Source organism: Streptomyces sp. NPDC056128 (assembly GCF_042263835.1).
Classification (GTDB): domain Bacteria; phylum Actinomycetota; class Actinomycetes; order Streptomycetales; family Streptomycetaceae; genus Streptomyces.
In genome coordinates, this window is the sequence record NZ_JBHJVQ010000010.1 from 166743 (window position 1) to 220886 (window position 54144).

The 54144-nt window shown below is 72.5% G+C and carries 60 protein-coding genes (2 of these 60 running past the window's edge); 32 read left to right on the top strand and 28 right to left on the bottom strand.

Features of this window, described 5'->3' with window-relative positions:
* Both ACFC1X_RS21125 and ACFC1X_RS21130 read right to left on the bottom strand, forming a co-directional pair.
* On the bottom strand, positions 1-311 hold the 5' portion of the coding sequence (locus ACFC1X_RS21125) for a YbaK/EbsC family protein (RefSeq protein WP_376355787.1). 247 nt of this gene lie to the left of the window's left edge; only the first 311 of its 558 coding nucleotides appear in the window; its start codon is at positions 309-311; its stop codon lies off the left edge, out of view.
* Positions 312-354: 43 nt separating this feature from the next.
* On the bottom strand, positions 355-927 hold the full coding sequence (locus tag ACFC1X_RS21130; protein ID WP_376355788.1) for a helix-turn-helix domain-containing protein: 573 nt from the start codon (positions 925-927) through the stop codon (positions 355-357).
* Positions 928-1069: 142 nt separating this feature from the next.
* Between ACFC1X_RS21130 and ACFC1X_RS21135 the strand changes: the two genes are divergently transcribed.
* Positions 1070-1927 carry a DMT family transporter gene (locus tag ACFC1X_RS21135; RefSeq protein ID WP_365640647.1) on the top strand — a complete coding sequence of 286 codons (858 nt, stop codon included), beginning with the start codon at positions 1070-1072 and terminating at the stop codon, positions 1925-1927.
* Between the two features lie 29 nt (positions 1928-1956).
* Here ACFC1X_RS21135 and ACFC1X_RS21140 read toward each other — a convergent pair whose 3' ends face one another.
* Positions 1957-2763, bottom strand: a complete 807-nt coding sequence (locus ACFC1X_RS21140; RefSeq protein WP_360889311.1) for an acyltransferase — start codon at positions 2761-2763, stop codon at positions 1957-1959.
* Positions 2764-2870: 107 nt separating this feature from the next.
* On the opposite strand from ACFC1X_RS21140, the gene ACFC1X_RS21145 reads away from it, so the two are divergent.
* Positions 2871-3407 carry a gamma carbonic anhydrase family protein gene (locus ACFC1X_RS21145; RefSeq protein WP_376355789.1) on the top strand — a complete coding sequence of 179 codons (537 nt, stop codon included), beginning with the start codon at positions 2871-2873 and terminating at the stop codon, positions 3405-3407.
* Between the two features lie 64 nt (positions 3408-3471).
* Here the strand turns inward: ACFC1X_RS21145 and ACFC1X_RS21150 are convergent, their stop codons facing one another.
* Together ACFC1X_RS21150 and ACFC1X_RS21155 are read right to left on the bottom strand one after the other, a co-directional pair.
* Positions 3472-4095, bottom strand: coding sequence for a DedA family protein (locus ACFC1X_RS21150; RefSeq protein WP_376355791.1), 624 nt, complete (start codon positions 4093-4095; stop codon positions 3472-3474).
* A gap of 82 nt (positions 4096-4177) precedes the next feature.
* Positions 4178-4615, bottom strand: a complete 438-nt coding sequence (locus ACFC1X_RS21155) for a DUF4442 domain-containing protein (protein WP_376355918.1) — start codon at positions 4613-4615, stop codon at positions 4178-4180.
* 84 nt (positions 4616-4699) lie between these two features.
* Between ACFC1X_RS21155 and ACFC1X_RS21160 the strand changes: the two genes are divergently transcribed.
* Both ACFC1X_RS21160 and ACFC1X_RS21165 read left to right on the top strand, forming a co-directional pair.
* Positions 4700-5602: a hypothetical protein gene (locus tag ACFC1X_RS21160; RefSeq protein WP_376355920.1), complete on the top strand. Its 903-nt coding sequence runs from the start codon at positions 4700-4702 to the stop codon at positions 5600-5602.
* A 104-nt stretch (positions 5603-5706) separates the two neighbouring features.
* On the top strand, positions 5707-6726 hold the full coding sequence (locus ACFC1X_RS21165; RefSeq protein WP_376355793.1) for a hypothetical protein: 1020 nt from the start codon (positions 5707-5709) through the stop codon (positions 6724-6726).
* A gap of 7 nt (positions 6727-6733) precedes the next feature.
* Here the strand turns inward: ACFC1X_RS21165 and ACFC1X_RS21170 are convergent, their stop codons facing one another.
* Positions 6734-7579, bottom strand: coding sequence for a spermidine synthase (locus ACFC1X_RS21170; protein WP_376355795.1), 846 nt, complete (start codon positions 7577-7579; stop codon positions 6734-6736).
* Positions 7580-7678: 99 nt separating this feature from the next.
* Positions 7679-8848, bottom strand: a complete 1170-nt coding sequence (tuf, locus tag ACFC1X_RS21175) for an elongation factor Tu (RefSeq protein WP_376355797.1) — start codon at positions 8846-8848, stop codon at positions 7679-7681.
* A gap of 391 nt (positions 8849-9239) precedes the next feature.
* On the opposite strand from tuf, the gene ACFC1X_RS21180 reads away from it, so the two are divergent.
* The gene (locus tag ACFC1X_RS21180; RefSeq protein ID WP_376355798.1) at positions 9240-10028 is read left to right on the top strand and encodes a TVP38/TMEM64 family protein; all 789 of its coding nucleotides are present in this window, start codon (positions 9240-9242) and stop codon (positions 10026-10028) included.
* Positions 10029-10035: 7 nt separating this feature from the next.
* Here the strand turns inward: ACFC1X_RS21180 and ACFC1X_RS21185 are convergent, their stop codons facing one another.
* Entirely contained in the window at positions 10036-11205 is a 1170-nt protein-coding gene (locus tag ACFC1X_RS21185) for a thiolase family protein (protein ID WP_376355800.1), read from the bottom strand.
* A gap of 102 nt (positions 11206-11307) precedes the next feature.
* Between ACFC1X_RS21185 and ACFC1X_RS21190 the strand changes: the two genes are divergently transcribed.
* The 3 genes from ACFC1X_RS21190 (at position 11308) to ACFC1X_RS21200 (ending at position 13040) form a co-directional block, all read left to right on the top strand.
* On the top strand, positions 11308-11781 hold the full coding sequence (locus tag ACFC1X_RS21190) for a helix-turn-helix domain-containing protein (protein WP_361355632.1): 474 nt from the start codon (positions 11308-11310) through the stop codon (positions 11779-11781).
* A gap of 140 nt (positions 11782-11921) precedes the next feature.
* Complete coding sequence (locus tag ACFC1X_RS21195; protein ID WP_376355802.1) at positions 11922-12797, top strand: undecaprenyl-diphosphate phosphatase; 876 nt, start codon at positions 11922-11924, stop codon at positions 12795-12797.
* 63 nt (positions 12798-12860) lie between these two features.
* The gene (locus tag ACFC1X_RS21200) at positions 12861-13040 is read left to right on the top strand and encodes a hypothetical protein (RefSeq protein WP_079163440.1); all 180 of its coding nucleotides are present in this window, start codon (positions 12861-12863) and stop codon (positions 13038-13040) included.
* 33 nt (positions 13041-13073) lie between these two features.
* Here the strand turns inward: ACFC1X_RS21200 and ACFC1X_RS21205 are convergent, their stop codons facing one another.
* Entirely contained in the window at positions 13074-13814 is a 741-nt protein-coding gene (locus tag ACFC1X_RS21205) for an SDR family oxidoreductase (protein WP_376355805.1), read from the bottom strand.
* 154 nt (positions 13815-13968) lie between these two features.
* Here ACFC1X_RS21205 and lnt point away from each other — a divergent pair, with 154 nt between their 5' ends.
* The gene (gene lnt, locus ACFC1X_RS21210; protein WP_376355807.1) at positions 13969-15543 is read left to right on the top strand and encodes an apolipoprotein N-acyltransferase; all 1575 of its coding nucleotides are present in this window, start codon (positions 13969-13971) and stop codon (positions 15541-15543) included.
* Here lnt and ACFC1X_RS21215 read toward each other — a convergent pair.
* Positions 15467-16372 carry a Gfo/Idh/MocA family protein gene (locus ACFC1X_RS21215; RefSeq protein ID WP_376355809.1) on the bottom strand — a complete coding sequence of 302 codons (906 nt, stop codon included), beginning with the start codon at positions 16370-16372 and terminating at the stop codon, positions 15467-15469. The two genes, lnt and ACFC1X_RS21215, sit on opposite strands and share 77 nt — an antisense overlap.
* Before the next feature lie 13 nt (positions 16373-16385).
* A complete protein-coding gene (locus tag ACFC1X_RS21220; protein ID WP_376355811.1) occupies positions 16386-17567 on the bottom strand; it encodes an FAD-dependent monooxygenase in 1182 nt (393 codons plus the stop codon).
* 91 nt (positions 17568-17658) lie between these two features.
* Between ACFC1X_RS21220 and ACFC1X_RS21225 the strand changes: the two genes are divergently transcribed.
* The 3 genes from ACFC1X_RS21225 (at position 17659) to ACFC1X_RS21235 (ending at position 19481) form a co-directional block, all read left to right on the top strand.
* Positions 17659-18300 carry a TetR/AcrR family transcriptional regulator gene (locus ACFC1X_RS21225; RefSeq protein ID WP_376355813.1) on the top strand — a complete coding sequence of 214 codons (642 nt, stop codon included), beginning with the start codon at positions 17659-17661 and terminating at the stop codon, positions 18298-18300.
* Positions 18301-18343: 43 nt separating this feature from the next.
* Complete coding sequence (locus ACFC1X_RS21230) at positions 18344-18856, top strand: DinB family protein (protein WP_376355815.1); 513 nt, start codon at positions 18344-18346, stop codon at positions 18854-18856.
* 112 nt (positions 18857-18968) lie between these two features.
* Positions 18969-19481: a hypothetical protein gene (locus ACFC1X_RS21235; RefSeq protein WP_376355817.1), complete on the top strand. Its 513-nt coding sequence runs from the start codon at positions 18969-18971 to the stop codon at positions 19479-19481.
* Positions 19482-19510: 29 nt separating this feature from the next.
* Here ACFC1X_RS21235 and ACFC1X_RS21240 read toward each other — a convergent pair whose 3' ends face one another.
* The 5 genes from ACFC1X_RS21240 to fabG all read right to left on the bottom strand — a co-directional run bounded on the left by ACFC1X_RS21240 (position 19511) and on the right by fabG (position 24296).
* Positions 19511-20053, bottom strand: coding sequence for a hypothetical protein (locus ACFC1X_RS21240; RefSeq protein ID WP_376355922.1), 543 nt, complete (start codon positions 20051-20053; stop codon positions 19511-19513).
* Positions 20054-20176: 123 nt separating this feature from the next.
* The gene (gene ung / locus ACFC1X_RS21245; protein ID WP_376355819.1) at positions 20177-20860 is read right to left on the bottom strand and encodes a uracil-DNA glycosylase; all 684 of its coding nucleotides are present in this window, start codon (positions 20858-20860) and stop codon (positions 20177-20179) included.
* 74 nt (positions 20861-20934) lie between these two features.
* A complete protein-coding gene (locus ACFC1X_RS21250) occupies positions 20935-22521 on the bottom strand; it encodes an ABC transporter substrate-binding protein (protein WP_376355821.1) in 1587 nt (528 codons plus the stop codon).
* Between the two features lie 209 nt (positions 22522-22730).
* The gene (locus ACFC1X_RS21255; protein ID WP_376355823.1) at positions 22731-23492 is read right to left on the bottom strand and encodes an SDR family oxidoreductase; all 762 of its coding nucleotides are present in this window, start codon (positions 23490-23492) and stop codon (positions 22731-22733) included.
* Between the two features lie 42 nt (positions 23493-23534).
* Positions 23535-24296, bottom strand: coding sequence for a 3-oxoacyl-ACP reductase FabG (gene fabG, locus ACFC1X_RS21260; RefSeq protein ID WP_376355825.1), 762 nt, complete (start codon positions 24294-24296; stop codon positions 23535-23537).
* 264 nt (positions 24297-24560) lie between these two features.
* Here fabG and ACFC1X_RS21265 point away from each other — a divergent pair, with 264 nt between their 5' ends.
* Positions 24561-25346: a hypothetical protein gene (locus tag ACFC1X_RS21265; RefSeq protein ID WP_376355826.1), complete on the top strand. Its 786-nt coding sequence runs from the start codon at positions 24561-24563 to the stop codon at positions 25344-25346.
* 40 nt (positions 25347-25386) lie between these two features.
* Here the strand turns inward: ACFC1X_RS21265 and ACFC1X_RS21270 are convergent, their stop codons facing one another.
* From ACFC1X_RS21270 to ACFC1X_RS21280, 3 genes are all read right to left on the bottom strand, one after another.
* Positions 25387-25770, bottom strand: a complete 384-nt coding sequence (locus ACFC1X_RS21270; RefSeq protein ID WP_376355828.1) for a DUF3037 domain-containing protein — start codon at positions 25768-25770, stop codon at positions 25387-25389.
* Entirely contained in the window at positions 25767-26522 is a 756-nt protein-coding gene (locus ACFC1X_RS21275; protein WP_376355830.1) for a HipA family kinase, read from the bottom strand. The genes ACFC1X_RS21270 and ACFC1X_RS21275 overlap by 4 nt, the downstream gene beginning before the upstream one ends.
* Before the next feature lie 67 nt (positions 26523-26589).
* Entirely contained in the window at positions 26590-27243 is a 654-nt protein-coding gene (locus tag ACFC1X_RS21280; RefSeq protein WP_376355832.1) for a GntR family transcriptional regulator, read from the bottom strand.
* Between the two features lie 255 nt (positions 27244-27498).
* On the opposite strand from ACFC1X_RS21280, the gene ACFC1X_RS21285 reads away from it, so the two are divergent.
* The 11 genes from ACFC1X_RS21285 (at position 27499) to ACFC1X_RS21335 (ending at position 38718) form a co-directional block, all read left to right on the top strand.
* Entirely contained in the window at positions 27499-28587 is a 1089-nt protein-coding gene (locus ACFC1X_RS21285; protein ID WP_376355834.1) for a sugar ABC transporter substrate-binding protein, read from the top strand.
* 39 nt (positions 28588-28626) lie between these two features.
* A complete protein-coding gene (locus tag ACFC1X_RS21290) occupies positions 28627-29715 on the top strand; it encodes a mandelate racemase/muconate lactonizing enzyme family protein (RefSeq protein ID WP_376355836.1) in 1089 nt (362 codons plus the stop codon).
* Complete coding sequence (locus ACFC1X_RS21295) at positions 29712-30788, top strand: ABC transporter permease (RefSeq protein WP_376355838.1); 1077 nt, start codon at positions 29712-29714, stop codon at positions 30786-30788. Before ACFC1X_RS21290 ends, ACFC1X_RS21295 begins: the two co-directional genes overlap by 4 nt.
* Positions 30785-31861, top strand: coding sequence for an ABC transporter permease (locus ACFC1X_RS21300; protein WP_376355840.1), 1077 nt, complete (start codon positions 30785-30787; stop codon positions 31859-31861). The genes ACFC1X_RS21295 and ACFC1X_RS21300 overlap by 4 nt, the downstream gene beginning before the upstream one ends.
* On the top strand, positions 31858-33441 hold the full coding sequence (locus tag ACFC1X_RS21305; protein WP_376355842.1) for a sugar ABC transporter ATP-binding protein: 1584 nt from the start codon (positions 31858-31860) through the stop codon (positions 33439-33441). The genes ACFC1X_RS21300 and ACFC1X_RS21305 overlap by 4 nt, the downstream gene beginning before the upstream one ends.
* Positions 33438-33761, top strand: a complete 324-nt coding sequence (locus ACFC1X_RS21310; RefSeq protein ID WP_376355844.1) for an L-rhamnose mutarotase — start codon at positions 33438-33440, stop codon at positions 33759-33761. Before ACFC1X_RS21305 ends, ACFC1X_RS21310 begins: the two co-directional genes overlap by 4 nt.
* Positions 33762-33835: 74 nt before the next feature.
* Complete coding sequence (locus ACFC1X_RS21315) at positions 33836-34687, top strand: fumarylacetoacetate hydrolase family protein (RefSeq protein ID WP_376355845.1); 852 nt, start codon at positions 33836-33838, stop codon at positions 34685-34687.
* Positions 34688-34695: 8 nt separating this feature from the next.
* The gene (locus tag ACFC1X_RS21320; protein ID WP_376355847.1) at positions 34696-36054 is read left to right on the top strand and encodes an enolase C-terminal domain-like protein; all 1359 of its coding nucleotides are present in this window, start codon (positions 34696-34698) and stop codon (positions 36052-36054) included.
* A gap of 5 nt (positions 36055-36059) precedes the next feature.
* Positions 36060-36815, top strand: coding sequence for an SDR family NAD(P)-dependent oxidoreductase (locus ACFC1X_RS21325; RefSeq protein ID WP_376355923.1), 756 nt, complete (start codon positions 36060-36062; stop codon positions 36813-36815).
* Positions 36812-37816: an aldo/keto reductase gene (locus ACFC1X_RS21330; RefSeq protein WP_376355849.1), complete on the top strand. Its 1005-nt coding sequence runs from the start codon at positions 36812-36814 to the stop codon at positions 37814-37816. Before ACFC1X_RS21325 ends, ACFC1X_RS21330 begins: the two co-directional genes overlap by 4 nt.
* A 5-nt stretch (positions 37817-37821) precedes the next feature.
* Positions 37822-38718 (top strand): amidohydrolase family protein, encoded by an 897-nt coding sequence (locus ACFC1X_RS21335; RefSeq protein ID WP_376355925.1) that lies wholly within the window; start codon positions 37822-37824, stop codon positions 38716-38718.
* Here ACFC1X_RS21335 and ACFC1X_RS21340 read toward each other — a convergent pair.
* The gene (locus ACFC1X_RS21340; protein ID WP_376355851.1) at positions 38672-39361 is read right to left on the bottom strand and encodes a GntR family transcriptional regulator; all 690 of its coding nucleotides are present in this window, start codon (positions 39359-39361) and stop codon (positions 38672-38674) included. The two genes, ACFC1X_RS21335 and ACFC1X_RS21340, sit on opposite strands and share 47 nt — an antisense overlap.
* A 285-nt stretch (positions 39362-39646) precedes the next feature.
* Between ACFC1X_RS21340 and ACFC1X_RS21345 the strand changes: the two genes are divergently transcribed.
* Both ACFC1X_RS21345 and ACFC1X_RS21350 read left to right on the top strand, forming a co-directional pair.
* On the top strand, positions 39647-40129 hold the full coding sequence (locus ACFC1X_RS21345; protein ID WP_376355853.1) for a Rieske (2Fe-2S) protein: 483 nt from the start codon (positions 39647-39649) through the stop codon (positions 40127-40129).
* Positions 40126-40593: a pyridoxamine 5'-phosphate oxidase family protein gene (locus tag ACFC1X_RS21350; protein ID WP_376355855.1), complete on the top strand. Its 468-nt coding sequence runs from the start codon at positions 40126-40128 to the stop codon at positions 40591-40593. Before ACFC1X_RS21345 ends, ACFC1X_RS21350 begins: the two co-directional genes overlap by 4 nt.
* 16 nt (positions 40594-40609) lie before the next feature.
* Here the strand turns inward: ACFC1X_RS21350 and ACFC1X_RS21355 are convergent, their stop codons facing one another.
* On the bottom strand, positions 40610-41521 hold the full coding sequence (locus ACFC1X_RS21355) for a LysR family transcriptional regulator (protein ID WP_376355857.1): 912 nt from the start codon (positions 41519-41521) through the stop codon (positions 40610-40612).
* Between the two features lie 75 nt (positions 41522-41596).
* On the opposite strand from ACFC1X_RS21355, the gene ACFC1X_RS21360 reads away from it, so the two are divergent.
* Positions 41597-42592, top strand: a complete 996-nt coding sequence (locus ACFC1X_RS21360; RefSeq protein ID WP_376355859.1) for a DMT family transporter — start codon at positions 41597-41599, stop codon at positions 42590-42592.
* On the opposite strand, the gene ACFC1X_RS21365 is transcribed toward ACFC1X_RS21360, so the two are convergent.
* Positions 42583-43920, bottom strand: coding sequence for an aminotransferase class I/II-fold pyridoxal phosphate-dependent enzyme (locus ACFC1X_RS21365; protein WP_376355861.1), 1338 nt, complete (start codon positions 43918-43920; stop codon positions 42583-42585). The genes ACFC1X_RS21360 and ACFC1X_RS21365 overlap by 10 nt on opposite strands.
* A gap of 35 nt (positions 43921-43955) precedes the next feature.
* On the opposite strand from ACFC1X_RS21365, the gene ACFC1X_RS21370 reads away from it, so the two are divergent.
* A complete protein-coding gene (locus tag ACFC1X_RS21370; protein ID WP_376355863.1) occupies positions 43956-44642 on the top strand; it encodes a pyridoxamine 5'-phosphate oxidase family protein in 687 nt (228 codons plus the stop codon).
* Positions 44642-45283, top strand: coding sequence for an FMN-binding negative transcriptional regulator (locus ACFC1X_RS21375; RefSeq protein WP_376355865.1), 642 nt, complete (start codon positions 44642-44644; stop codon positions 45281-45283). Before ACFC1X_RS21370 ends, ACFC1X_RS21375 begins: the two co-directional genes overlap by 1 nt.
* Before the next feature lie 112 nt (positions 45284-45395).
* On the opposite strand, the gene ACFC1X_RS21380 is transcribed toward ACFC1X_RS21375, so the two are convergent.
* The 4 genes from ACFC1X_RS21380 to ACFC1X_RS21395 form a co-directional block, all read right to left on the bottom strand.
* Positions 45396-46340: a DMT family transporter gene (locus ACFC1X_RS21380; protein WP_376355867.1), complete on the bottom strand. Its 945-nt coding sequence runs from the start codon at positions 46338-46340 to the stop codon at positions 45396-45398.
* Between the two features lie 188 nt (positions 46341-46528).
* The gene (locus ACFC1X_RS21385; protein ID WP_376355869.1) at positions 46529-47533 is read right to left on the bottom strand and encodes a DMT family transporter; all 1005 of its coding nucleotides are present in this window, start codon (positions 47531-47533) and stop codon (positions 46529-46531) included.
* A gap of 108 nt (positions 47534-47641) precedes the next feature.
* A complete protein-coding gene (locus tag ACFC1X_RS21390; protein ID WP_376355871.1) occupies positions 47642-48181 on the bottom strand; it encodes a Clp protease N-terminal domain-containing protein in 540 nt (179 codons plus the stop codon).
* 179 nt (positions 48182-48360) lie between these two features.
* Positions 48361-49008, bottom strand: a complete 648-nt coding sequence (locus ACFC1X_RS21395; protein ID WP_376355873.1) for a PadR family transcriptional regulator — start codon at positions 49006-49008, stop codon at positions 48361-48363.
* Between the two features lie 209 nt (positions 49009-49217).
* Between ACFC1X_RS21395 and ACFC1X_RS21400 the strand changes: the two genes are divergently transcribed.
* Entirely contained in the window at positions 49218-50027 is an 810-nt protein-coding gene (locus ACFC1X_RS21400; protein ID WP_376355875.1) for a PhzF family phenazine biosynthesis protein, read from the top strand.
* Between the two features lie 60 nt (positions 50028-50087).
* Here ACFC1X_RS21400 and ACFC1X_RS21405 read toward each other — a convergent pair whose 3' ends face one another.
* Positions 50088-50915 carry a CPBP family intramembrane glutamic endopeptidase gene (locus ACFC1X_RS21405; protein ID WP_376355877.1) on the bottom strand — a complete coding sequence of 276 codons (828 nt, stop codon included), beginning with the start codon at positions 50913-50915 and terminating at the stop codon, positions 50088-50090.
* A gap of 121 nt (positions 50916-51036) precedes the next feature.
* A complete protein-coding gene (locus tag ACFC1X_RS21410; protein ID WP_376355879.1) occupies positions 51037-52554 on the bottom strand; it encodes a glutamate--cysteine ligase in 1518 nt (505 codons plus the stop codon).
* 553 nt (positions 52555-53107) lie between these two features.
* Between ACFC1X_RS21410 and ACFC1X_RS21415 the strand changes: the two genes are divergently transcribed.
* Together ACFC1X_RS21415 and ACFC1X_RS21420 are read left to right on the top strand one after the other, a co-directional pair.
* A complete protein-coding gene (locus tag ACFC1X_RS21415; RefSeq protein ID WP_376355881.1) occupies positions 53108-53692 on the top strand; it encodes a hypothetical protein in 585 nt (194 codons plus the stop codon).
* A gap of 273 nt (positions 53693-53965) precedes the next feature.
* Positions 53966-54144, top strand: partial view of a DUF5999 family protein gene (locus tag ACFC1X_RS21420; RefSeq protein ID WP_376355883.1) — the 5' portion only. Its footprint extends 25 nt past the window's final position; only the first 179 of its 204 coding nucleotides appear in the window; the start codon lies at positions 53966-53968; the stop codon falls past the right edge of the window.

Below are 54144 nucleotides of genomic sequence, written 5' to 3' on the forward strand. Positions count from 1 at the left end.
TGACGGCGGACGACGCCGTTGACGTCGACGCGGGTCATGGAGAGGACCAGGCAGGCGGCGAGCGTGTTGCCGCCGGCCCGCTTGCCGGTGACCACCACGCAGTTCGCGGAGCGTTCGAGCAGGTCACGGCCGTAGTGCTCGACGAAGGTGGCGGTGTCGGCCCATTCCGGGTCGGTGTCGACGTAGACGATCTGCTCGGCGGGGACGCCGCCGCGCCAGTGGCGTACGGCGTCGGCGACGGGGCGGGTCAGCTCGTCGAGGCAGTCCGGTGCGGGCGTGGCGCTGTCGAAGTTCCCGATGGGTGCGTGCATGGCCGCACGCTAACAACAGCGACCGGCTCGTGGGACGGCCGTCTCAGCGGACGGGCGGCACCGACACCGCCATGATCATCTCCATCGGCTCCGCGCCCTCGTTGCCGTACGTGTGCGGGGTGTCGGACTCGAAGGAGGCGCTGGCGCCGGCCGGGACGCTGTGCGCCGCCCCGTCGACGGTGAGGGTCAGCTCCCCGGTCGTGACGTGCACCATCTCGACCGTGCCGGTGGGGTGCGGGTCGGAGGGACTGCTCTCCCCCGGCATCAGCCGCCACTCCCACATCTCCAGCGGCCCGGGCGCCTCCACCCCGGCGAGCAGCCTGCTGAAGCTGCCGGCGTCGGTGTGCCAGAGGCGTACCGCCTGTTCGGCGGGGACGACGCGGACCTTGGGGCCCTGCTCCCAGTCCAGCAGGGTGGTGATGCTGATGCCGAGCGCGTCGCCGATCTTCACGACGGTGCCCAGGCTGGGGTTGGTGCGGGCCTGCTCGATCTGGATGAGCATGCCGCGGCTGACGCCCGCGCGGGCGGCCAGTGCCTCCAGGGTGAAGCCGCGCTCGGTGCGCCAGCGCTTGACGTTGCGCGCCAGGGACTGGGTCAGCAGGTCGAGGTCCGCCACGTTCCGTCCATTGCCTTCATGAGTTCGTGCACCGTTTCGCGCACCGTTTCGTGCATTATTTTGGATGACGCAGTGCAGTCCAGTGAACTATGGTCTGCTGCACCCGAAGGTTCACCGAACTGTACTGCGAGGCGACCGGATCATGACAGCGCTGTTCGCCCTGGCCACCAGCCTCCTGTGGGGCATGGCCGACTTCGGCGGCGGGGTACTGACCCGGCGCACGCCCGCGCTCACGGTGGTCGTCGTCTCCCAGTCGGTCGCGGTCGTCGTCCTCGGCGCGATCGTGGCCGCGACCGGCGCCTGGAGCGAGGCGTCCGCGCACCTCTGGTTCGCGGTCGCCGCCGGTCTGGTCGGTCCGGTGGCGATGCTCGCCTTCTACAAGGCGCTCGCCCTGGGCCCGATGGGCGTCGTCTCGCCCCTGGGCTCGCTCGGCGTGGCCGTCCCGGTGGGCGTGGGCCTCGCCCTCGGCGAACGTCCCGGGCTGCCGCAGTTCGCCGGCATCCTGGTCGCCGTCGCGGGCGTGGTGCTCGCCGGCGGTCCGCAGCTGCGCGGCGCGCCGGTGCAGCGGCGGACGGTCGCCCTCACTCTCGTCGCGGCCTTCGGGTTCGGTGCCGTGATGGCCCTGATCGCGGAGGCGTCGACCACGCTCACCGGCCTCTTCCTCGCCCTGTTCGTCCAGCGCGTCACCAACGTCGCCGCCGGCGGACTGGCCCTGTGGGTGTCCGTCCGGCGTGGCGCCCCCGCGCTGCCGCCGGAGGGCTTCCCCTGGGGCTCGCTGCCCGCGCTGGGCTTCGTGGGGCTCGCCGACGTCGCGGCCAACGGCACGTACTCGATCGCCGCCCAGCACGGCCCGGTGACGGTGGCGGCGGTGCTGGCCTCCCTGTATCCGGTGGTGACCGCGCTGGCCGCGCGCGGGTTCCTCAGCGAACGGCTGCGCGCCGTGCAGGCGGCGGGCGCGGGCCTCGCCCTGGTGGGCACCCTGCTGCTGGCCACGGGCTGACCCGGCCGCCGCGCGGTCGGGGCGAACGCTCAGCTCTCGGCGGCCGGTTCCGCGAGCCTGCCCGTCGCCTCCGGCCGGTCGTCGTCCAGCTCCGCCAGCCTGGCCAGCGCCTCGCCGTCCAGCCCCGACAACTCCCGCAGCTGTCCCGGCGTGACCCCGTCGGGAATCGGCACCGGGGCCGGGGTCCGCAGCGGCGGCTGCCAGCCCTCGGCGGGGGTCCAGCGCCGTACGACCTTGGCGGGGGCGCCCGCCACCACGGCGTGGTCGGGGACGGTGCCCCGGACCACGGCGCCGGCGGCCACGACCACGTTCCGCCCGATCCGCGCGCCGGGCAGGATCACCGCGCCGGTCCCGATCCAGCAGCCGGGGCCGATCTCGACCGGGTCCATCCGGGGCCACTGCTTGCCGATGGGCTGGTGCGGATCGTCGTAGGAGTGGTTGGTGGAGGTGACGTAGACGTACGGGCCGAAGTAGCAGTCGCTGCCGATGGTGACGGTGGTGTCGGCGATGACGTGGCTGCCGCGGCCGAGGACGACCCCGTCGCCGATGCGCAGGATCGGCTCGGGACCGAGGTCGAGGTCGGGCATGAGCCCGGCGGTCAGCGTGACCTGCTCGCCGATGATGCAGTGGGCGCCGACGTGGATCCAGGGTTCGCCGAAGACCGTGCCGAGCGGGAAGGCGAGCCGGGTGCCCGTGCCCAGCGCGCCGAAGCGGAAGCGTCCGGGGTGCGCGGCGGTGACGGAGCCGGTGCGCTGCACCCAGGCCCAGCCCGCGTGGACGGCCCGCTGCGCCAGGCGGCTCCGCCAGGACGAGAACGTGTTCTTGCGCTTGGGCACCCGCTCACGGTAGTCGGCGGGCGGTGCGGCCATGACCGCGGAGTGCTGTGATCTTCACCCCACCGGGTGGCGTACGGTGCCGTACATCACCCGAACAGGAGGCGGAGATGACGCAGAAGGCGCTGATCACGGGCATCGCCGGCAAGGAGCCCAAGGTGGACGCGGGGGCCTTCGTGGCACCGACGTCCTCGGTCATCGGGGACGTGACACTGCACGCCGGGGCGAGCGTCTGGTACGGCGCGGTGCTGCGCGGCGACGTCGAGCGGATCTCCGTCGGCGCGGACAGCAACGTCCAGGACAACTGCACGCTGCACGCCGACCCCGGTTTCCCCGTCACGGTCGGCGAGCGGGTCTCCATCGGGCACAACGCCGTGGTGCACGGCGCGACCGTCGAGGACGACTGCCTGATCGGCATGGGTGCCACGGTCCTCAACGGCGCGGTGATCGGCGCGGGTTCGCTGGTCGCGGCCCAGGCGCTGGTGCCGCAGGGGATGCGGGTGCCGCCGGGCTCGCTGGTCGCGGGGGTGCCGGCGAAGGTCAGGCGGGAGCTGACGGAGGAGGAGCGGCAGGGGGTGACGCTGAACGGCACGATGTACGCGGCGCTGGCTGGGGAGCATCGGGGCGCGTTGGGGGAGGTTCGGTAGGAGGCCGGGTGCGGGTGGTTCGTGGCTGGTCGCGCAGTTCCCCGCGCCCCTTTGGGGCGCGCTTCTACTCGGCGGCAGAAAGAGGCTGGGCGTTCTTTGCCTTCTTCTTCAGGACCAGCATGGAGGTCACGCCGATGACGACCGCCAGTACCAGGCCCAGCCAGGAGAAGCGCTTCAGCCAGGATTCGGCGACGATTCCGACGTAGTAGATGACGGCGGTGGTGCCGCCCGCCCAGACGATGCCGCCGAGGACGTTGGCGATCAGGAACTTCCAGTACGGCATCCGCAGCACACCGGCCAGCGGGCCCGCGAAGATGCGCAGCAGGGCGACGAAGCGGCCGAAGAACACGGCCCACATGCCCCACTTCTGGAAGGACCGCTCGGCGGTGGCGATGTGCCCCTCGCTGAAGTGTTTGGGGAACTTGCGGCCCAGCCGGGCCAGCAGGGGCCGGCCTCCCTTGCGGCCGATCGCGTACCCGATGGAGTCGCCGATCACCGCGCCCGCGCTGGCACAGGCGCCGAGGACCAGCGGGTCGATGCCGCCGTGCTGCGACGACAGCAGGGCCGCCGACACCAGGATGATCTCACCGGGCAACGGGATGCCCAGGCTCTCCAGACCGATGACCAGTCCGACGACGGCGTACACGGCCACCGCGGGCACCGTGTCGAGCCACTCCTGGACGTGCAACGCGCATCCTCCGCTTCGCGTACCTGTTCCCGGGTGCGCCTCGGCCGAGGCGCACCCGGGAAGCCTACCGGTTCGCGGGAGGTCAGCTGTTGGGACGCAGGGTCCATATGACGGTCATCTCACTGGTCACCGCGCCGTCCTCGCGCCGGATGGCGACGCTGACCGGGAACTCGGGGCGGTTCCCGGCGTCCAGCTCGGCGACGACGTCGGCGGCGGGGCGGCCGAGCGTCGCGGTGGCGGTGACCGGGCCGAGCGCGATCTTCTTGAAGGCGATCTCGGCGGTGACCGGCAGCGGTACGGCCCGGGAGAGCTGGTCCCCGAAGGCGGCCAGCACGATCGCGCCGCTGGCCGACTCGCCCAGGGTGAACATGGCCCCGGCGTGCGGTCCGCCCACGTGATTGCGGTACTCGCTCTGGTCCGGGAGGGCCAGGACGGCCTTCTCCGGGGTGGTCTCCAGGTACTCGAGGTTCAGGGTCCTGACCATCGGCACCGTGGCGGCGAGCAACTCGCCGATCGACATCTGATCTGCGCTCATGAGGGTAGGTTACCCGTGAGTAGCATCCAGGGCCAGGCTGCTTGGAAGATCGTCGTATGCTGTGCGCCCATGTGGCCAGGAGAGCAGTCACCCACCGGCGGACCGGACCCGCGGCAGCCCAACCCGTACCAGCAGCCCGCGCCCTGGAACGCCCCCACGGTCACGTCCGGCGGACCGCCCGGCCGGGGGCCCGGCAACGGCCGTACGAAGGTGGTGGCGATCGTCGCCGCCGTGGCCGTCGTGGTCGCCGCCGCCGTGACCGGGGCCGTCCTCCTGGGCAGCGGCGAGGACGAAGTGGCCCGGCCCGACCCCACCGCCTCCTCACCGGCCGCGTCCCCCGCCGACGACCCGCGCGGTGGCGACGACGACCTCAAGCCGACCGTCGCGGGCTGGAACGTCGTCGCCAATCCCGGCCAGGGCATCGCCTTCGACGTACCGGCCTCCTGGGTGCGCCAGTCGCCCACGTGGGTCACCTACGTCGCGGACGACGACGACCCCGACGAGAAGCCGCTGGTCGCCATGAAGGCCCCCGCCGTCCTTGAGGAGCAGTGGTGCGGGTCGGACGGCGACCGGGACGGCTCGGTCGACTACATGCCGCTGGCCAGTGCGGGCACCCGGGGCAACAACGGCGCGCGGAGCACCGAGGAGATCGCCCGCAAGGACTCGGCGGACTGGGTCTACGGCTCCTTCACCCAGCCGGACCGGGAGAAGGTCTCGACGGGACCGGTGACGTCCTTCACCACCTCCTCCGGCGTCCGGGGCAGCGTCGCCACCTCCCGGTCGTCCGGGGTGGAGAAGAAGGGCAAGTGCGAGGTGAACGGCAAGGCGACCACCTTCGCCTTCGAGTCCGCGGACGGCGACTTCGTCTCCTGGTCGTTCGTCGGCCCCGCGGACGTCGCCGACGAGGTGCCCGACGCCACCGTCCGCAGGATCCTCGCCACCGTCAGGGAGTACACCCCGGCCGACTCCTGAGGAGGCGGTGTGTGCAAGCGGGGACGAACCTTCCGCACTTCGGTACGTCCCTGACAAGGCCCGGTGACCGAATCGTGTCCTGGGCGGCATTAGGGTGACTGCTCATGTGGCCAGGACAGCAGCCGCCCGGGGGCGAGCAGAACCCGCAGAACAATCCGTACCAGCAGCCGGGGTACCAACAGCCGAATCCCTACCAGCAGCCGGGATACCAGCAGCAGCCCGGCCAGTACGGGCAACAGCAGTGGGGGGCGCCGCAGCCCGCCGGGGCGCCGCAGCCGTCGCCGGGCGGTGGCGGTGGCGGGAACCGGACGAAGCTGGTCGCGATCGTCGCGGCCCTCGCCGTGGTGGTGGCCGCCGGTGTCACCGGGTTCCTGGTGCTCGGCGGCGACAAGGACGACCAGGCGGACGACGGCAAGGACAAGAAGCCGTCCGCGAGCGCGTCCGCGGACAAGTCCGAGACCCCGTCCACGGATCCGAGCGCGTCCGGCTCCGACGACAATCCGCGCGGCGGCGACGGGCTGGAGGCGACCGTCGACGGCTGGAAGGTCGTCGCCAACCCGCGCTTCGGCACCATGTTCGACGTGCCCGCGGACTGGGAGATCGACAGCAAGGACACCAGCGTCGGCTTCGAGTGGGAGGAGAAGGGCAAGACCGACCGCACGACGGTCACCGCCCCCGCCTACCTCAAGTCCGAGTGGTGCACCACGGACGAGAACAAGGACGGCCGCAAGGAGAGCACCTCCCTCGCGACCACCGGTACCCGTGGTGAGAGCGGCGCCAAGGACACCGACCAGGCGGCCGAGACGCGGGTGCCGTGGTGGATCTACGGCGGTTACACGCAGCCGGACAAGAAGAGCGTGAAGTACGGCAAGCCGAAGGCGTACACCACCACGTCCGGCATCAAGGGCAGCGTCATCACCGCGTACTCGCAGGGCACGCCCCAGAAGGGCAAGTGCGACACCGAGGGCAAGGCGATCACCTTCGCGTTCAAGAACAGCGCGGGCGATTTCGTCACCTGGAACCTGTACGGCGCCAAGGGCGTCGACGAGGAGGTCCCGGAGGCGACGATCCAGAAGATCCTCAGCACCGTGCGGCTCACCGAGGAACCGCCGACCGAGTCGTAGGCGCCGCTCAGCCGATGCCGAACGCCCCGGCGGGAGGCTCGGGCGACGGTACGGCGTCCGCGTCATGCACCGGCAGCGCGCCGCCGATGAAGTCCCGCAGGGCCGCCCCGTGTTCGACCCTGGCCGGGAAGGCGTCGGCGGCGGTGCGCCGGGCCAGCGCCGGAATGTCAAGGGGCCGGCCCGCGGCGACGAGGACCGCGTTGCCGAACCGGCGCCCGCGCAGCACCCCCGGTTCGGCGATCAGCGCCAGCTCCTCGAAGAGCGTGGCGAACCCGGCCAGCTGGCCGCGCAGGAAGCCGAACGGCGCCCCGTCGGCGAGGTTGGCCACGTACACGCCGTCGGCGCGCAGCACCCGTGCCGCCTCGCGGGCGTACTCGACGGAGGTCAGCTGCGCCGGCACGCGTGAGCCCCCGAAGACGTCGGCGACCAGCACGTCGGCCGAGTCCGCGGGGGCGGCGGCCAGCCAGACGCGGGCCTCGGCGCCGTGCGCGGTGATGTCCGCGCCGTCCGGCAGCGGCAGGTGCTCGGCGACCAGGTCCAAAAGCCCCCGGTCCGCCTCCACGACGTCCTGGCGCGAGCCGGGCCGGGTCGCGGCCAGGTACCGCGGCAGGGTGAACGCGCCGCCGCCGAGGTGCAGCACGTCCAGCGCGCGGCCCGGCTCGGCGACGGTGTCCAGGACGTGGCCGAGCCGGCGCGTGTACTCGAACTCCAGGTGCGCCGGCTCGTCCAGGTCGACGTAGGACTGCGGCGCCCCGTCCACGGTGAGCAGCCAGGCCCGCCGCCGGTCGACGTCGGGCATGAGCTTGGCGGCGCCGTGATCGGTGACGCGGCTTACGGGTATGGCTTCGTTCACCATTCCATTGTGCCTGCGCACAAGCGCCCCAAAGGGGCGCGGGGAACTGCGCGACCAGCCACAACGGCCCCGCAGTCCCCCACCCACATCAAGGGGCACTCACCCGACGGCCGTCACCGTTCCCGCCCCCACGGTCCTCCCACCCTCACGGATGGCGAACCCGAGCCCGGTCTCCAACGGCACTTCCCGCCCCAACTCGACCGTCATCGTGACGGTGTCACCGGGCCGGGCGACGGCCACCTCCCCGAGGTCGACGTCTCCGACGACATCAGCCGTACGGATGTAGAACTGCGGCCGATACCCCGTGGCGACGGGCGTCGAACGCCCACCCTCCCGCGCCGACAGCACATACACCCGCGCCGAGAAACGCCGCGCGGGCACCACGCTGCCGGGCGCCGCGACCACGTGCCCCCGGCGCACGGCGTCGCGACCGACACCCCGCAGCAGCAGCGCGACGTTGTCCCCGGCCTGGGCCTCCTCCATCGGCTTGCCGAAGGTCTCCAGGCCGGTGACCACCGTCTCGACGGACGCCCCGAGCACCTCGACCCGGTCGCCGACGCGGATCGTGCCGCGCTCGACCGCGCCGGTGACGACCGTGCCGCGGCCGGTGATGGTGAGCACGTTCTCCACCGACAGCAGGAACGGCGCATCCAGGTACCGCTCGGGCATGGGCACATACGTGTCCACGGCGTCGAGCAGCGCCTCGACGGACGCCGTCCACCGGGGGTCGCCCTCCAGGGCCTTGAGTCCCGAGACCCGCACGACGGGCACGGAGTCGCCGCCGTAGCCGTGCGCGGTGAGCAGCTCGCGGACCTCCAGTTCGACGAGGTCGGTCAGCTCCTCGTCCCCGGCGTCGGCCTTGTTGAGCGCGACCACGATGTGGTCGACGCCGACCTGCCGGGCGAGCAGGACGTGTTCGGCGGTCTGCGGCATGATCCCGTCCAGCGCGGACACGACGAGGATCGCCCCGTCGAGCTGGGCGGCGCCGGTGACCATGTTCTTGACGTAGTCGGCGTGGCCGGGCATGTCGACGTGCGCGTAGTGCCGGGTGTCGGTCTCGTACTCGACGTGCGCGATGTTGATGGTGATGCCGCGCGCCGCCTCCTCCGGGGCGCGGTCGATGCGGTCGAACGGCACGAACGTGCCGGCGCCGCGCTCGGCGAGGACCTTGGTGATGGCGGCGGTCAGGGTGGTCTTGCCGTGGTCGACATGGCCCATCGTGCCGATGTTCAGATGCGGTTTGGTGCGGACGTACGCCGTCTTGGACATGGCGGTACCTCGAAGCCTCGTGGCGGTGGTGGGGACCCCGGTGTCCGGCCGACCCTCCCCCTGGGGGGTCCGCCGGAGTGTCCGGGGAGGGTCAGCTTCGGGCGCCGTCGGCGGCGGCCGGGAAGAAGAAGAGGACGGCAGCCTTCGGCGCATCCGCGACGGCGGATGCTGCGAGGTGGAAGGCGTACCGGAACATGAGGCAGATCTTCGCCGACGCCCTGTTCCACGTCGAATGGTTTTTGAGAGTGGTTTTTGAGAGAACGAGGGTGCGCGCAGTGGCGTGTTGAACAGGGCGGAACCGGCAGGGTGCGGGGCGGGGATTCACTCGGCTGTGACGCCCGTGAGACACTCCATACGGCGATCACACACATTTGTCGGTTAGTGTCACCGGATGCTCGATGCCACCACCCGCTCTGGGGGCACCGCCACGGTCACTCCCCGGGCCGCCGCAACGGAGCTCGCCGTCGCCACCGCCGGCGGGCCGGTCCCACCGGCCGCACCGACCGGGTTCGCCGCCCGCGTGACCAGAGTCCTGCTCTCCCCGTGGTCCCGGCTCTCCCTGCTCGTCGCCCTGCTGGCCTCGGCCGCGACCACGGTCCTGCTCTTCCAGCCGCAGCAGTTGCTCACCGACGGCTGGCCGCCACAGCTCGGCGGAGCCGCGGCGGCCGTCGCCTACGCGGTCGCGTACGGGCTGTGCACCGTCGCCTTCGTGCCGCGTCCGCTGCTGAACCTGGCCGCGGGTGCGCTGTTCGGTTCGCAGCTCGGCCTCGCCTCGGCGCTGGCGGGTACGGTGCTCGGCGCCGGGATCGCCTTCTGCCTGGGCCGGGTGCTGGGCCAGGAGGCGCTGCGTCCGCTGCTGCGGGGCAAGTGGCTGAAGGCCGCGGACGGGCAGCTCAGCCGGCACGGCTTCCGCTCGATGCTGGCGGCCCGGCTGTTCCCCGGGGTGCCGTTCGCCGCGGCCAACTACTGCGCGGCGGTCTCCCGCATGGGCCTGCTCCCCTTCCTCCTGGCGACGGGACTGGGGTCCATCCCCAACACCGCCGCCTACGTCGTCGCCGGGGCCCGCGCCTCGACGCCGACCTCTCCGGCCTTCCTGATCGCGCTGGCCTGCATCGCCCTGCCGGGTCTTGCGGGCGCGGCGGTAGCCTGGCGCAAGCGGCACCGGCTGCGCGAACGCTGACGGCGCGTTACACGGCCTCCAGGATCATGGCGTTGGCGAGGCCGCCCGCCTCGCACATGGCCTGGAGTCCGTAGCGCGCTCCGCGCTCCCTGAGGGCGTGGACGAGGGTGGTGGTCAGGCGGGTGCCGCTGGCGCCGAGGGGGTGGCCCAGCGCGATGGCCCCGCCGTGCACGTTGACCTTGTCGAGGTCGGCGCCGGTCTCCTGCTGCCAGGCGAGCACCACGCTCGCGAACGCCTCGTTGACCTCGAACAGGTCGATGTCCGCCAGGGAGAGCGACGCCCTGCGCAGCACCTTCTCGGTGGCGGGGATCACGCCCGTCAGCATCAGCAGCGGGTCGGAGCCGGTGACGGCGAAGCTGTGCAGGCGGGCGAGCGGGCGCAGGCCGAGGCGGGCGGCGGTCTCGGCCGAGGTGATCAGCACGGCCGAGGCGCCGTCGTTGACCGGGCTGGCGTTGCCCGCGGTGACGTTCCACTCGATCTGCGGGAAGCGCTCGGCGAAGGCCGGGTCGTGGTAGGCGGGCCGGAGACCGGCGAGGACCTGCACGCTGCTCGCGGGGCGTACGCACTCGTCGCGCGAGACACCGTCCAGGGGCGCGATCTCGGCGTCGAAGCGGCCCGACTCCCAGGCCGCGGCGGCCTTCCGGTGCGAGGAGACGGCGAAGGCGTCCATCCGCTCCCGGGAGAGCGACCACTTGGCGGCGATCAGTTCGGCGCTGATGCCCTGCGGGACGAGTCCCTCCGGGTAGCGGGCCGCGACGCCGGGGCCGAAGGGATCGGTGCCGGCCGGCACGTTCGACCACATCGGGACGCGGCTCATCGACTCGACCCCGCAGGCGACGACCAGGTCGTACGCCCCGGCCAGGACGCCCTGCGCGGCGAAGTGGACGGCCTGCTGGGAGGAGCCGCACTGCCGGTCCACGGTGGTCGCGGGCACCGACTCGGGGAAGCCGGCGGACAGCAGGGCGTAGCGGGTGGTGTTCATGGCCTGCTCGCCGACCTGGTCGACGGTGCCGCCGATGACGTCGTCGATCAGCGCCGGGTCGACGCCGGACCGCTCGACGAGGGTGCGCAGCGTGTGCGCGAGGAGTTCCACGGGGTGGACGTGGGCGAGGGCACCGTTCGGCCTGCCCTTGCCCATCGGGGTGCGTACGGCTTCGACGACGACTGCTTCACGCATGCTGCGGGCCTCCGGCTGCCGGCGACTACCAGTGAGTAGGATTTCTGGACTCACTCTAGTCCTGCGAGTTGGAAAAGCAAACCCTCCCTTATGCTGGGCGTCATGGCCGCCGCCCCCAAGAACCCGCGCCCCTGCTCGATCGCCGACACCCTGGCGCTCGTCGGGGAGAAGTACTCCCTGCTCGTCCTGCGCGAGGTCTGCCTCGGCAACGGCCGCTTCGACCAGCTGGTCCGCAACACCGGCGCCCCGCGCGACATCCTCGCCACCCGGCTGCGGCGGCTCCTCGACGCGGGCATCCTGACCAAGCAGCCGTACAGCGAGCGCCCGCAGCGCTTCGAGTACCGGCCGACCCGGGCGGGCCTTGAGCTGGAACCGGTGCTGATGACCCTCATGGCCTGGGGCGACCGGCACCTGCGCGCGGACGACGACCGCCCCATGGTGATCGAGCACATCTGCGGCAGCGAACTGGTCCCGCGGATCACCTGCCGCGCCTGCGGCGACACCGTCCGGCACGAGGACCTGACCGCCCATCCGCAGGCCGACGGCTGGACCGTGACGGGCCCGACGGCCGCCTAGGAGCCCTTCCACCCCTGTGGGCCGGACTTCACTTTGGGGCGCTACGCTGCCCCTCGGCACAGCCGGTCCCGATCATCCGACTTCGGGGTCCGGCGCGCCCATCGCCCTTTTCTCGCTCGGCACTTGGACTCCGTAACTTCATGTCTTGGTTCGAATCACTCATCCTCGGACTCGTCCAGGGGCTGACCGAGTTCCTCCCCGTGTCCTCCAGCGCGCACCTGCGCCTGACGGCGGCGTTCTCCGGCTGGCACGACCCGGGCGCCGCCTTCACGGCGATCACGCAGATCGGCACCGAGGCCGCGGTCCTCATCTACTTCCGCAAGGACATCGGGCGCATCATCTCGGCGTGGACACGGTCGCTGACCGACAAGTCGATGCGCCACGACCCCGACGCGCGCATGGGCTGGCTGGTGATCGTCGGCTCGATCCCGATCGGCGTGCTCGGCCTGACCCTGAAGGACCAGATCGAGGGGCCCTTCCGCGACCTGCGGATCACCGCGACGATGCTGATCGTCGTCGGTGTGATCATCGGCATCGCGGACCGGATGGCCGCGCGGGACGAGAAGGGCGGCCGGCACCGCGCTCCCAAGCAGCGCAAGGAGCTGGAGAACCTGACCGTCCGCGACGGCCTGATCTACGGCCTCTGCCAGGCGGCGGCCCTCATCCCCGGCGTCTCCCGCTCCGGGGCCACGATCAGCGGCGGCCTCTTCATGGGTTACCGGCGCGAGGCGGCGGCCCGGTACTCGTTCCTGCTCGCGATCCCGGCGGTGCTCGCCTCCGGGCTGTTCGAGCTGACGGACGCGATGGAGAGCGACCACGTGTCCTGGGGACCGACGCTGTTCGCGACGGTCATCGCCTTCGGCACCGGATACGTGGTGATCGCATGGTTCATGAAGTTCATCTCGACCAAGAGCTTCATGCCGTTCGTCTGGTACCGCATCGCGCTCGGCATCGTCATCATCGCCCTGGTCAGCACCGGCGCCCTCAGCCCGCACGCCGCGGAGTCGGCCGGCTGACCGCCACCGCTTCTGTAGCCGTCCGGTAGCGCACTGTCAGTGCTTGCCCCTAGGCTTGTCCGCATGTCCCCCGATTACGCGACTCCTGGTTCCGTGCGCTCCGCCGCGGAACTGAACGAGAAGATCCGTGCGCTCTGGCGCCGCGCGGGCGGGACCCTGTCGGCACAGGAGCGTGTGGAGTACGAGTTGCTGGTGGTCGAGTGGGCGACCGCGATCCGCGGCGAGGTCATCGAGGCCGCCTGACCCGGAGCGCCCGCCCCGGCACCCCACCCGGCGTCAGCGCCCGCCGGCCACCCGGAGCACCGTCCCCGTCGTGTACGAGGCGTCGGGCGACATCAGCCAGGAGATCGCCGCCGCGATCTCCTCCGCCCGCCCCGCACGGCCCATCGGCACCGCCGCCCCCATCCGCCGCGCCCGGTCCGGCGCGCCCGCCGCCGCGTGCATGTCGGTGTCGATGACGCCGGGCGCGACCGCGTTGACCCGGACACCGTCCGGCCCCAGCTCCTTGGCCAGGCCCAGCGTCAGCGTGTCGACGCCCGCCTTGGCCGCCGCGTAGTGGACGTACTCCCCCGGGCTGCCGAGGGTCGCGGCGCCCGACGAGACGTTCACGATCACACCGCTCCCCCGCGCCGTCATGAGCCGCGCGGCGCGCCGGGCGCACAGCAGCACGCCCAGCAGGTTGACGTCCAGGACCCGGCGCAGGTCGGCGGTGTCGCTGTCGGCGAGGCGCCCCAGCGGCCCGGTCACGGCCGCGTTGTTCACCAGGCCCGTCACCGGCCCGAGCCGTTCCTCCGCCGCATCGAAGAGGCGCTTGACGTCGACCTCGACCGAGGTGTCCGCGCGCACCGCCACCGCGCGTCCGCCCGCCTCGCGCACGCCCGCGACGACCGCCTCGGCCGCAACCGAGTCCCGCGCGTAGCCGACGGCCAGGTCGTGTCCGTCCGCCGCGAGGCGCAGACAGGTCGCCGCGCCGATGCCACGGCTGCCGCCGGTGACCACCGTGATGGGTCGGTTCATGAGCACCTCCGGGTTTGATCGATCATCGATCACTTTAGGGCGCCGGGAACGCCTTGCACACGCCTTGCGCACCATCGGCACCCGGTGTGATCAACTGAAATTCGCCCTCGTCGCGGGCGCACACTGTAGACATCGGGGGGGTAGGGAGGCGCCCATGAAGACGCTCGACCGCCGGCTCGCCTCCCCGTGGTGGCGCTCGGCCGCCGCTGTGCTCGCCGGAGCGCTGCCCGTGCTCGCCTTCCCGGGCCCGGCCCTGTGGTGGTGGGCCTGGTTCGCGCTGGTCCCCTGGATCCTGCTGGCCCGTACCGCGCCGACCGGGAAGCGGGCGGCGTACGACGGGTGGTGCGCCGGCTTCGGCTTCATGCTCGCCATGCACCACTGGCTGCTGCCGAACCTGCACGTCTTCACCTTCGTGATCGCGGCGCTGCTCGGCGCACTGTGGGCGCCGTGGGGCTGGCTGGTGCGGCGGCTGCTGGGCGGCGCCCCCTCGGCCGGCCGGGTCGCGGCGGCGCTCCTGGTCCTGCCGTCGGGTTGGCTGGCCGCGGAACTGGTCCGTTCCTGGCAGGGGCTCGGCGGCCCGTGGGGGATGCTCGGCTCCAGCCAGTGGGAGGTGGCGCCGGCGCTGCGGCTGGCCTCGGTCGGCGGGGTCTGGCTGCTGAGCTTCCTGGTGGTGGCGGTGAACGTCGCCGTCGCCGTGCTCGTCGCCGTCCGCCGGGCGCGGGTGCCCGCGCTGGCCGGGCTCGTCGCCACCGCGGCCGCCACCTCCGCGGCCTGGGTCTGGTCGCCGCGCCCCGACACCGACGAGCGGGCCGCGATCGCCGTGGTGCAGCCCGGTGTCGTGGACGGCGCGGACAGCGCCGACCGGCGCTTCGACCGTGAGGAGCAGCTCACCCGCGGGCTCGCCGACCGGGACCTGGATCTGATCGTCTGGGGCGAGAGCAGCGTCGGCTTCGACCTGGACGACCGGCCCGACCTGGCCCGCCGGCTCGCGGCGCTGTCCCGGGAGACCGGCGCGGAGATCCTGGTCAACGTGGACGCGCGGCGATCCGACAAGCCCGGCATCTACAAGAGTTCGGTGCTGATCGGCCCCGACGGCCCGACCGGCGACCGGTACGACAAGATGCGGCTGGTGCCCTTCGGGGAGTACGTGCCGGCCCGCTCCCTGCTCGGCTGGGCCACCTCCGTCGGCGAGGCGGCGGGCGAGGACCGCAGGCGGGGCACCGAGCAGGTGGTGATGAACGTCGGGGACGGGCTGCGGATCGGCCCGATGGTGTGCTTCGAGAGCGCGTTTCCCGACATGAGCCGCCAGTTGGCCGCCGACGGCGCGGAGGTGCTGGTCGCCCAGTCGTCGACGTCGACGTTCCAGCACACCTGGGCCCCCGAGCAGCACGCCTCGCTCGCCGCGCTGCGCGCCGCGGAGACCGGCCGGCCCATGGTGCACTCGACGCTGACCGGCGTCTCCGCCGTGTACGACGCGAACGGGAAGCGGATCGGCTCCTGGCTCGGCACCGACGCGAGCACCGCGCGGGTGTACGAGATCCCCCTCACGCACGGCACCACGCCGTACGTACGTCTCGGCGACTGGACCGTGCACGCGGCCCTGGTGATCCTCGCGGCCTGGGGCGCCGGCGAGGGCGTACGGGCGGTGCGGCTCAGGCGGAACGCTCGTGGACCGCGCGTACCACCCGCTCACACAGATCGTGGGTCTCCAGCGCGTCCCGGGCACTGAGCACCCGCCCCGCGCGCACCGCGTCGAGGAAGGCGAGCACCGCCTGCTCGATGCCGCGCTGCCGGGCCACCGGCACCCAGTCGCCGCGCCGCCGCACGGTCGGCTGGCCCTTGTGGTCGATCACCTCGGCGAGGTTGACCACCTGGCGCTTGGTGTCCTGGCCGGAGACCTCCAGGATCTCCTCAGCCGAACCGCTGAGCCGGTTCATGACGCCGAGCGCGGTGAAGCCCTCCCCGGCGAGCTGGAGCACGACGTGGTGCAGGAGGCCGTCCTGGACGCGGGCGCGCACGGTCACGTCGTCGACCGGTCCCGGCACCAGGAAGCGGAGCGTGTCCACGACGTGGATGAAGTCGTCGAGGATCATCGTGCGCGGTTCCTCGGGCAGCCCGGTGCGGTTCTTCTGCATGAGGATCAGCTCGCGCGGGTGCTCGGCACACTGCGCGTAACCGGGCGCGTAGCGGCGGTTGAAGCCGACGGCGAGGCTGGTCCGCCGCTCCTCGGCGAAGGCCACCAGCCGTTCGGACTCGGCGAGTTCGTAGGCGAGCGGCTTGTCGACGTAGGTCGGGACGCCGGCCTGCAGGAGCCTGGTCACGATCTCGGGGTGGACGGCGGTCGGCGCGTGCACGAAGGCGGCGTCGAGGCCCTGGGCGAGCAGTGAGTCGAGGTCGGCGTGGCGCTGGGTCTCCGGCAGGCGCAGTCCGTCGGCGACCCGGGTGAGGGTGGCAGGGGTGCGGGTCTGCACGTGAAGCTCAGTTCCCGGCAGGGCGGAGAGCACCGGCAGGTAGGCCTTCCGCGCGATGTCGCCGAGTCCGATGCAGCCGACCTTCACGGGGTGTGCTCCTCTAACGTTCGCCGGTCCGGGTCCGCGCTGAAGCATACGGGGGCTGCGGTGGCCGCCAGTCGGCGATGCCGTCGAAGCCGCGCAGGAACAGGCCGGGTGCCGCCTTGGACAGGGCGAGCAGTGCGGCGTCACGGGCCGCGATCCCGGCGCGGCTGGTCATCAGATTGAGGCGGGCGACCCGGACGGCCTGGCGGGCAACGGCGCTGGCGCGGGGCTGCCGGGCGGCCGTGTAGGCGGCGAGGTCCCGGCTGTGGTGGGCGAGCACGACCGCGTCCTCGATGGCCTGGTTGCCGCCCTGCCCGAGGTTGGGCGGCATGGCGTGCGCGGCGTCGCCGAGCAGGGCGACCCGGCCGCGGTGGTAGGCGGGCAGCGGTGCGGCGATGTGGTGCACGTCGTGCCGCAGGACGTCCTCGGGGCGGGTGGCGGCGAGCACCGCGGGGATCGGGTCGTGCCAGTCGCCGTAGCGGTGCAGCAGCTCCGCGCGCTCGTCCGCCGCGTGTCCGCCGGCCGGGGCGACGGCGGCGGCGTAGGCGTAGGCCCGGCCGTCCTTGAGCGGATGCGTGCCCCAGATGCGCCCCCGCCCCCAGGTCTCGTGGGAGGCGAACTCGACGCCGGGCAGCGGGATCACGACCCGCCAGGTGGTGAAGCCGGAGTACACGGTGCCGGGGTGGTCCGGGAACAGCGTGCGGCGTACGGCGGAGTGGATGCCGTCGGCGGCGACGACCAGGTCGGCCTCCCACTCGCCGTCCGCGGTGCGCACCCTGGCCGGGCGATCGTGGTCGCCGGGGTCGGTGAGCATCGCGTCGGCGGCCGTGCGGACGGCGTCCGGGGGCAGCCGCTCGGACAGGCGGTCGATGAGGGTGGCCCGGTGCAGCAGCACCAGCGGGCCGCCGAACCGGGCCGCGGCCGCCTCCGCGCTGGACCGGGAGAGCCAGCGTCCGCCCGGGGTGCGCAGTCCCCCGTCGCCCTGCCAGGCGGCGAGGTCGCGGATCTCGTCGCCGAGGCCGATGACGTCCAGCGCGCGCAGGGCGTTGGGCGACAGGGAGATGGCCGCGCCGATCGGCCGCAGGGAGGCGACCCGCTCCAGGACGGTGACCCGCAGGCCGTCCTGGTGCAGGGCCACCGCCGCGGTGAGGCCACCGATGCCGCCGCCGATCACGACGGCCCGCCTTGTCCGTGTCATGGCTCTCTCCACCGCTTTCCTCACTACAGATGTAGTAGCACCTGCCGCCGACTGTACTACAGCCGTAGTGCGGTCGGGTAGGTTGACCTCCATGTCCGCATCCACCCCCTCCACCCCGGCCTCCGTGCCCTCCGTGGCCCCCGCCGCCCCCGCTGCCCCCGCCGCCTCCCGCGCCGACCTGGTCGCCGACGCCGCGCTGGCCCTGCTCGCCGAGCGCGGGATGCGGGGGCTGACGCACCGCGCGGTCGACGAGTCGGCGGGACTCCCGCAGGGCTCCACCTCCAACCTCGCCCGGACCCGGCAGGCCCTGCTCGAACTGGCGGTGCGGCGCCTGGCCGACCGGGAGGAACGGGTGCTGGCGCTGCACGAGATGCCGGACCCGCGCGCCGGCCTCGACTCCCTGGTGGACGCGATGGCCCTGGCGACGCACCGCGCGCTGACCCGCAACCGGGAGCTGACGCTGGCCCGCTACGAACTGGCCCTGGAGGCCACCCGGCGCCCCGAGCTGCGGGCCCACTTCGACGCGGCGGGCGCCCGTTTCCGGGAGCGGCTGGGCGGCCTCGTCACGGCGATGGGTTCGCCGGATCCGGAGCGCCACGTGCTCTCGCTGGTCGCCTGGGCGGACGGGCTGATGTTCAGCTGCGTGGCCGGCAGCTTCCACGCCGAGGTGCCCGGCCTCCAGGACGTGCGGTCGGGACTGCGGGAGATCCTGGACGGCATGCTGGGCGGCTGAAATCCCCTGGTGCGCCGGGACGGCGCCGGGCGAGGATGGCGGCATGACTACCGAGCGCCGCGAACCCGCCCCTGACGCCGACGAACGCACCATGCTGGAGGGCTGGGTGGAGTACCACCGCCAGACCCTCGCGTGGAAGTGCGAGGGCCTCACCGACGAACAGCTGCGGACGGCTTCCGTGAGCCCGTCGGGGCTGACCCTGATGGGACTGGTGCGGCACATGGCGGAGGTGGAGCGCAGCTGGTACCGCAGGGTGCTGGCGGCCGAGGACGCGGGCCCGATCTACTACTCGGACGCGGACCCGGACGGCGAGTTCCGGGTGACCGCGTCGGACACCTGGCAGGAGGCCCACGCGACCTGGCAGGCCGAGATCGAGGCGGCCCGGCGCAACGCGGCCGGATTCCCCCTGGACGACCTGGGCCGGGGACAGCACGCCCGCACCGGTGAGCGCTTCAACCTGCGCTGGATCCACACCCACATGATCGAGGAGTACGCCCGTCACAACGGGCACGCCGACCTGATCCGGGAGTGCCTGGACGGTGCCACGGGCGACTGACGTCACCCCCGACGGCCCCCGGGCCTCCGTACGGGGCCGGAGATCACCCGTGCGGGGCAACCTCCGCTTGTCCGGCGTCGTGGAACGGACCCGAACCAGCAGAGTGGCGCGGGTGCATCGAACGAGGACCACAGCGACGCTCCTGGTGACCGTGGCCGTCACCGCCCTGACCGGCTGTACGACGGTCCAGGGCCCGGCCGCCGCCGACCCGACCTCGGCGGGCGCCCGCTCCCTGGCGCCGCGCCCGGACGGACCGGCCGAACCGCGGGTCGTCCAGGCCCCGGCCCGGGAGGCGCTGGAGATGATCGGCCCCTCGCCGACCCCGGACCGCGCGGCCCGGGAACCGCGCGATACGGAACCCCCGGCCGCCGGGCCGCCCCGACAGGAGGCGCCGGCCGCCCGGGCTCGCCCCGAACAGCGACCGCGGCCCGCCCGGCCCGAGACACCGGCGCGCACCGAACGCCCGAGGGTGCCGGGCCCCGAGGTCCCAGCGCTCCCCCACGCGCCCTCGTCCGGCCGGGACACCGGCCGGAACGCGGACGTGTGCTCGCTCGGCAAGCGGTACGGCGGCTGGCGCCCCGGCAGCCCCGAAGCCCGCATCTGCGAGCAGGCGTACGGCCGCTGAGCCGGACAGCGGGCGGGCGCCGCGCACTCCTACGGCCGCTGCCGCGGTGGTCTCGGCCATCCTCCGGGACGGTCGGGCCCGTCCGAACCGCGGCCCGCGCCGTCCAGGCGTCGCTCCAGCCGGTCGATCGCCGCGCGCACACCCTCGCCGTAACGGTCGGGGGCCAGGGACTCGGCCGCGCCCCGGGCGCGCCGCAGGTGCAGGCGGGCGGCCTCGCGGTGGCCGAGGCGGTCGTAGTCGTCGGCGAGGTTCAGATGGAGCGAAGGGTAGAGGGCGCGCGCGGCGAGCCTGCCCCCGCGGGGGTCGGCGAGCGGGTCCTGGGTGATCTCCTCGGCCGCCGCCAACGCGCGCAGGTCCCAGGCCAGTTCGTCGCCCGGCTCGTCCTGGGTGTCGGCCAGGTAGTGGGCCAGCGTGCACCGGTGCAGGGGGTCGCCGTGCTCGCCGATCTCCGCCCACAGGCCGAGGAAGCGGTCCCGGGCCTCCTCGCGGTCGCCCGCGTGATGCAGCATGACGACCTGACCGATGCGCGTCAGCACGGCGTCCGGCGCCGCCTGCTCCCGTCCCTTGGCCACCGCGTCCTCCGTGCCTTCGTCGGCTGTCACGACCGACGCTAACCGCAGGTGGCCGCGATCCCGGTCAGGCGGCACCGGGGGCGCGTGGGCCGGCCAGTGGGGGACCCGGCCCGCGTGTCGGGCTCACTTCAGGTTCGGGATGGTCCAGTCGATCGGCTCGTGGCCCTGGGCCGCGACCGCCTCGTTGATCTGCGTGAACGGGCGGGAACCGAAGAACTTCTTCGCCGACAGCGGGGAGGGGTGTGCGCCCTTGACCACCCTGTGCCGGGTCTCGTCGATCAGCGGCAGCTTCTTCTGCGCGTAGTTGCCCCACAGCACGAACACCGCCGGGTCGGGCCGCTCGGCCACCGCGCGGATCACCGCGTCGGTGAAACGCTCCCAGCCGCGGGCCTTGTGCGAGTTCGCCTCACCCGCACGAACCGTGAGCACCGCGTTGAGCAGGAGGACGCCCTGCTCCGCCCAGGGCATCAGATATCCGTTGTCCGGGACGGGGGTGTCCAGCTCCGCGTGCATCTCCTTGTAGATGTTCCGCAGGGACGGCGGGACCTTCACCCCGGGCCGGACCGAGAAGCACAGCCCGTGGCCCTGGCCCTCGCCGTGATACGGGTCCTGCCCGAGGACCAGCACCTTCACCCGGTCGTACGGCGTGGCGTCCAGCGCGGCGAAGACCTCCTCGCGCGGCGGGTAGACGGGGCCGTTCGCCCGCTCCTCCTCGACGAACTCCGTCAGCTCCTTGAAGTAGGGCTGCTGAAGCTCGTCGCCCAGCACCTCACGCCAGGACTCGGGCAGCATGGCGGTGTCGGTCACGTCAACTTCCTTACGCTGTGCGGTCGCTTTCCACTCCCCACGAACCTACCGGCGACCACTGACAACCGGACCGCCTACCAACTGGTCTTCCGGGAGAGCCGCCACATCATCATGATCGTCGACGGGTCCATGGCCTGCTCCGCGCCCGAGATGTCCGTGTTGGCGGCCACGTACTGCTTGCCCTGCCACAACGGCAGCAACCGCGCGTCGTCCAGCATGATCTGCTGCGCCCGCTCGAACTCCCGCTCCACGTTGGCCCGGTCGCTCTCCCGGCGGGAGCGCGGCAGCAGCTCACCGGTGATCTCCGGCGCGAGGTAGGGCGTGCCGAGCGCGTTCTGCTTGCCGACGAACGGCGCGATGAAGTTCTCCGCGTCCGGGAAGTCCGGGGACCAGCCGCGGCCGAACACCGGGTACTCGCCCTTCTGGTAGCCCGTGACGTACGTCTTCCAGGGGCGGCTCTTCAGGGTGACCTCGAACAGGCCCGAGGCGTCGAGCTGCCGCTTGATCTCCTTGAACTCCTTCGCCGTCTCGGAGCCGTACCGGTCGGTGGTGTACCAGAGGGTGAGCGGGACGGGCTCGGTGATGCCCGCGTCGGTGAGGATCTCGCGGGCCTTGGGGACGCTGGGGTCGCCGTAGTCGTCGAAGAAGCCCGTGGTGTGTCCGGTCAGGCCCTTGGGGACCATCGAGTACAGCGGGTCGACGGTGTCCTGGTAGATCTTGTGCGCGATCGCCGCCCGGTCGATCACCTGGGCGACGGCCCGGCGGACCTCCTTGCGGCCCGCCCACGGGTCCTCGGGGTTGAACACCAGGTAGCTGATCTCCGTGCCGCTGCCCTCGACCAGCTGGAGTTCCTCGTCCTTGCCGGCCTTGCCCTGGAGCGTGATGACGTCGTCGGCCGCGAGTCCCCGGTAGGTCACCTGGATGTCGCCGTCGCGCAGCGCCTTCACCATGCCGGCGGAATCCTTGAAGTAGCGGATCGTCACCGCCTTGTTCTGCCGGTCGGCGAAGCCCTCGTAGCGGTCGTTGCGCACGAGTTCGGCGCGCTCGCCGTCCTCGTACGACTCCAGCGTGTACGGGCCCGAGCCCACGACCTGGCCGTCCTCGCGCAGCTTGTCCGCGGGGTAGCCGCCGGGCTCGACGATCGACATGGCGGGCGTGGCGAGCACGAACGGGAAGGTGGCGTCGGGCTTGTTGAGGTGGAAGACCACCTCGCGCTCGCTCGGCGCCTGGACGCGTTCCAGGCTGCCCAGCAGGCCGGCGGGGCCGCCGTTGACGTTGATGTCCTTGATCCGGTCGATCGAGTGCTTGACGGCGCGCGCGTCGAGGCGGTCCCCGTTGGAGAAGGTCAGGCCCTCGCGCAGCTCGCAGCGGTACACCTGGTTCGTGGAGTCGGTGAAGGCGCACTCCTCGGCGGCGTCGGGCTGGGGCGCGGTCGCACCGTTGGGGTAGCTGAGCAGCGTCTGGTAGATGTTCCGGAACAGCTCCCAGGAGCCGTCCCAGGAGGCCGCCGGGTCCAGGGTGCTGGGCGCGCTCGTCGTCCCCACGACGATCGGCCCCTCGTCCTGCGAGCTGTCGGAGGACAGAATGCCGCAGCCGGTGACCAGCGACGATATGGACACGATGGCCGCTACCCGACGCAGGCCTCGGTTCCGGTTGAACACGCGCACGCTCCTCGATCCGCCGTGCCAAGGGTCGGCAGACCATACCGCAGCGCCAGGCCACCTGAACCCCCATCTGAACAGGGGTTTTGATCATTTGGCGATGACTACGTTGTCATCTCCCCGGTGGTCTCGAAACGCGGACACGGGCGCCGTTTCCGTCAACGGCGCCCGCGTCCCGGGGCGATCTTCAGCGCTGCCGACAGACGAGATCAGGCCACGCCGGCGTTCAGGAAAATGCCTCCGTCGACGACGAGGGTCTGACCGGTGACCCAGTCGGACTGCGCCGAGGTGAGGAAGGCGGCGGCACCGCCGATGTCGGAGGGCACGCCGAGCCGGCCCAGCGGGTAGCCGGCGGCGGCCTCCTCCTCCCGCCCCTCGTACAGGGCGGCGGCGAACTTGGTCTTCACGACGGCCGGGGCGATCGCGTTGACCCGCACCTTCGGCGCGAACTCGTGCGCCAGCTGCGCGGTGAGGTTGATCAGCGCGGCCTTGCTGACGCCGTACGCGGCGATGAAGGGCGAGGGCGAGAGGCCCGCGACGGACGCGATGTTGACGATCGCGCCGCCGTTCTCCTTCTGCCAGGCGTGCCAGGTGCGCTGGGCGAAGCCGAGCGCCGAGATCACGTTGGTCTCGAAGACCTTCCGCGCGACGTTCAGGTCGAGGTCGGCGATCGGCCCGAACACCGGGTTGGTGCCGGCGTTGTTGACCAGGAAGTCGACGCGGCCGAAGGCCTCCATCGTGCGCTCGACGGCGACGGCCTGGTGGGCCTCGTCGTGCGCCTTGCCGGCGACACCGATGGCCCGGTCGGCGCCGAGCTTGTCGACGGCCTCCTTGAGGGCGTCCTCGTTGCGGCCGGTGATGCAGACCCGGTCGCCGCGCGCGACGAGCGCCTCGGCGACGCCGTAGCCGATACCGCGGCTGGCGCCCGTGACCAGCGCGACCTTGCCGGAGAGTACGGGGAGTTCAGTCATGTCCGTGTTCCCTAGTGTCCGTGTTCCCTGGTCTCCGTGTCCCTAGTCGAGCGGTCCGCCGGCCACGTACAGCACCTGGCCGGAGACGAAGCCGGCCGCGTCGCCGGTGAAGAAGGCGATGGCGTTGGCGATGTCGTCGGGCTCGCCGACGCGGGCGACCGGGATCTGGGTGGCGGCGGCGGCCTTGAAGTCGTCGAAGCCCATGCCGACGCGGTCGGCGGTGGCCTTGGTCATCTCGGTGGCGATGAAGCCCGGGGCGACGGAGTTGGCGGTGACGCCGAACTTGCCCAGTTCCTTGGCGAGGGTCTTGGTGAAGCCCTGGAGACCGGCCTTGGCGGCGGAGTAGTTGACCTGGCCGCGGTTGCCGAGCGCGGAGGAGGAGGACAGGTTGACGATGCGGCCGAAGCCGACGTCCACCATGTGCTTCTGGCACGCCTTGGACATCAGGAAGGCGCCGCGCAGGTGCACGTTCATGACGGTGTCCCAGTCGGAGACGCTCATCTTGAAGAGCAGGTTGTCGCGCAGTACGCCCGCGTTGTTGACGAGGATCGTCGGCGCGCCCAGCTCCCCGGCGATCCGCGCGACGGCCGCCTCGACCTGCGCCTCGTCGGAGACGTCGCAACCGACCGCGATCGCCTTGCCGCCGGCCGCGGTGATCTGCTCCACGGTGTCCTTGCAGGCGGCCTCGTCGAGGTCGATGACGGCGACGGCGCGGCCCTCGGCGGCCAGTCGTACGGCGGTCGCGGCACCGATGCCGCGCGCGGCTCCGGTGACGACGGCGACCCGCTGCTCAGTGGTGGACATTGCTGCTCTCCTCGTCCTGGGGATGCGGCCCGTGCGGAGCGTGCGCCCTTGGGTGAGCGACCGCTTAGTACCTTCCGCAGACGTGACGCTAGAAGCCCTGGCACCCGGTGTCAACGGGACACCGGGCCGGTGTGATCCATTACCCGGGCTCCCCGGTGCGTCACCACACCCCGCCTACCCGATCGGCCCAGCGCTGCGCGCCCCCGGGCCCCTGGGCCCCTAGCGTCGAAGCGCGAGCCACTCGTGGCCGGAAAGGAGACGTCCATGCGCCGTCTAACCGGTGCCGCAGGCATAGCCGTCGCGATAGCCGCGATCGTGCCGATGGCCGACACCGCACACACCCAGGACCTGGACTCCCGGAGTCTCACCCAGCAGCAGGCGGGCCAGGCCGCCTTCGAGCGCGATCCGAACGACTCGGACGCGTTCACCGAGGACCTGTTCGCCCCGGACCCGCTCGACCAGGGCCAACCCGACGGAAGCGAATCCGACGCGGGCTCGTTCGACCAGGGCGGTAACGACCAGGGCGGGTTCGACCAGGGCGGCAACGGCCAGGGCGGATTCAACCAGGGCGGCAACGGCCAGGGCGGCAACGGCCAGGGCGGATTCGACCAGGGCGGCAACGGCCAGGGCGGATTCGACCAAGGCGGGTTCGACAACGGCCAGCACGACGAGGGCCGAAACGATCAGGGCGGTTTCGACCAGGGCGGGAACAACGACGGCCGGGAAGAGGACCGCTTCGACGAGAACCGGGGCGACCAGGGCCGGCAGGTGGAGCAGAACCAGCAGGTGGAGCAGAACCAGCGCGTCGAGGTGCAGATCGCCTCGCTGCCGACCACCTCCTCGACCTCGGTGCCGCTCCCGGTCTCACCGACCACCGCCACGAGTCCGGCGGCCTCCCCCGCCGTCACTCCGACGCGCGGCACTCAGGGCGGCCTGGGCGGCTCCTTCGGCAGTGGGCCGAGCCGTTCGGACATCGCCATCGGGCTGGGCTGCGTGGCCAGCGCCACGCTCGCCGCCGGCTACGCGCTGAGGCGCCGCCGGCGCGCCTGACACCCGCGACGACTCCGGGCCGGAGGCAACCTGCCCGGCGTCACCGCACCAGCAGGTCGAGCAGCCGCTGTGCCTCGGCCGCCGGATCGGCGGTCAGGCCGGTGTGCACGGGGCCCGGCTGGACGATGGTCGAGCGGGGCGCGATCAGCCAGCGGAAACGGCGGCCCGGATCGTCCTGGGCCGCCTGGCCCGCCGCGTCCCCGCCGGTGCACACGCCCTCCACGGCGCGCAGCGCCGCACGTACGCCCGGCAGGTCCACCCCCGCGTCGAGAGCCAGCAGCCTGGCCTCGTCGAGGTGGGTGCGGGCACCGACGTAGGACTTGGCCCGGCAGTACACGAGGACGCCGGCGTTGACGCACTCCCCGCGCTCGATCCGGGGCACGACGCGCACCAGCGCGTACTCGAAGACGTGGCGGTCGCTCACCGCTCCCCCTTGACGCGTTCGTGGATCGTGCCGGCCCGGGCGAGCAGGGGCCGGGCATAGGCCCGCCGCAGGTCGTCGGGGGTCGCGAAGCCGGGCTCGTCGCGCAGCCACACGTCCGGGATCTCGGCGGTGACCTCCGCGAGGAGTTCCTCGGTGACCAGCGGCGCGAGCGCGGCGGCGGCCGAGCGGACGTCCGGCGAGAAGCGCGCGAGAGCGTGGTCGGACGCGTCGTAGGGGCGGGCCGCGGAGGCCTCGGCGCCGGGCCAGTTGTGCTGCCAGATCATGGTCGCGCCGTGGTCGATGAGCCACGTCTCGCCCCGCCGGCGCAGCAGGTTGGGGTTGCGCCAGGACCGGTCGACGTTGTTCACCAGCGCGTCGAACCAGACGATCCGGCCGGCCTCCTCGGGGCTCACCTCGAAGGCGAGCGGGTCGAAGCCGAGCGCGCCGGAGAGGAAGTCCATGCCGAGGTTGGTGCCGCCGCTCGACTTGAGCAGCTCCTGCACCTGCTGGTCGGGTTCGCCGAGCCCCAGGACGGGGTCGAGGTCGACCGTCACGATGCGCGGGACGCGGAAACCCAGCCGCCGGGCCAGCTCACCGCAGACCACCTCCGCGACAAGCGTCTTGCGGCCCTGCCCCGCGCCGGTGAACTTCAGGACGTACGTCCCGAGATCGTCGGCCTCGACGAGCCCCGGCAGCGAACCGCCCTCGCGCAGGGGCGCGATGTAGCGGGTCGCGGTGACCTCTTTCAGCATGTTCCTGGGCCATCCGTCGGTGAATCTGCGTCGCGCATGAAGTGAGCATAGTGATCGGGGCCGGTCGTCACGCCTCGCCCTCCGCGTACCGGTCGAGGTGGCGCCGCAGGCTCGACTCCAGATGCTCGCGCATGGCCTCCGACGCCCGTTCGGGACTGCGCCGCAGCACCGCCCGCAGGATGCGGCCGTGCTCCATGACGGTGGCCGGACTGCCGCCCGAGACGGGGCTGAGCCGGAAGAGGTGAAGGTGGGTGTGCAGCCGTTCCACCGCCGCCGCGAGCATCGTCCGCCCGGACGCGACGGCCAGCGCGTCGTGGAACCGCTGGTCCAGCACCGCGAAGCGCCCGTACTCGGCATAACTGTGCCCCTTGTCCGGCAGCCCCTGCATCTCCTCGACCACGGCCTCGATCCGGTCCAGCGCCGCCTCGCCCACGTGCTCGGCGGCCAGCGCGGCGGCCCGCGGCTCCAGCAGCAGACGCATCTCGAAGAGTTCCTCCACCCCCTGCCGGGTGAGCAGTTCGGTGGCCCGGTATCCGGAGAGCGAGCGCTTCACCACCAGTCCGTCCGACTCCAGGCGGGCGAGCGCTTCGCGCACCGGCGTCGCCGAGACTCCCAGGGACCGCGAGACGGACTCGATGCCGACCCGTGCGCCGGGCTGGATCACATGGTCCATGACCATGGCCTTGACCGCCTCGTAGACGCTGACCGTCAGCACCGACATCGTTTCGTTCTCCCCTCGGGAACGGCATCGGCCGATCCACCATCTCGCTGCCTCTGTTCTATACGATCTGGCGCGGTCATCCACGGCGAACAGCGACCTCGACCGATGCACCCAAGGGACACCGAGCGGCACCAAGCGGCCCTCATATTCCACCTCGACCTGCGAACGCGATCCGGTACGACCCTTGACGTGACCGCCACCACTGCCCCAGCATCGCGTCAACTAAATCCTATTTGATTCTAGTGGGGCAGCATCATGAGCCGTCGTAGAACAGCCGTGTCAGCCGCCATCGGCCTGGTCCTCCTGGCCGCCGCCTCGTCGGCCTGCACCATCAGGAACTCGGACGAGCCCGGCGCCGCGGGTGCCGCCTCGGTGAAGGGCGGCGGCGGGACCGCCGAGCTCGCCGACGGCTCCGGAGTGAAGGTCGCGCTGATCCCGGGCGGCGCCCACCCCTACTTCCAGCCCTGGAAGACGGCCGGCGCCAAGGCCGGGAAGGCGCTCGGGCTGGGCGACGTCACCTTCGACGAGACCGCCGAGTGGGACCAGCAGAAGCAGAACAACCTGGTGTCGACCCTGGCCGCCCGCGGCTACAACGCCTTCGGCGTCTTCGGCGTCTCCCCGACCGACATCAACACCACCTTCACCGACCTCAAGTCGCAGGGGATGGCCGTCGCCTCACTCGGCTCCTGCCCGGCCGGGGACACGAACGAGGCGGACTTCTGCCTCTCCACCGACGTCGAACTGGCCGCCTACAAGGCCGCGAAGGCCGCCATCGAGGCCATGGGCGGCAAGGGCGCCCTCGTCCACCTGACCGGCAACAACGTCGACGCCAACACCCAGTTGCGCAAGCGGGGCGTGGAGAAGGCGGTGAAGGAGACCGGCGGCAAGGTCACCGTGCTGCAGACCATCACCGACATCGACAAGGACCTCCAGACCGCGCAGAAGGCCGTGTCCGACCTGCTCGCCGCCAAGGGCGCCAAGATCGCGGGCATCGTCTCCACCGCCTACAACCCGGCCGTCGCCGCCGCCGAGGCCGTACAGGAGTCCGGCTCCGAGGCGAAGGTCGTGGCCATCGACGACGACGCCAAGATCCTCTCCTCGATCAGGAGCGGTGCCGCCACCGCCACGGTCGTGCAGAACCCGGTCGGCCAGGCGGAGATCGGCGCCTGGGCGCTGGCCCTCCTCCAGACCGAGCAGTGCGCCATGAAGCAGCCCGGGAAGATCGTCGACTCCGGCTCCTTCGTCGTCACCAAGGACAACGTCGACGGCTACGACAGCGCCCGCCGGGCCAAGACCGCCGAGCTGAAGAAGCAGTTCGCGGACGAGTTCCTCTCCTGCGGCTGACCCGCCCCGGCCTCGGACACAGAAAGGTCAGCCTCACGCATGACCCTCATCACCGACGCAACGGCCCTCCTGGCCGACATCGCCGTGGAGACCGACCGCACCGACGCCGTGCAGTCGTTCGTCAAGCAGGAGACCGTCCTCGTCACGCTCACCACCGCCGACGGCCTCACGGGCACCGGCTACGCCTATACGATCGGCACCGGCGGCAGCTCCGTACTGGCACTGCTGCGCGATCACCTGCTGCCGCTGCTCAACGGCAAGGACGCCCGCAACGTGGAGGGGCTGTGGCAGTCCCTGTTCGCCCACACCCGCGCCACGACCACCGGCGCCATCACCTCCCTGGCGCTCGCGGCCGTCGACACCGCCCTGTGGGACCTGCGCTGCAAGCGGGCCGGGGAGCCGCTGTGGCGGCTGGCCGGCGGGCACCGCCGGGAGATCCCCGTCTACGACACCGAGGGCGGCTGGCTCCACCTCGGCACCGAGGAACTGGTCAAGTCCGCGCTCGCGGCGCAGGAAGCGCGGTTCGCCGGCGTCAAGATCAAGGTGGGCAAGCCGCACGTCGCCGAGGACGCGGAGCGGCTGCGTGCCGTCCGCGAGGCGGTCGGTCCGGCGCTGCACGTCATGACGGACGCGAACCAGTCCCAGTCGCTCTCCTCCGCCGTGCGGCTGGCCGCCGCGCTCGAACCGTACGACCCCTACTGGCTCGAAGAGCCCATGTCCGCCGACGACGTCAGCGGCCACGCCCGGCTCGCCCGCTCGACCCGGATCCCCATCGCCGTGGGTGAGTCGATGTACTCGCCGACGCAGTTCCGCGGCTATCTGGAGAGCGGCGGCGCCTCCGTCGTCCAGGTCGACGTGGCGCGGGTCGGCGGCATCACCCCGTGGCTGAAGGTCGCCCACCTCGCGGAGACCTTCAACGTCGAGGTGTGCCCGCACTTCCTGATGGAACTGCACGTCAGCCTGGTCGCCGCGGTGAGCAACGGCGCGTACGTCGAATACATCCCGCAGCTGCGCGCCGTCACCCGCACCGAGATGGTCCTGCGCGACGGCCACGCCGTGGCGCCGGACGAGCCCGGCATCGGCATCGACTGGGACATGGACGCGATCGAGGACCGGAGGGTCTCATGAAGACCGCCGTCACCCCCGCCGGCAACGACACCGACCGCCCGACCGACGGGGCCCGGCCGGCCCACCGGCTGCCGTTCTGGGTCAACCAGCGGCTGGGGCTGCTGGTACTCGTCGTCGCGCTCGCCGCGCTCTTCGGCGTCCTGCGCCCGGCCTTCTTCGACGAGCGGCTGGTGCTCTTCCCGCTGCTGAGGGACATCTCGACGCTCACCGTGGTGGCGCTGGCGCAGATGGTCGTGCTGTCCGTCGGGCACATGAACCTCGCCGTCGGACGTATGGCCGCCTTCGGCGCCTTCTTCGCCGGGTTCGGCTACGACCGGCTCGGGCTGCCGCTGCCGCTGGGCCTGGTGTTGTGCCTCGTCGCGGGGTGTGCGATCGGCGCGCTGACCGGCTGGATCATCGCCCGCACCGGTGTGAACTCCTTCGTCGTGACGCTGGCCATGGACTTCGCCCTGCTGGGCCTGGTGTCCCTGCTCTACTCGGCCCTCACGGACAACGCCGCGTTCACGACGCGGCCGGACTGGCTCGCCGAGCTGCGGTCGTACTCGCTCGCGGACATCTGCGCCGGCCCCGTCTGCGGTTCGGCGGCCGTTCCGCAGATCGCCCAGTTCACCGTGGTGGCCCTCGTCGGTCTCGGCTTCCTCTACGCCCGTACCCGCATGGGCCGGGAGCTGCTGCTCACCGGCGCCAATCCCGCCGCCGCCGAGCTGTCCGGCATCCCCACCGGCCGCCGTGTCGTCCTGGCCCACGCGCTGTCCGGCCTGCTGGCCGCCCTCGCCGGTTTCATGGCCGCCGTGGGCACGGGCACGTTCCGCGCCTCCATCGGCGACGACTTCATGCTCCCGTCGTTCCTCGGCGCGGTCCTCGGCGGCACGCTGCTCACCGGCGGCGTCGTCTCCGTGCTCGGCGCCCTGCTCGGCACCGCCCTGGTCGGTGTCATCCGCAAGGGCCTCGACCTGCTCGGGGTCGGCCTCGAAAGCCTCAACATCTACCTCGGCTGCGTCCTGCTCCTCGCCCTGTCCGCGGACCGGGTGCGCACCGTGGTGTCCTATCGCAAGGTGGTGCGCTCCACATGACGACGCTCCGCGACAAGGGAGCCTTGGCCCTCCTGGCACTGCGACGCTTCTCGCGGTCCACGACGACGACGCTGCTGGGCGTGGTGGCCGTCGGCTGGGTGGGGCTCGGTATCGCCTCGTCCGGCTCCTTCTTCGAAGGCTCCTCGCTCCGCACGTTCCTGATGTACCTGGCCACGCCGGTCCTCATCGGGCTGGCCCAGATGGTCGCCCTGTGCGTCGGGCAGCTCAACCTCGCCGTCGGCGCGCTGGGCGGGTTCAGCGCCTGTCTGATGGGCGTGCTGATGGCCGACCACGGGGTGCCCGCGGGCCTCGCCGTGCCGGCCGGCGTGCTCACCGCGACGCTCATCGGCCTGCTGACCGGGGTGTTCATCGTCGCCACCCGGATCAACGGCTTCATCGTCACCCTCGGCACGATGACCATCCTGCTCGGGGCTCAGTACCGGCTCTCCGGCACGCGCACGATCGACGGGTACTCCGAGACGCTGCGCGACCTCGGCCGCTCGGCACCGCTGAACATCCCGCTGGTCTTCGTCGCCGCGCTGGTCGCCGCGGTGCTGCTGGCCGCGTTCATGTACCGCACGATCGCCGGGCGGCGGCTGCTGGCGGCGGGAGGCAACCCGCTCGCGGCACGGTTGTCGGGCATCTCCTCCGACCGTCAGATCGTGGTCGCCCACACCCTGTCCGCTCTGCTCGTCGGTATCGCCGCCGCCGTGGCCACGGCCTCGCTGCCCGGCGTCAACCGCAGCGTCGGCGGGGACTGGCTGCTGCCCAGCTTCGCCGCCCCGATCATCGGCGGCGTCGCCCTCACCGGCGGGTCCGTGGCGGTGCTCGGCACGGTGCTGGCCGCCTTCGTGATGCGGCTGATCGACACCGCGCGGGCCCAGTTCTCCCTCGACCCGAGCTGGGTGAACTTCCTCATCGGCCTGGTCGTCCTCGGCACCGTCGTCGGCGGCCGCGTCCACCAGTCCCACCTGGAGAAGAAGGGCGGGGCACCCGGCCGTACGCCCCCGGCGCCGCCCGGCGGCGACGCACAGCCGGCCGCCGCCCTGCCGAGTACGGGAGGCGCCCGATGAGCGACGTACGGCCGACAGACGAGAACGACGTCCTGCTGGAATGCGAGAACATCGTCAAGGTCTTCCCCGGGGTGCGCGCCCTCGACGGCGTGGGCCTGAAGCTGACCGCGGGTTCCGTGCACGCCCTGCTGGGCGAGAACGGCGCCGGCAAGTCCACGCTGATCAAGGTGATCACCGGCGTCCACCCACCCGACGGCGGCCGCCTGCTGCGGCGGGGCGCGGAGACTCGGCTGCGCTCCCCGCTGGAGGCCACCCGCGCGGGGATCGGCGTGGTCCACCAGGAGCGCAACCTGATCCCCGGCTTCTCGGTGGCGGAGAACATCACTCTGCAGAGCCCGCCCTCGCGCCGGGGACTGGTCGACCCGGAGGCGATGACCGCTCCCGCCGAGCGCTGTCTGGCCGAGCTGGGCCTGGACCTCGACCCGCGCCGTCCGGTGCGCGAACTGTCCGTGGCGCAGCAGCAGCTGGTGGAGATCGCCAAGGCGCTGTACACGGAGAGCGAGGTGCTGCTGCTCGACGAGCCCACCGCCTCGCTCTCCCCGCAGGAGGCCGAGCGCCTCTTCGACGTGGTGCGTCGGCTCACGGCACGCGGCACCTGTGTGGTGTTCGTCAGCCACAAGCTGGAGGAGGTCTTCGCCGTCTGCGACACCGTCACGGTCCTGCGCGACGGCCGGTCGGTCCTGGAGTCGGCGCCCCTCTCCGAGTACGCCCAGGACGACGTGGTCACCCTGATGGTCGGCCGCGCCCACGCGGTGACGGACATGACCCCCCGCACGGTGGACGCCTCCGCACCACCGGCGCTCTCCCTCTCCGGCCTCTCGACGGCGGCCGGCCACCGCGACATCTCCCTCGACGTCGCACCCGGCGAGATCGTCGGCCTGTACGGCCTGGTCGGCGCCGGGCGCAGCGAACTGGTCAAGGCCGTCCTCGGCCTGGACCGGGTCACGGGCGGTGAGATCAAGGTGTACGGCAGGACGGCCCGGATCAGGTCCCCCCGCGAGGCCCTCCACACGTACGGCATCGGCTACCTGACCGAGAACCGCAAGGAGGAGGGCGTCTTCCTGGAGCAGCCCATCCACCGGAACATCACCGTGACGGTGTGGAAGAAGCTCGGCCGCCTCCTCGGCGACATCTCCCCCCGGCGGGAACGGGAGATCTCCCAGGACCTCGTCGACCGCCTCGGCATCCGGATCTCCGGTCTGGCGCAGAACGCGGGTGAACTGTCCGGCGGCAACCAGCAGAAGGTGAGCCTGGCCAAGTGGCTCGCCGCCGACACCCGGCTGCTGGTCGTCGACGAGCCCACCGTGGGCGTGGACGTACGCACCAAGCACGCCTTCCACGAGCTGATCTGGGAGCTGGCCCGCGGTGGCCTGCCCATCCTGCTGATCAGCAGCGACCTGACGGAGATGATCACGCTCGCCGACCGGGTGGTGGTCATGGCCGACCACCGCATCCGCGGCGAGGTGGCCAACGACCACGACTACGACCGCATGAGCGGACGGATCATCCGCGTCATCCACGACCGTGCGAGCTCGGCCGTCTCCGGCTCGGCCGTCGCCGCGAAGAGCGGAACGCCGTGAAGCGCGTCGCCCAGGTCATCCACGTCCTGCCCGAGAAGGTGGACGAGTACCGGGAACTGCACGGCGACGTACCCGAACCGGTGCTGGCCCGCCTGCGGGCCTGCCACATCACCAACTACTCCATCCACCTGCTCGGCGACCGGCTGTTCGGCTACTTCGAGTACCACGGCGGCGACCTGGCGGCGGACCTCGCCCTGTTGGCCGACGACCCGGCCACCCAGGAGTGGTGGCGCCGGACAGCGCCCTGTCAGCACCCCGTCGACGAGGCCGCACCCGGCGAGTGGTGGGCGTCCATGGCGCAGGTCTTCCTCATGGAGTAGCGCACACCCGGCCTGCCGAGCCCGACCGCACCAACCCCGCGGCACGCCCCGTGCCGCGACCGCGAGGAGAACACGTGAAGCTGCTGCGCCTCGGCGCCCCCGGCGCCGAACGCCCGGCCGTCCTGGCCGACGACGGACGCACCTACGACCTCACCGGCCTGACCCCCGACATCGACGGCCCGTTCCTGGCGGCGGACGGCGTCGGCCGCGTCCGCACCGCCCTGCGGGCCGGCACGCTGCCCGCCCTGGACACCGAAGGGCTGCGCGTCGGCGCGCCCGTCGCCCGCCCCGGCAAGGTGGTCTGCGTCGGCCTCAACTACCGCGACCACGCGGCGGAGACCGGCGCCCCGGTGCCCGAGCGGCCGGTCGTCTTCATGAAGGACCCCGGCACGGTCGTCGGCCCCTACGACACCGTGCTCGTGCCGCGCGGCTCGGAGAAGACCGACTGGGAGGTGGAACTGGCGGTGGTGATCGGCCGACGCGCCCGCTACCTGACCGGCCCGGACGACGCGGCCGCCGTCATCGCGGGCTACGCGGTCAGCAACGATGTCTCCGAACGCGCCTTCCAGCTGGAGCTGTCCCCCCAGTGGGACCTGGGCAAGTCGTGCGAGACGTTCAACCCGCTCGGCCCGTGGCTGGTCACCGCCGACGAGGTGCCGGACGCGCAGGCACTCGGCCTGCGACTCACCGTCAACGGCGTCGCGCGGCAGAACGGCACGTCCAAGGACATGGTCTTCTCCGTGACCCACATCGTCCGGTACCTGAGCCAGTACATGGTCCTGGAGCCCGGCGACGTCATCAATACCGGGACACCGGCCGGGGTGGCCCTCGGCCTGCCGGGCACCCCCTATCTGCGGGCCGGTGACACGGTGGAGCTGGAGATCGACGGTCTCGGCCGCCGGCGTCAGACCTTCGAGGACGCGTGAGGACGGCGATGAAGACCCACACCCCGGCCCGCATCACGGACGTCGAGGTCGTCGACGTCCGGTTCCCCACCTCGCGGGAGCTGGACGGCTCGGACGCGATGAACCCCGACCCCGACTACTCGGCCGCCTACGTCATCCTGCGGACCGACGCGGAAGACGGCCCGCGGGGGCGTCTCGAGGGGCACGCCTTCACCTTCACCATCGGACGCGGCAACGAGGTGCAGGCGGCGGCCATCACCGCGCTGCGCCCCCATGTCGTCGGCCGGTCCGTGGACGCGGTGTGCGCCGATCCGGGAACGGTGAGCCGGGCCCTCAACGGTGACAGCCAACTGCGCTGGCTCGGCCCGGAGAAGGGCGTGATGCACATGGCGATCGGCGCCGTGGTCAACGCCGTCTGGGACCTCGCGGCCAGAGCGGCCGGCAAGCCGGTGTGGCGGCTCCTCGCCGACGCGGAGCCCGAGTGGCTCGCCGACCAGGTGGACTACCGCTACATCGAGGACGCGCTCACCCGCGAGGAGGCCGTGACCCTGCTCCGCGAGGGGAGGAAGGGCGCCGCCGCACGCGAGGCCCTGCTGCTGTCGCGCGGATACCCGGCGTACACCACCTCCCCCGGCTGGCTGGGCTACTCCGACGAGAAGTTGGTGCGGCTCGCCAAGCAGGCCGTCGTCGACGGCTTCCCGCAGATCAAGCTCAAGGTCGGTGCCGACCTGGCCGACGACGTCCGCAGGCTGCGCGCGGCCCGTGCGGCGGTCGGCCCGGACATCCGCATCGCCATCGACGCCAACCAGCGCTGGAACATCACCGAGGCCGTCGAGTGGACCAGGGCACTGGCCGACAGCGACCCGTACTGGATCGAGGAGCCCACCAGCCCCGACGACATCCTCGGTCACGCGGCCGTGCGCCGGGGCGTCGCGCCCGTCAAGGTCGCCACCGGCGAGCACGTGCAGAACCGCATCGTCTTCAAGCAGTTGCTGCAGGCCGAGGCCATCGACGTCCTCCAGATCGACGCGGCACGGGTGGGCGGCGTCAACGAGAACCTGGCCATTCTGCTGCTCGCCGCCAAGTACCGCGTCCCGGTCTGCCCGCACGCCGGCGGTGTCGGGCTGTGCGAACTGGTCCGCCATCTGTCGATGTTCGACTTCGTCGCCCTGTCCGGCACCACCGAGGACCGGGTCATCGAGTACGTCGACCACCTCCACGAGCACTTCGACGACCCCGTGGTCATCACCAACGGCCACTACACGGCGCCCACCGCGCCCGGCTTCTCGTCCCGGATGCACCCCGAGTCCATCGCCACCTACCGCTATCCCGACGGCGTCTTCTGGGCCGCCGACCTCGCCGCACAGGAGAAGGGAACCCCCTCATGAGCGAAGTGTCCGGGCTGTCCGGCCTCAAGGCCCTGGTGACCGGCGGCGCCTCCGGCATCGGCCGGGCCACCGCCGTCCTGCTGGCCGCCCGCGGCGCCGACGTCGCCGTCCTCGACCTCGACCCGTCGACCGTGGACAAGCCCCTGCGCGGCTACGCCGCCGACGTGTCCGACGACGCCTCGGTACGGTCCGCCGTCGCCGCGGCGGCCCACGAGCTCGGCGGCCTCGACATCCTGGTCAACAACGCCGGGATCGGCGCGACGGGCACGGTCGAGGACAACGACGACGCCCAGTGGCACCGGGTCCTGGACGTGAACGTCCTCGGCGTCGTCCGCACCACCCGGGCGGCTCTTCCCCTCCTGCGCGCCTCCGCGCACGCCGCCGTCGTCAACACCTGCTCGATCGCGGCCACGGCCGGACTGCCGCAGCGGGCCCTGTACAGCGCCAGCAAGGGCGCGGTCCAGGCCCTCACCCTCGCCATGGCGGCCGACCACGTCCGCGAGGGCATCCGCGTGAACTGCGTGAACCCCGGTACGGCGGACACTCCTTGGGTGGGCCGTCTCCTGGACCAGGCGCCCGACCCGGAGGCCGAGCGGGCGGCGCTCAACGCCCGCCAGCCCATGGGCCGTCTGGTCACCGCCGAAGAGGTCGCCGCGGCCATCGCCTACCTGGCGAGCCCGGCCGCCGGCAGCGTCACCGGCACGGCCCTCGCGGTGGACGGCGGGATGCAGGGCCTCCGGCTGCGCCCGGAGGGACGGTGAGGGCGGCGCTCCTGGGAGGCAGCGGGGTGCCGGTCACCGCCCTCGGCCTCGGTGCCGCCGCCATCGCCGGACTCTACGAGGACGTCGGCGAGGACGAGGCGGCGGCCACCGTGGACGCCGCCTGGGACGCGGGCATCCGCTACTTCGACACCGCCCCGCACTACGGTCTGGGCGTCTCGGAGCGCAGGCTGGGCGCGGCCCTGCGGACGCGGCCCCGGGACGGTTTTGTCCTGTCCACCAAGGTGGGCCGGGTACTCGAACCGCACGACGGCGGCGGCGACGACCGGGCCAACGGCTTCGCGGTACCGGCGACCCACCGGCGCCGGTGGGACTTCAGCGCCGACGGCGTACGCCGCTCACTGGAGGACAGCCTCACCCGCCTCGGGCTCGACCGCGTCGACCTGGTCCTGCTCCACGACCCCGACGAGCACGGGGAACAGGCCTTCCGGGAGGCGTACCCGGCGCTGGAGGAGCTGCGGTCGCAGGGGGTCGTCCGGGCGATCGGCGCGGGGATGAACCAGAGCCGGATGCTGACCCGGTTCCTGACCGACACGGACGTCGACGCGGTGCTCTGCGCCGGGCGTTACACCCTGCTGGAACAGGGGGCCCTGGAGACGCTGCTGCCGGCCGCGTCCGCCGCAGGCAAGAGCGTGATCGTCGGCGGTGTGTTCAACTCCGGGCTGCTGGCCGACCCCGCGCCCGGCGCCACGTACGACTACGCGGCGGCGCCCTCGGACCTCCTGGACCGGGCGGTACGGATGCGCGCGGTGACCGAGGCGCACGGACTCCCGCTGCGGGCCGCCGCGCTCCGCTTCCCCTTCGGGCATCCGGCGGTCGCGTCGGTCCTCGTCGGTGCGCGCTCGGCGGCCCAGGTCGTGGACGCCGTCGCACAGTTCCGCGGGCCCGCCCCCGGAGCCGTATGGGACGATCTGCGGGCTCAGGGCCTGCTGCCCGGCGGAGTGCCGGTGCCGGAGCCGGTACTGGACGGGAGCCCGGCGTGACCATCATCGACGCCCACCACCATCTGTGGGACCTCGCCGTGCGCGACCAGGAGTGGCTCGACGGCCCCGGGCTCGCCCCGTTGCGGCGCTCCTTCGTCCCGGCGGACCTGGCGGCCGCGACCGGCGCCGCGGGGGTCACGGCCACGGTGCTGGTGGAGACGGTCAACATCGCCGAGGAGACACCGGAGTTGCTGTCCCTGGCCGCGCACAGCGACCTGATCGGGGCGGTCGTGGGGTGGACCGACCTGACGGCCCCGGACGTCGCCGAGGCACTCGACGCGCTGCGGTCACTGCCCGGCGGTGACTTCCTGCGCGGGATCCGCCACCAGGTCCAGGGCGAACCCGACCCCGACTGGCTGACCCGCCCGGAGGTCCTGCGCGGCCTGCGTGCCGTCGCCGGGGCCGGACTCGTCTACGACTTGGTGGTGCTGCCGCACCAGCTGCCCGCCGCGGCGCGAGCGGCGGCCGCGGTGCCCGGCCTCACCTTCGTCCTGGACCATCTCGGCAAGCCGCCGATCGCGTCCGGGGCGCTGGAACCGTGGGCCGGGCGGGTACGGGAGCTGGCCGCACTGCCCAACACGGTGTGCAAACTCTCGGGCATGGTGACCGAGGCCGACTGGTCCTCATGGACCGCCGACGACCTCAGGCCGTACGCCGACACGGTGATCGACGCCTTCGGCCCCCGGCGGCTGATGTTCGGCTCCGACTGGCCGGTGAGCACGCTCGCCGCGGGGTACGGCGCGGTCGTCGACGCGGCCGGGACGCTCATTGCCGGGTTGGACCCGGCCGAGCGGTCCGAGGTGTGGTCCGGCACCGCTCGGCGCGTCTACCGCGTGCCCGGCACTCCTCGTCGAATCACTCCTCGTCGAACCGGCTCAGCTGGCGTTCGAGGCTGCGGGTGAGGTGCTCGGCCATCGCTTCCGCGGCGTGCTCGGCCCTGCGGCGCAGGATCGCCCGCACGATGCGTTCGTGTTCGGCCAGGGTCGGATCGTCCGCTCCCTGGATGTTCTGGACGTTGCTGAGGCGGAAGATGTGCAGGTGCGTGTGGAGCCGCTCCACCGCGTCCGCGAGCAGCGGCCGGTGAGCGGCTTCCGCGACGGTGTCGTGAAAGCGCTGGTCCAGCGCGGCGAAGTCCCGGTAGGAGGCGTACGGTCCGGTGGGCCCGGGGTGGGCCTGCATGCCCTCCAGCGTGGCCTCCAGGGCGTCGAGCTGGCTCTCCTCGGCGTTGTGCGCCGCCAGGGCCGCGGCGCGCGGCTCCAGGAGCAGCCGCATCTCGAACAGCTCCTCCACCCCTTGGCGGGTGAGCAACTCGGTCGCCCGGTACCCGGACAGCGAGCGCTTGACCACGAGACCGTCGGACTCCAGCCGGGCGAGCGCCTCGCGCACCGGGGTCGGCGAGACGTCCAGCTCACGGGCCAGGGCCTCGATGCCGACGCGAGCGCCCGGAGCGATCTCGTGGTCCATGACCTTGGCCTTGATGCCCTCGTAGACACTGTCGGACAGAACCTGACGGACCGGCGGGACGGACGGGTCGTGCGCCGGCATCCGGATCTCCTACTGGTCGGTGCGGTGGGGGCTGGGGCTGAGGGCTGGGGCCATCAGCAGTTTATCGATGTCAGGAGGCCCGCCCGAGGACGCACAAGTGCCCAGGTGGCCCGGAAATGACGGGAAGACCCTGGCCGAGACCTACGTCGACAGCGAATCGACAGCCGTGTTTTACGCCCGCCCGACCGCCGAACCGACAGCATCACCGCACGGTCTGAACAGCATGTGCCACGGGGCCGTACCTCTCGGCAGATCATCACGCATCCCCCCGAAGGGAACCCCAGCATGACCAGCGCATCGTTTCATCCCGCCGCCGGACCGGCCCGTCGTACCGTCGTGGCGGCGGCCGGAGCGGCGGGGCTCACCGCCGTGCTGGCGGCGTGCGGAGGCTCGGACGAGGACGCGTCGAGCGACACCGGCAGCGCTTCCTCGGGCTCCCCGTCCGAGGAGGCGGGCGGCGGCGAGGAGGCGGGAGCGGGGGCCGCGCTGGCGGCGACCGCCGACATCCCCGAGGGCGGCGGGAAGGTCTTCGCCGACCAGAAGGTCGTGGTCACCCAGCCTTCCGCCGGCGAGTTCAAGGCGTTCTCCGCCACCTGCACCCACCAGGGCTGCGCCGTGAAGAGCGTGTCCGACGGGGTCATCAACTGCCCCTGTCACAACAGCAACTTCTCCATCACCGACGGCAGCGTGCAGAGCGGCCCGGCACCCAAGCCGCTGCCCGCCGTGCAGATCACGGTCAGCGGGGACTCGATCCAGCTGGCCGGATGACCGTGACCCAGCGCCGGGGCCGGAAGATCATGATGACGCCCGGCGAGCTGGAGGCGTTCCTCACCACCCAGCGCACCTGCCGGGTCGCCACGGTCTCGGCCGACGGCGCCCCGCACGTGAGCACGCTGTGGTTCGCCTGGGACGGTGCCTCGATGTGGCTGTACTCGGTCGTGCGCAGCAGGCGCTGGACGGATCTGCGGCGCGACCCGCGGGTGGCGATCGTGGTGGACACCGGTGAGGAGTACGACGAGTTGCGGGGCGCGGAGCTGTCCGGCCGGGTGGAGTTCGTGGGCGAGGCACCGCGCACCGGTGAGCTGTGCGCCGAACTCGACTTCCCGGAGACGCTGTTCGCCCGCAAGAACTTCGGTCTGGAGGAGATGCCCCATGACGGCCGGCACGCCTGGCTGCGGCTGACGCCGGAGAAGGTCGTCAGCTGGGACTTCCGCAAGCTGGCGGCGCTCTAGACGGGACCTGGCGGGCTCAGCCCGCCTGTCCCACCTTCGCCGCGGTCGCCCGCAGCGCGTCCACCGCCGCCCGGATCGACGGGCGGCGGTCCGCGTCCGCGCGCCACACGACGTACACGTGCCGGCGCACCCGCTGCTTCAAGGGGACGGTGACGACCTCCGCGGGCATCGGCAGCCGTCCGAGCAGCGGCGCGATGCACACGCCGAGCCCCGCGGCGACCAGGCCGAGCTGGGTGTGGGTCTCGGCGGCGCGGTGTCCGACGATCGGCTCGATGCCCTTCGAGCGCAGCGTGAACATCAGCCACTCGTGGCAGAACTCGCCCTCGCCCCAGGTGATCCACTCGTCCTCGGCGAACTCGGCGAGGTCCACCTCGTCCCGGCCCGCGAGCCGGTGGCCGGCCGGCATGGCCACGTCGGCGGGGTCGTCGAGGAGGGGCGCCTTGACCAGGCCGTCGGGCAGCGGCATCGGCTTGTTGTACCAGTCGAGGACGACGGCCAGGTCGAGGTCGCCGCGGACCACGCCGTTGATGCCGCGTTCCGGTTCCAGCTCGCAGGAGCGCAGGCGCAGCGCGGGGTGCTCGGTGCGCAGGGCGGCGAGAGCCGTGGGGAAGAGTCCGCGGGCGGCCGTCGGGAACGCGGACAGCCGCAGCTCGCCCGCCACCTGCCCGCGCTGCGCCTCCAGGTCGGCCTGGGCCAGCTCGACCTGGGAGAGGATGCGGGCCGCGTGCTCGGCGAGCAGCCGGCCGGCGTCGGTGAGCCGCACCCCCCGACCGTTCTTCGCCAGCAGCTGCTGACCGGCCTCGCGCTCCAGCTTGGCCATCTGCTGGGAGACGGCCGAGGTCGTGATGTGCAGACCGGCGGCCGCGCCGCTCACCGAACCGTGCCGGGCGAGGGCGTCGAGGGTGCGCAGGCGCTCCAGGTTCAACATGTAAGCAACACTACGAGATATTCCGTGCGAAATCTCGATTGTGCTACGAGGATGTTCTGCTCCATCGTTGCTCGCATGAGCAGCAGTGTCACGTCCTCGCCCGCAGCCCGCCGCGTCCTCGACTGGCGGCTGCGCTTCGGGCTCCTCTCCCTCGTCTGGGGTTTCAGCTTCCTCTTCATGAAGGTGGGGACGGAGAGTTTCGCCCCGTTCCAGGTCACGCTGGGGCGGCTGGCGTTCGGTACGGCGGTGGTCGCGGCCGCGATGGCGGTGAAGCGGGAGCGGCTGCCGCGCGGCGCCTGGACCTGGGTGCATCTGACGGTCGCCGGGTTCCTGCTCAACGCGCTGCCGTTCTCGCTGTTCGCCTTCTCGGAACTGACGATCCCGTCGTCGCTGGCCGGCATCTGCAACGCGACCTCGCCGCTGTGGGGCATGGCCCTGTCGCTGGTCGCCCTCTCCGAGGACCGGCCGACGCGGCGCCGGGTGGCAGGGCTCGGCATCGGCTTCCTGGGCGTCCTGACGGTGCTGGGCGTCTGGCAGGGCTTCGACGGGCTGGACGTCACGGGCACCGCCCTGGCCCTGCTGGCCTCGCTCAGCTATCCGGTCGGCTGGATCTACGTGCGCCGCACCCTGGCCGGCTCCAGCCACTCCCACCTCTCGCTGACGGGCGCCCAGCTGGGCCTCGCCACGCTGCAACTCGCCGTCGTGACACCGCTGTTCACCTCGGTCCCGACCGGTTTTCCCGTCCTGCCCCTGCTGTCGGTCGCGGCCCTGGGCATCCTCGGCACCGGGCTCGCCTTCCTGATCCAGTACGACCTGGTCGCGGAGGTCGGCCCGACGACGGCCCAGATGGTCACGTACTTCACCCCCGTCATCGCCACCGCGGCGGGCGTGGCGCTCCTCGGCGAGTCGCTGTCCTGGTCGACCCCGGTCGGTGCGGTCATCGTCCTCGCCGGGGCGGCGCTGACCCAGTCCCGGCCCAGGGCCGCCGGGGCGCCCACGGTCACCCCGGTCCCGGAGCGGGAGGACGCGAGGCTCCAGGAGCGCCCTCGGACCGGCGCGTCTCAGACGTAGCTCCGCGAAGGTTCCGCCCCCGGCCCCACCGCCGCCGCGACCGCCGCCGCCAGCGGGCCGATGTCCTCCTCGGACAGCGTCGAGACCGTGATCCGGATGCCCGGCGGGGCGCTGACGCGGAAGCGCGCGCCGGGGGCCACGGCCCAGCCGGCGTGCAGCAGCCGGGCGACGGCACCGGTCTCGTCCGGCACCGGGATCCACACGTTCATGCCGCTGCGGCCGTGTGCGGCGACCCCGTGGTCCGCGAGGGCGGCGAGCAGCGCGTCCCGGCGCCGCCCGTACACCGGCGCGACCACGTGCGCGTCCACCGCGCCGCCCGCCCACAGCAGGGCCACGGCCCGCTGGGTGACGTGGCTGACCCAGCCTGGTCCCAGCCGCTGGCGGCCGCGGACCCGGTCGAGCGTGACGGGGTCCCCCGTGAACACGGCGAGCCGCAGGTCGGGCCCGCAGGCCTTGGCCGCCGAGCGGACGAACGCCCAGCTGTGGGTCGTACCGGCGAGAGGGTGCGGGGGCAGGTCGACGATGCGGTGGCCGTGGTCGTCCTCGATCAGCAGGGTCTCGGGGTGGTCGCTCAGCACGGACCGCAGGTCGGCCGCGCGCGCCGCGCCGACGGCCGCGCCCGTCGGGTTCTGCGCGCGGACCGTGACGACCAGCGCGCGGGCGCCGGCCGCCAGCACCCGGCGTACGTCCTCGGGCAGCGGCCCCTCGTCGTCCACGCGGACGGGGACCGTGCGCAGCCCTAGCGCGGGGACCAGGTCGAGGAGGCTGCCCCAGCCCGGGTCCTCCACGGCGACGGCGTCACCGGGTCTGAGGTGGGTCGCGAGCACCCGTTCCATAGCGTCCAGCGAACCGGACGTGACCACCACGGGCCCGTCGGGCACTCCGTCGGCGTCCAGTTCGCCGCGGGCGACGCGCGCGAGTTCCGCGGCGACGGCCGCGTGCCCGTACAGCACCGGCTCCCGGTCGCCCTGCTCGGCCGCCGCGGCGAACACCGGGCCCAGCGCGGGCAGCAGCGCCGGGTCCGGATTGCCGTCGGAGAGGTCGCGCACCCCCTCCGGCACCTCCACCCGGATGAACTCGCGGCCCGTGGTGGCGGGTTTCGCGCGCACCCGGCTGCCCCGGCGCCCGGCCGTCTCGATCACCCCGCGCTCGCGGAGGGTGCGGTAGGCGGCGGCGACGGTGTTCGGGTTCACCCCGAGCCGCTCCGCCAACTCCCGCATCGGCGGCAGCGGTTGCCCCGGCTCCAGCTCCCCCGAGCCCACCGCACGCTCGACGCTCGCGGAAATCTCCGCTGCGCCCCGTCCTGCGATCAGATACTCTCCTAGCACAAACAGCATTATGCACTAGTACAATGGAGAACGCCATGCAGGGGACCGCGCAGACGCCGTCGCAGCCCGCGACCACCTACTCGTCCACCGCCCGCACCGTCCCCACCCGCTCCCCCGACCGTGCCTCGTACGACAGGGAACTGGTGCACGCGATACTCGACGAGGGCTACGTCTGCCATCTCGGCTTCGTCCGGGACGGCGCCCCGGTGGTCCTGCCGACCCTCTACGGGCGGGTGGGCGAGCGGCTCTACGTGCACGGCTCGACGGGCTCGCGCCCGCTGCGGATGACCGGCGCCGCGGACCCCGGCCTGCCGGTGTGCCTGACGGTGACCCACGTGGACGCGCTGGTGCTGGCCCGCTCCGCCTTCCACCACTCGATCAACTACCGGTCGGTGGTCGTGCACGGCACGGCGTACGAGGTGACGGACCCGGAGGAGCGGCGCACCGCCCTGGACGCCCTGGTCGACCACGTCGTCCCCGGCCGCTCGCGGGACTCCCGGCCCGCCAACAAGAAGGAACTGGCCGCCACCGCCGTGATCCGCCTCGACCTGAACGAGGTCTCCGCCAAGCTCCGCACCGGCGGTGTGAACGACGAACCGGAGGACCTCGCCCTCCCCCACTGGGCGGGTCTGGTCCCGGTGCGCAAGGGGTACGACGCCCCGGTCGCCGACCCGGACCTCGACGCCGGCACCGCCCTGCCCGGCTACCTGTCGGCCCTGTGATGCTGGTCCACCCCTGGGACGCGCCGCGGGACGACGACGAGTGGCGCGACTGGCTCGCGGCACACGACTTCGGCCAGCTCGCCGTCAACGGCCCGCCCGGCGAGCCGCCGCACGTCCAGCCGCTGCACTTCGCCTTCGACGCCACCCGCGGCGCCCACGGCGAGGTGGTCACACACCTCGCCCGGCCCAACCCGCTGTGGTCCGCGCTGGAGGCCGACCCGGTCGTCCTGCTGAGCGTGGTCGACGACTACGTGTACGTCCCGGGCCCCTGGCAGGCCGCCCCGGAAGGGCCGCCCGAACACGGCGTGCCGACCAGCTTCTACGCGGCCGTCCAGCTCCGCTGCCACGCCCGTGTCGTGGACGACCCGGGTGAGAAGGCCGACCTGCTCAACCGCCAGGTCGGCCACTTCCAGCCGGACGGCGGTTCCGCGCGGGCCGCGGCGGGCGAGGCGCCGTACGGCAGGCTGCTGTCCGGCATCCGCGGGCTGCGGCTGGAGGTGACCGGCGTACGGGCGAAGTTCAAGTACGCCGGCAAGCGGACCGAGGAGGTCCGGGACCGGATCGCGGTCGGGCTCGCCGAGCGTGGCGGCCCGCGCGACGCCGAGGCCGGGGCGCACCTCGCACGGCGCGGCAGGATCTGACCGAGGGCGTTCGGGCGCACGACCGTGGGGCCGCTCCTGTCGAGCGGCCCCACGATTCCTCAGGCGGGGCTTCCCGTCGAGCGGCCCCCGGTCGTCAGACGGACGCCGGTCGTCAGGCGGGCGCGGGCCGCGTCCGTGCCGCCTTCGTCTCCGCCACCGCGAGCCCCGCCACCGAGCCGAGCATCAGCAGCGTGCCGGCCAGGGTCGCCGCCGTGAGGTGCTCCCCGAGCAGCAGGACGGCGAGCGCCGCCGCGCTGACCGGCTCCAGGAGCATGATCACGGAGACGGTGGCGGACCGGACCACGGCCGCTCCGGCGAAGTAGAGCCCGTAGGCGAGGGCGGTCGGCACGGCGGCGACGTACACCAGCAGCCACGCGAGCCTGACCGGTTCGGCGGTGTGCGGCAGCAGCCCCTCGGCGAGGGCGAGCGGCAGCAGGCACAGGCTGGTGACGGCGAAGGCCCCCACCGACGTGCTGCCGGCGTCCGCCCCGCCGTCGCGGCCCCACCAGCGGGTGAGCAGTGTCATCACCGAGTATCCGGCGGCGGACAGCAGCGCGAGCAGCACGCCCGACAGGCGGACGGTCGTGCTCCCTCCGCCGAGGACGAGCACGACGAGCCCGGCGAGCGCGCCCGCGACCGCGGCGACGCCGCCCAGGCCCAGGTGCTCACCGAGGGCGAGGCGCGCGCCGAGCGCGATCAGCACCGGCCCGGCGCCCAGGGTGATGACGGTGGCCACGGCCAGCCCGGTGGACTGCACCGCGGCGAAGTAGGCGGTCTGGAAGACGGCGAGACCGAGGCCGGTGACGAGCGCCCGCCGCGCCTTGCGGGCGAACGGCTCGGCCACGGCCGTCCTCCGCCCACGCGGACGCAGCGGACGGACGGCGAGCAGCAGGACGAGTCCCACCGCGCAACGCCAGAAGGACAGGGCGACGGGGCCCATGTCGCTGGACCGGTAGACCAGCGAGGCGGCGGCACCGGCGGTGCCCCAGGCGACACCGGCGACGATCAGATAGAGGAGGCCACGCCCGACGGGCAGGCCGGAGACGGCATTCGACACGAGTTCTCTCCGCAGACGCGCACGAGGCGCGGAAGTTCGGAGCGGCCCCGGAGCTACCGGGGGCGCGAGGACTGCGTCTGCGGGCAGCACCGTCCGGCCCGGCGACCACGCGCCGGGCTCGTCACAGGGGCCCGCCTCAGGCGGCCGGAGGCGGGAGGACGAGTGCGTCGGAGTGCATGATCCGCACCCTAGGCGGCCGTTCCCCGCCGGGACAACTCCCTTTCCTCCCCGCCGCTCGCCACCGGTTCCGCGGAGCCCTTGGCGGGCGTCGAGGACTGGGCGATGAAGGCACCGGCCAGCACCACGACGCCGCCGACGATCTGCGGGGCGGAGAGGTGCTCGCCGAGCAGCACCCAGGCCAGCACGGTCGCGACGACCGCTTCGAGGCAGGCCACGACGCCGGCGACCTGCGGAGACAGGCGGCGCACGGCCACCACGCCGGTGACGTAGGCGAGGACCGTGGCGATGAACACGATCCAGGCGAGCAGCAGGGCCGCGGCGACCGGGGTGCCGTCCATGGGGGCGGTGTGGCCGAGGACGGACCAGTCCATCGACCAGGGGCGAGCCACGACGGTGAGCACGGCGGCCCCGACGAGCAGGCCGTAGGCGATCACACCAAGCGGGTCGGGGGCCTCGTCACCGGCGTCGCTGCCCTGGTCGGACAGGACGAAGTAGCCGACCTGGCAGCAGGCGGCGCCGAGCGCGAGCAGCAGTCCGACGGCGTCGAAGCGCAGGCCGGACCAGACCTCCACCACACAGGCGAGACCGCCGACCGCGAGGACCACGCCGAGTGCCGCGGCCCGTGTCACCGGCCGCCGCTGCACGAACCGGACCCAGCCCAGGACCAGGGCGGGCGCGAGGTACTCGACGAGCAGGGCGACGCCCACGGGGATGCGGGAGATGGCCGCGAAGTAGCAGGCCTGCACACCGGCCACGGCCAGCAGGCCGAACCCGGCGAGCAGTCCGGGGCGGCGGCGCAGCAGGTCGCGGTGGCGCACGGCGAGCGGCAGCATCACCAGGGCGGCACCGGCCACCCGCAGCCAGACCACGTGGAGCGGGTCGAGGCCCGCCTCGATGAGCGGCTTGGCCGCGACTCCGGAACCGCCGAAGGCGACCGCGGACGCGAGCGCCAGGCCGAGCCCGGTGCCCTTGCCGCGGCTGCCGCGAGCGCTGTCAGACGTATGCACCGGCACATGATGACAGGGGTCGACATGACCGTCACCCCCAATGACACCTGTCTCACCGACTGGACGTCCGGGGCGGCCCGGCGACGCCTAAGTCGAGGCGCCGAACCTCAGGGCTCAGGACGCCGGTTCGAAGTACCGGTCCACGTCCGCGACCACCGTGCGCGGCTCGACGGCCACGCGGGCCAGGATCTCGACGGCGCGCGCCTGCGGGTCCGCGACCAGGGCGGCGAGCAGGTCGACACCGCAGGCCCGGACGTGCCCGCGCCGTGCGGCACGCGCGCCGGCCTCCTCCATGGCCGCCGCGGCCAGCGGCGAGAATCCGGCGACGCCGGTCACGAGGGGCACGGCGCCGGAGTCCTCGACGGCGCTCTGCCAGCGCAGGCCGTAGCCGATGCTGCGCTGCACGAGGTAGCCGAGCAGCCGGGCGATCCGGGGCCCGTCCCCGAGCACCGCCCGGACCTCACCGTCGGATTCCAGGAGGGAGTGCAGCAGATGGGCCGTGTCGACCTGCCGGTCCCCGTCCCGCACCGCCCTGCGGCGGGCACCGGAGACCGCCGACGCCAGTTCCGCGGTGAACCGGTGATCGAGGTCGGTGCCGTCCGGGCGCCGACCGTCCTGCTCGCCGGCCGACTGCCGGGGGATACGGGGTTGCACATCTCCCAGCTCACCAGTCCCGGACGTGCGCGTCATCCCCGAGGGGGAGCATTTCGGCGTCCCACACAGAGTGGACCCGCCCGGCCGGAATCTCCTCCTTGCGGATGAGATCAAGCCGTTTCGCCCCGAGCACGCGAAGGTGCCCCACGGATCGTTCCGCGGGGCACCCCGGCACTCCGTCAGTCCTCGTCGGCGAGGATCAGGTACAGCTTCTTGCGGGCGTCACCGATGACGGCGAGCGCCTTCTCCCGCTGCTCCTTGCTGCCGGTCTTCCAGACCTGGCCGAACGCCTCCATCAGCCCGAACCCGGCCTGCCGGATGTCGTTCAGGGCCTCCCAGTCGACGCCCCGCGAGGCCTCTTCCCAGGGTGCGTCGGGGCCTTCCTCGGCCGCGGCGCGGCCCTCCTCGGTGAGCGCGAACAGCTTCTTGCCGCCCTCGCTCTCGCTGACGATCAGGCCCTCGTCCTCCAGCAGCTGGAGGGTGGGGTACACCGACCCGGGGCTGGGCTTCCACGCCCCGCCGCTGCGCTCGGCGATCTCCTGGATCATCTCGTAACCGTGCATCGGCCGGTCCTTCAGGAGGGCCAGGATCGACGCCTTCACGTCGCCTCGCCGTGCCCTTCCCCTGGGCCCGCCGCGCCCTCGGCCGCCCCAGGGGCCGCCGTGACCGAAGCCCGGCCCGAAGGGACCACCGGGGCCGCCGCCGGGACCACCCGGCCCGAAGGGGCCGAAGGCCGCACGCCGGCCGTCGAAGCCGCCACGGCCGTCGGGGCCGCCTTCGCCGCGGCCGTGTCCACCATGTCCACGCTCGTATCCGTGGGTACGCATCGCAATCACTCCATTCAGTCGTTGATCTGTCGCGATGCCTCAACGATATATCGGAACGTATCGCAGAGCAAGCCCCCATGGCATTCAGCGAGCCGTGACGGCTGAATGGGCGGGTGTCCTGCACCCGGCCCAAGGTCGACGTGGAACACGGTCCAGCGACCGGCGATTGGCCTTGGTCCGCGGCGCCGCGCGACGTCTAGCGTCGGGGCATGCGTATCCGAATCGTCGACGCCTTCACCGACCGGCCCTTCGCCGGCAACCCCGCCGGGGTCCTGCTCCTCGACGCCTTCCCGGACGACGACCGACTGCAGCGGGTCGCCCTGGAGGTCAATCACGCCGAGACGGCGTTCGCCCATCCCCTGCCCGCGGGCGGCGAGGCGGACTGGGCGCTGCGCTGGTTCACGCCGGCCACCGAGGTCGCGATGTGCGGCCACGCGACCCTCGCCACAGCCCACGTGCTGCGCACCACCGGCGCCCACGAGGGCCCGGTGCGTTTCGCCACCCGCAGCGGCGTCCTCGTCGCGACGCCCCGCGAGGACGGCTCGGTCACCCTGGACTTCCCGACCGCGCCGCTGACACCGGTCGAGACCCCGGCGGGCGTCGCCGAGGCCCTCGGCGCCGAGCCCCGCACCGTCCTCGACACCGGGCCCAACATCGGCGACCTGCTGGTCGAGGTCGCCGACGAGGGGACCGTGCGCGCCCTGACGCCGGACCACAAGGCACTGGGCGCCCACTCCGAGCGGGGCATCATCGCCACCGCCCGCGCGGACGACCCCGCCCAGGGGTACGACTTCGTCTCCCGCTGCTTCTTCCCGAACGTCGGCATCGACGAGGACCCCGTTACGGGCAGCGCCCACACGGCCCTCGCGCCCTTCTGGTCCGGGCGACTGGGCCGGTCCGCTCTCACGGGGCTCCAGGCCTCTCCCCGCTCCGGCCTGGTCCGCACGGAGCTGCGGGGCGAGCGCACGCTGCTCAGCGGCAGCGCGGTGACGGTGATCGAGGGCGAGCTGCTGGCCTGACCGGCCGCCGGGGCGGGGCGGGGACTCTCACGCACCGCGCCGCCCGGGAGGGACGGTACTTCACGCCGTCGGGAGCCAGCCCACCTTCCCAGCCAGCAGCGCGTAGCCGACGAAGGCCCCGATGTCGAGCAGCGAGTGCGCCACCACCAGCGGACCCACGCGCCCCCACCGGCGGTACAGGTACACGAAGACGACGCCCATCACCATGTTGCCGATGAAGCCGCCGATGCCCTGATAGAGGTGGTACGACCCGCGCAGCACCGAACTGGCCGCCAGCGAGGCGCCCGCGCTCCACCCGAGCTGGTCGAGGCGGCGCAGCAGATAGCCGACCACGATGACCTCCTCCAGGACGGAGTTCTGCACCGCCGAGAGGATCAGTACGGGGTACTTCCACCACACGTCGGGCAGGGCCTCGGGCACCACGGTGAGGTTGAAGCCGAGGCCACGGGCGGCCAGGTAGAAGGCGATCCCGGTGCTGCCGATGACGGCGGCGACGGCGGCCCCGCGGCCCAGGTCGGGCCACGGCCGGGTGCGGTCGAAGCCCAGGGCGCGCAGACCGCTGCCCTCCCGGAGCAGGAAGTGCGCGACGAGGGCGACGGGAACCAGGGCCGTGGTGATGCCGAAGAGCTGCCAGGCCAGGTCCAGCCAGGGACGGCCGGGCGCCGCGGAGGCGTTGAGGGTGGCCGCCTGGTCCTTGAGCCCGCCGGGCCGGGTGACCGAGCCGATGAAACTGATGAGGGCGGACACCCCGCTCGCGCCCAGCGACAGCGCCAGGACGAGCAGCGTCTCGTCACGCAGGGTCCGCCGTGAGAGCCGCTCCGGGGGAAGCTGCTCCCCGACGACCGGCTTGTGAGGGAACGAATCGTCCACCGGGCCCGCCTCCGCCATGCACACCTGCCTCCAGCTGGGACGTCACAGCTTGCCCGATCAGTATGGAGCGGTGTGCGGCGGGGGCCCGGGGCCGACCCGGTGTCGGCCCGGCGTCGGCCCTGCGTCGGCCCGATGTGGGTCAGCCCAGCGCCGCCGGCTCCGGCAGGCCCACCGGCCACAGGTGCACGGGATCACCCTCGCGCATCAGCTCGACGTACCGGCGGGTCGTGGCGGCCAGCGCGTCCTCCCGGGACAGCCCCGCCTCCAGCGCCCGGTGGAACGTGGCCGCCTGCCAGGACGCGCCGTTGACCCGGCGTCGGCACCGCTCCTCGATCACACCGAGGTACAGGTCCCGGTCGGCGGGCTCCACGCCCCACGCGTCCAGCCCCGCCTCGGCGAGCGGCAGCAGTTCGTCGCGTACGAGGACGGCGGCGTCGACCTCGGTGGTGCCGCCCAGCCGGCCGCGACGGGGCCACTCGAAGCGGGCGTCGATGCCGTGCCGGCACGCGGCCTCGAAGTTGGCGGCGGCGGCCTCGAACGGCAGCCGGGTCCACACCGGCCGCGGCTCCTCGGCGAGCGCGCGCACCACACCGTAGTAGAAGGCCGCGTTGGCGATGACGTCGGTGACGGTGGGTCCGGCGGGCAGGACGCGGTTCTCCACCCGCAGGTGGGGGACGCCGTCGGCGATGTCGTAGACGGGGCGGTTCCAGCGGTAGACGGTGCCGTTGTGCAGGACGAGTTCGGCGAGCGAGGGCACTCCCCCGGCGTCCAGGACCTCCAGCGGGTCCTCCTCGTCGCAGATCGGCAGCAGCGCCGGGAAATAGCGCCGGTTCTCCTCGAACAGGTCGTAGGCCGAGGTCACCCAGCGCTCCCCGAACCAGGTGCGCGGCCGGACGCCCTGGGCCTGAAGCTCGGGCGGGCGGGTGTCGGTGGACTGCTGGAACAGCGGCGGGCGCGACTCGCGCCACAGCTCGCGGCCGAACAGGAAGGGCGCGTTGGCGCCGACGGCGATCTGCGCGGCGGTGACCGCCTGGGCCGCGTTCCACACGTCGGCGAAGCGGTCCGGGGTGACCTGGAGGTGCAGTTGCACCGAGGTGCAGGCGGCCTCGGGCGCGATGGACTTGGAGGTGCAGGTCAGACGCTCGACCCCCTCGATGTCGAGGGTGAAGTCCTCACCGCGCGCGGCCACGATCTGGTCGTTGAGCAGGGCGTAGCGGTCCACGGCGGAGAGATTGGAGGAAACGAGATCGTCCCGGTCCAGCGTCGGCAGAATTCCGATCATCGCGATTCCCGCGTCCACCTCGCCGGCCTTGCGGTCCGCATATGCCAGAGACGTACGGATCTCCTCGGCGAGCCGGTCGAATACCCGGCCGCCCAACCGGTGAGGAGCGATGTTGACTTCCAGGTTGAACATGGCGAGTTCTGTTTGGAAGTCCCGGCTCGCGATGCGTTCGAGGACTTGCGCATTCAACATTTTCGGCATCCCGTCGGCCCCGACGAGATTCAATTCGATCTCCAGCCCCATCAGGTTCTTCGGTTCGTCGAACCGCTTCTCCGCCAGAAGCCGCTCCAGACCCGTCAGGCACCGCTGCACCTTGTCGCGGTAGCGCTGGCGATCGGACAGGTCGAACTGACCTGCCACGACCTTCTCCCCCATGGAAGCTTCCCTTCTGCGAGCGGCAGTCGAAGATCCGGCCGCCGGTGGCCGGTCAGGATGGATGATGCCCAGCCGAAGCGATCGATAACGTCCCCACGGCGGCCCGGCACCCGCTACGCTGTGCCGATGTGACCGGTGGCACATTCACCAGGCATGGCGCGTGGAGCAGTTTCCGGGTCCGGTAACTCGTGAAAAACGCCGACGACAATTGGCCGACCGCTCGGTGAACATTCCCCGAGGTCACCGTCGTGCACCGGCCTGGAAATCCGGAGAAATCCCGCATGTCGACGGCCGAATGCAACCTTGTACTGGTTGCCGGAATCGGCTAGCCGAAACACAGTCTGAACACATGTCGTATAAACTCCGCGGACAAGGCAGAAGACCGGCGCCCACGGTCGAAGGATGCCGCCGTCGAGCTGACACGCGGCAGACCTCACCCCCCTTCTCGGTTCCCGGACCCCGGCCCCTGCCTCCCCAGCCCCGTGAGCTGACAGCGTCGTCCGCCCCGCTCCGCCCTCGCGCCACCGTGCCTTCGAATGAGAGGCGACCCACCATGCCCCTGCGTGTCCCGCCGGCCCCCGCGCCCGCCCTGCGCTCCGTCCTCACCGCCCTCTCCTCGCCCACCGCGGTCCGGGAGGCCCGGACTCCCGCGCTGCTCGGCGCCCAGGGCCCCGTCGCGCCCGAACTGCCGCTGCCCGTGCACGTCCTGGACCGGGTCACGGCGGACGGCGCGACGGCGACGCGGCTGACCGGGTGGCGGTTCCTGATCCGCTGCGGCGACCGTGCGGTGGCGGCCGCGGAGACCATGCTGACCCCGGACGGCTGGGCGTTCTCGCACTTCTTCGAGGGCCCCTACGTCGCCTCGACCGAACGCGCGCTGCGGCAGGCGGAGTCGGTGCCCCAGTCCTACCAGCCGCGTCTGCTGTCGGTTCCCGAGCTGTACATGCTGACGCTGTGGCTGCACGGCGACTGCGCCGCGGACGCCGCCGCCGGGCACCCCGCCGCCGCCGACCTGCTGATACCGCTGGCGCCCGCACCTCCGGGCATCGCGGCCCACCGTCCGCACCGGGTCGCCGAGCTGCTGCCGGTCCTCACGCACCGGGTGACGCCGACGGGGCTGCTGAGTTCGCCGGCCTGACCCGCATGGCACCCACCCGCGCGGACTAGCCCCATTCGGCCATGCCGAACCATCCGAAGTGACAGTGCAGTTGGGCTGAACCGTCCGCGCGGGTGATGCGTCATCAACCTGTGAGAAGCGGTGCTGCGAAATACCTGCGGATCGGCGCCCGTGGGGCAACACTGGGTTCGGACCGACTTAAACATACGGGGGGCGGCCATGGACAACGCTTCACGCCGCGGGACAGACAAGACAGCGAACTCACCCATCACCACAGACCGAGAGACCCCACTCATGTGTCAGCACCAGCCACCGTGTCCGTCAGCCGACTCCGCCGACCGGGAATCCGCCCGCCTCGTGGCGCACCACCCGGAGCAGGGCTGGAGCCTGCTGTGCAACGGCGTCGTCCTCTTCGAGGACACCGGTGAGCTTCTGCCGGACGGCCAGATCATCGCCCCGCACCGCCCCGTCGG

What these genes read in the sequence shown, in the direction of transcription:
- ACFC1X_RS21135 (WP_365640647.1), top strand. Translation starts at nt 1,070, where the DNA reads ATGACAGCGCTGTTCGCCCTGGCCACCAGCCTCCTGTGGGGCATGGCC.
- ACFC1X_RS21145 (WP_376355789.1), top strand. Translation starts at nt 2,871, where the DNA reads ATGACGCAGAAGGCGCTGATCACGGGCATCGCCGGCAAGGAGCCCAAG.
- ACFC1X_RS21155 (WP_376355918.1), bottom strand. Translation starts at nt 4,615, where the DNA reads ATGTCGATCGGCGAGTTGCTCGCCGCCACGGTGCCGATGGTCAGGACC.
- ACFC1X_RS21160 (WP_376355920.1), top strand. Translation starts at nt 4,700, where the DNA reads ATGTGGCCAGGAGAGCAGTCACCCACCGGCGGACCGGACCCGCGGCAG.
- ACFC1X_RS21165 (WP_376355793.1), top strand. Translation starts at nt 5,707, where the DNA reads ATGTGGCCAGGACAGCAGCCGCCCGGGGGCGAGCAGAACCCGCAGAAC.
- tuf (WP_376355797.1), bottom strand. Translation starts at nt 8,848, where the DNA reads ATGTCCAAGACGGCGTACGTCCGCACCAAACCGCATCTGAACATCGGC.
- ACFC1X_RS21180 (WP_376355798.1), top strand. Translation starts at nt 9,240, where the DNA reads ATGCTCGATGCCACCACCCGCTCTGGGGGCACCGCCACGGTCACTCCC.
- ACFC1X_RS21185 (WP_376355800.1), bottom strand. Translation starts at nt 11,205, where the DNA reads ATGCGTGAAGCAGTCGTCGTCGAAGCCGTACGCACCCCGATGGGCAAG.
- ACFC1X_RS21190 (WP_361355632.1), top strand. Translation starts at nt 11,308, where the DNA reads ATGGCCGCCGCCCCCAAGAACCCGCGCCCCTGCTCGATCGCCGACACC.
- ACFC1X_RS21195 (WP_376355802.1), top strand. Translation starts at nt 11,922, where the DNA reads ATGTCTTGGTTCGAATCACTCATCCTCGGACTCGTCCAGGGGCTGACC.
- ACFC1X_RS21200 (WP_079163440.1), top strand. Translation starts at nt 12,861, where the DNA reads ATGTCCCCCGATTACGCGACTCCTGGTTCCGTGCGCTCCGCCGCGGAA.
- ACFC1X_RS21205 (WP_376355805.1), bottom strand. Translation starts at nt 13,814, where the DNA reads ATGAACCGACCCATCACGGTGGTCACCGGCGGCAGCCGTGGCATCGGC.
- lnt (WP_376355807.1), top strand. Translation starts at nt 13,969, where the DNA reads ATGAAGACGCTCGACCGCCGGCTCGCCTCCCCGTGGTGGCGCTCGGCC.
- ACFC1X_RS21220 (WP_376355811.1), bottom strand. Translation starts at nt 17,567, where the DNA reads ATGACACGGACAAGGCGGGCCGTCGTGATCGGCGGCGGCATCGGTGGC.
- ACFC1X_RS21225 (WP_376355813.1), top strand. Translation starts at nt 17,659, where the DNA reads ATGTCCGCATCCACCCCCTCCACCCCGGCCTCCGTGCCCTCCGTGGCC.
- ACFC1X_RS21230 (WP_376355815.1), top strand. Translation starts at nt 18,344, where the DNA reads ATGACTACCGAGCGCCGCGAACCCGCCCCTGACGCCGACGAACGCACC.
- ACFC1X_RS21255 (WP_376355823.1), bottom strand. Translation starts at nt 23,492, where the DNA reads ATGACTGAACTCCCCGTACTCTCCGGCAAGGTCGCGCTGGTCACGGGC.
- fabG (WP_376355825.1), bottom strand. Translation starts at nt 24,296, where the DNA reads ATGTCCACCACTGAGCAGCGGGTCGCCGTCGTCACCGGAGCCGCGCGC.
- ACFC1X_RS21265 (WP_376355826.1), top strand. Translation starts at nt 24,561, where the DNA reads ATGCGCCGTCTAACCGGTGCCGCAGGCATAGCCGTCGCGATAGCCGCG.
- ACFC1X_RS21275 (WP_376355830.1), bottom strand. Translation starts at nt 26,522, where the DNA reads ATGCTGAAAGAGGTCACCGCGACCCGCTACATCGCGCCCCTGCGCGAG.
- ACFC1X_RS21280 (WP_376355832.1), bottom strand. Translation starts at nt 27,243, where the DNA reads ATGTCGGTGCTGACGGTCAGCGTCTACGAGGCGGTCAAGGCCATGGTC.
- ACFC1X_RS21285 (WP_376355834.1), top strand. Translation starts at nt 27,499, where the DNA reads ATGAGCCGTCGTAGAACAGCCGTGTCAGCCGCCATCGGCCTGGTCCTC.
- ACFC1X_RS21290 (WP_376355836.1), top strand. Translation starts at nt 28,627, where the DNA reads ATGACCCTCATCACCGACGCAACGGCCCTCCTGGCCGACATCGCCGTG.
- ACFC1X_RS21295 (WP_376355838.1), top strand. Translation starts at nt 29,712, where the DNA reads ATGAAGACCGCCGTCACCCCCGCCGGCAACGACACCGACCGCCCGACC.
- ACFC1X_RS21300 (WP_376355840.1), top strand. Translation starts at nt 30,785, where the DNA reads ATGACGACGCTCCGCGACAAGGGAGCCTTGGCCCTCCTGGCACTGCGA.
- ACFC1X_RS21305 (WP_376355842.1), top strand. Translation starts at nt 31,858, where the DNA reads ATGAGCGACGTACGGCCGACAGACGAGAACGACGTCCTGCTGGAATGC.
- ACFC1X_RS21320 (WP_376355847.1), top strand. Translation starts at nt 34,696, where the DNA reads ATGAAGACCCACACCCCGGCCCGCATCACGGACGTCGAGGTCGTCGAC.
- ACFC1X_RS21340 (WP_376355851.1), bottom strand. Translation starts at nt 39,361, where the DNA reads ATGCCGGCGCACGACCCGTCCGTCCCGCCGGTCCGTCAGGTTCTGTCC.
- ACFC1X_RS21345 (WP_376355853.1), top strand. Translation starts at nt 39,647, where the DNA reads ATGACCAGCGCATCGTTTCATCCCGCCGCCGGACCGGCCCGTCGTACC.
- ACFC1X_RS21350 (WP_376355855.1), top strand. Translation starts at nt 40,126, where the DNA reads ATGACCGTGACCCAGCGCCGGGGCCGGAAGATCATGATGACGCCCGGC.
- ACFC1X_RS21355 (WP_376355857.1), bottom strand. Translation starts at nt 41,521, where the DNA reads ATGTTGAACCTGGAGCGCCTGCGCACCCTCGACGCCCTCGCCCGGCAC.
- ACFC1X_RS21360 (WP_376355859.1), top strand. Translation starts at nt 41,597, where the DNA reads ATGAGCAGCAGTGTCACGTCCTCGCCCGCAGCCCGCCGCGTCCTCGAC.
- ACFC1X_RS21370 (WP_376355863.1), top strand. Translation starts at nt 43,956, where the DNA reads ATGCAGGGGACCGCGCAGACGCCGTCGCAGCCCGCGACCACCTACTCG.
- ACFC1X_RS21375 (WP_376355865.1), top strand. Translation starts at nt 44,642, where the DNA reads ATGCTGGTCCACCCCTGGGACGCGCCGCGGGACGACGACGAGTGGCGC.
- ACFC1X_RS21395 (WP_376355873.1), bottom strand. Translation starts at nt 49,008, where the DNA reads ATGCGTACCCACGGATACGAGCGTGGACATGGTGGACACGGCCGCGGC.
- ACFC1X_RS21400 (WP_376355875.1), top strand. Translation starts at nt 49,218, where the DNA reads ATGCGTATCCGAATCGTCGACGCCTTCACCGACCGGCCCTTCGCCGGC.
- ACFC1X_RS21405 (WP_376355877.1), bottom strand. Translation starts at nt 50,915, where the DNA reads ATGGCGGAGGCGGGCCCGGTGGACGATTCGTTCCCTCACAAGCCGGTC.
- ACFC1X_RS21410 (WP_376355879.1), bottom strand. Translation starts at nt 52,554, where the DNA reads ATGGGGGAGAAGGTCGTGGCAGGTCAGTTCGACCTGTCCGATCGCCAG.
- ACFC1X_RS21415 (WP_376355881.1), top strand. Translation starts at nt 53,108, where the DNA reads ATGCCCCTGCGTGTCCCGCCGGCCCCCGCGCCCGCCCTGCGCTCCGTC.